Annotated in this window: 46 protein-coding genes (1 of these 46 running past the window's edge); 14 read left to right on the top strand and 32 right to left on the bottom strand. The window is 51.1% G+C overall.

Translation table 11 applies throughout. The features are described from left to right. On the bottom strand, positions 1-647 hold the 5' portion of the coding sequence (locus IKB43_08515) for a Fic family protein (GenBank protein MBR2470176.1). The gene continues 400 nt to the left of window position 1, outside the view; only the first 647 of its 1047 coding nucleotides appear in the window; its start codon is at positions 645-647; its stop codon lies beyond the left edge, outside the window. A 146-nt stretch (positions 648-793) separates the two neighbouring features. On the opposite strand from IKB43_08515, the gene IKB43_08510 reads away from it, so the two are divergent. Next, entirely contained in the window at positions 794-1039 is a 246-nt protein-coding gene (locus IKB43_08510; GenBank protein ID MBR2470175.1) for a TIGR03905 family TSCPD domain-containing protein, read from the top strand. An 11-nt stretch (positions 1040-1050) separates the two neighbouring features. Here IKB43_08510 and IKB43_08505 read toward each other — a convergent pair whose 3' ends face one another. The 6 genes from IKB43_08505 to IKB43_08480 all read right to left on the bottom strand — a co-directional run bounded on the left by IKB43_08505 (position 1051) and on the right by IKB43_08480 (position 5099). Beyond that, positions 1051-1638 (bottom strand): zinc ribbon domain-containing protein, encoded by a 588-nt coding sequence (locus IKB43_08505; protein MBR2470174.1) that lies wholly within the window; start codon positions 1636-1638, stop codon positions 1051-1053. 17 nt (positions 1639-1655) lie between these two features. Then, positions 1656-2048, bottom strand: coding sequence for a VOC family protein (locus IKB43_08500; protein ID MBR2470173.1), 393 nt, complete (start codon positions 2046-2048; stop codon positions 1656-1658). Between the two features lie 145 nt (positions 2049-2193). Further along, positions 2194-2406: an ACT domain-containing protein gene (locus IKB43_08495; protein ID MBR2470172.1), complete on the bottom strand. Its 213-nt coding sequence runs from the start codon at positions 2404-2406 to the stop codon at positions 2194-2196. A gap of 36 nt (positions 2407-2442) precedes the next feature. After that, a complete protein-coding gene (locus IKB43_08490) occupies positions 2443-3291 on the bottom strand; it encodes a hypothetical protein (protein ID MBR2470171.1) in 849 nt (282 codons plus the stop codon). Further along, the gene (locus IKB43_08485) at positions 3291-3941 is read right to left on the bottom strand and encodes a hypothetical protein (GenBank protein MBR2470170.1); all 651 of its coding nucleotides are present in this window, start codon (positions 3939-3941) and stop codon (positions 3291-3293) included. The genes IKB43_08490 and IKB43_08485 overlap by 1 nt, the downstream gene beginning before the upstream one ends. A 39-nt stretch (positions 3942-3980) precedes the next feature. Beyond that, positions 3981-5099, bottom strand: a complete 1119-nt coding sequence (locus IKB43_08480) for a cation transporter (protein MBR2470169.1) — start codon at positions 5097-5099, stop codon at positions 3981-3983. Between the two features lie 127 nt (positions 5100-5226). Here IKB43_08480 and IKB43_08475 point away from each other — a divergent pair, with 127 nt between their 5' ends. Both IKB43_08475 and IKB43_08470 read left to right on the top strand, forming a co-directional pair. Then, on the top strand, positions 5227-5682 hold the full coding sequence (locus IKB43_08475) for a hypothetical protein (GenBank protein ID MBR2470168.1): 456 nt from the start codon (positions 5227-5229) through the stop codon (positions 5680-5682). A gap of 19 nt (positions 5683-5701) precedes the next feature. Next, complete coding sequence (locus tag IKB43_08470; GenBank protein ID MBR2470167.1) at positions 5702-6781, top strand: hypothetical protein; 1080 nt, start codon at positions 5702-5704, stop codon at positions 6779-6781. A gap of 49 nt (positions 6782-6830) precedes the next feature. Here IKB43_08470 and IKB43_08465 read toward each other — a convergent pair whose 3' ends face one another. The 4 genes from IKB43_08465 to IKB43_08450 form a co-directional block, all read right to left on the bottom strand. Next, the gene (locus IKB43_08465; protein ID MBR2470166.1) at positions 6831-7289 is read right to left on the bottom strand and encodes a hypothetical protein; all 459 of its coding nucleotides are present in this window, start codon (positions 7287-7289) and stop codon (positions 6831-6833) included. Positions 7290-7461: 172 nt separating this feature from the next. Further along, positions 7462-8640 (bottom strand): metallophosphoesterase, encoded by a 1179-nt coding sequence (locus tag IKB43_08460; GenBank protein MBR2470165.1) that lies wholly within the window; start codon positions 8638-8640, stop codon positions 7462-7464. 18 nt (positions 8641-8658) lie between these two features. Then, the gene (locus IKB43_08455; protein MBR2470164.1) at positions 8659-10308 is read right to left on the bottom strand and encodes a beta-galactosidase; all 1650 of its coding nucleotides are present in this window, start codon (positions 10306-10308) and stop codon (positions 8659-8661) included. A 55-nt stretch (positions 10309-10363) separates the two neighbouring features. Further along, positions 10364-10519: a hypothetical protein gene (locus IKB43_08450; GenBank protein ID MBR2470163.1), complete on the bottom strand. Its 156-nt coding sequence runs from the start codon at positions 10517-10519 to the stop codon at positions 10364-10366. A 214-nt stretch (positions 10520-10733) separates the two neighbouring features. Here IKB43_08450 and IKB43_08445 point away from each other — a divergent pair, with 214 nt between their 5' ends. Next, on the top strand, positions 10734-13076 hold the full coding sequence (locus tag IKB43_08445) for a hypothetical protein (GenBank protein ID MBR2470162.1): 2343 nt from the start codon (positions 10734-10736) through the stop codon (positions 13074-13076). A gap of 509 nt (positions 13077-13585) precedes the next feature. On the opposite strand, the gene IKB43_08440 is transcribed toward IKB43_08445, so the two are convergent. Together IKB43_08440 and IKB43_08435 are read right to left on the bottom strand one after the other, a co-directional pair. Then, positions 13586-14041, bottom strand: coding sequence for a hypothetical protein (locus IKB43_08440; protein ID MBR2470161.1), 456 nt, complete (start codon positions 14039-14041; stop codon positions 13586-13588). Then, positions 14042-14464, bottom strand: coding sequence for a hypothetical protein (locus tag IKB43_08435; GenBank protein MBR2470160.1), 423 nt, complete (start codon positions 14462-14464; stop codon positions 14042-14044). 198 nt (positions 14465-14662) lie between these two features. Between IKB43_08435 and IKB43_08430 the strand changes: the two genes are divergently transcribed. Together IKB43_08430 and IKB43_08425 are read left to right on the top strand one after the other, a co-directional pair. Beyond that, a complete protein-coding gene (locus IKB43_08430) occupies positions 14663-14923 on the top strand; it encodes a hypothetical protein (GenBank protein ID MBR2470159.1) in 261 nt (86 codons plus the stop codon). A 9-nt stretch (positions 14924-14932) separates the two neighbouring features. Continuing rightward, complete coding sequence (locus tag IKB43_08425; GenBank protein ID MBR2470158.1) at positions 14933-16189, top strand: radical SAM protein; 1257 nt, start codon at positions 14933-14935, stop codon at positions 16187-16189. Positions 16190-16268: 79 nt separating this feature from the next. Here the strand turns inward: IKB43_08425 and IKB43_08420 are convergent, their stop codons facing one another. Together IKB43_08420 and IKB43_08415 are read right to left on the bottom strand one after the other, a co-directional pair. Beyond that, entirely contained in the window at positions 16269-18017 is a 1749-nt protein-coding gene (locus IKB43_08420; GenBank protein MBR2470157.1) for a 1-deoxy-D-xylulose-5-phosphate synthase, read from the bottom strand. Between the two features lie 137 nt (positions 18018-18154). Beyond that, positions 18155-19177 (bottom strand): branched-chain amino acid aminotransferase, encoded by a 1023-nt coding sequence (locus IKB43_08415; GenBank protein ID MBR2470156.1) that lies wholly within the window; start codon positions 19175-19177, stop codon positions 18155-18157. A 221-nt stretch (positions 19178-19398) separates the two neighbouring features. On the opposite strand from IKB43_08415, the gene IKB43_08410 reads away from it, so the two are divergent. Continuing rightward, the gene (locus IKB43_08410; GenBank protein ID MBR2470155.1) at positions 19399-19740 is read left to right on the top strand and encodes a hypothetical protein; all 342 of its coding nucleotides are present in this window, start codon (positions 19399-19401) and stop codon (positions 19738-19740) included. On the opposite strand, the gene IKB43_08405 is transcribed toward IKB43_08410, so the two are convergent. Both IKB43_08405 and IKB43_08400 read right to left on the bottom strand, forming a co-directional pair. After that, on the bottom strand, positions 19733-21412 hold the full coding sequence (locus IKB43_08405) for a hypothetical protein (GenBank protein ID MBR2470154.1): 1680 nt from the start codon (positions 21410-21412) through the stop codon (positions 19733-19735). The genes IKB43_08410 and IKB43_08405 overlap by 8 nt on opposite strands. A 40-nt stretch (positions 21413-21452) precedes the next feature. Then, positions 21453-24047 carry a putative Ig domain-containing protein gene (locus IKB43_08400; protein ID MBR2470153.1) on the bottom strand — a complete coding sequence of 865 codons (2595 nt, stop codon included), beginning with the start codon at positions 24045-24047 and terminating at the stop codon, positions 21453-21455. Between the two features lie 154 nt (positions 24048-24201). Between IKB43_08400 and IKB43_08395 the strand changes: the two genes are divergently transcribed. Next, positions 24202-25053, top strand: a complete 852-nt coding sequence (locus IKB43_08395) for a TIGR02147 family protein (GenBank protein MBR2470152.1) — start codon at positions 24202-24204, stop codon at positions 25051-25053. A 74-nt stretch (positions 25054-25127) separates the two neighbouring features. On the opposite strand, the gene IKB43_08390 is transcribed toward IKB43_08395, so the two are convergent. From IKB43_08390 to IKB43_08375, 4 genes are all read right to left on the bottom strand, one after another. Beyond that, a complete protein-coding gene (locus IKB43_08390; GenBank protein MBR2470151.1) occupies positions 25128-28394 on the bottom strand; it encodes a carbohydrate-binding protein in 3267 nt (1088 codons plus the stop codon). Between the two features lie 166 nt (positions 28395-28560). Next, positions 28561-31428: a carbohydrate-binding protein gene (locus IKB43_08385; GenBank protein ID MBR2470150.1), complete on the bottom strand. Its 2868-nt coding sequence runs from the start codon at positions 31426-31428 to the stop codon at positions 28561-28563. A gap of 417 nt (positions 31429-31845) precedes the next feature. Next, entirely contained in the window at positions 31846-33072 is a 1227-nt protein-coding gene (locus IKB43_08380) for an MFS transporter (protein ID MBR2470149.1), read from the bottom strand. Next, positions 33066-35366 carry an AMP-binding protein gene (locus IKB43_08375; GenBank protein MBR2470148.1) on the bottom strand — a complete coding sequence of 767 codons (2301 nt, stop codon included), beginning with the start codon at positions 35364-35366 and terminating at the stop codon, positions 33066-33068. Before IKB43_08375 ends, IKB43_08380 begins: the two co-directional genes overlap by 7 nt. Positions 35367-35471: 105 nt before the next feature. On the opposite strand from IKB43_08375, the gene IKB43_08370 reads away from it, so the two are divergent. Further along, positions 35472-36764 carry an aminotransferase class I/II-fold pyridoxal phosphate-dependent enzyme gene (locus IKB43_08370; GenBank protein ID MBR2470147.1) on the top strand — a complete coding sequence of 431 codons (1293 nt, stop codon included), beginning with the start codon at positions 35472-35474 and terminating at the stop codon, positions 36762-36764. Between the two features lie 30 nt (positions 36765-36794). After that, entirely contained in the window at positions 36795-38084 is a 1290-nt protein-coding gene (locus tag IKB43_08365) for a citrate synthase (protein MBR2470146.1), read from the top strand. 121 nt (positions 38085-38205) lie between these two features. Here the strand turns inward: IKB43_08365 and IKB43_08360 are convergent, their stop codons facing one another. Further along, the gene (locus tag IKB43_08360) at positions 38206-39483 is read right to left on the bottom strand and encodes an O-acetylhomoserine aminocarboxypropyltransferase/cysteine synthase (protein MBR2470145.1); all 1278 of its coding nucleotides are present in this window, start codon (positions 39481-39483) and stop codon (positions 38206-38208) included. A gap of 269 nt (positions 39484-39752) precedes the next feature. After that, entirely contained in the window at positions 39753-40742 is a 990-nt protein-coding gene (locus tag IKB43_08355; GenBank protein ID MBR2470144.1) for a hypothetical protein, read from the bottom strand. Between the two features lie 62 nt (positions 40743-40804). Here IKB43_08355 and IKB43_08350 point away from each other — a divergent pair, with 62 nt between their 5' ends. After that, on the top strand, positions 40805-41197 hold the full coding sequence (locus IKB43_08350; GenBank protein MBR2470143.1) for an NADH-quinone oxidoreductase subunit A: 393 nt from the start codon (positions 40805-40807) through the stop codon (positions 41195-41197). A 76-nt stretch (positions 41198-41273) separates the two neighbouring features. Here the strand turns inward: IKB43_08350 and IKB43_08345 are convergent, their stop codons facing one another. The 3 genes from IKB43_08345 to IKB43_08335 form a co-directional block, all read right to left on the bottom strand. Beyond that, positions 41274-41831, bottom strand: coding sequence for an NADH peroxidase (locus IKB43_08345; GenBank protein ID MBR2470142.1), 558 nt, complete (start codon positions 41829-41831; stop codon positions 41274-41276). A 56-nt stretch (positions 41832-41887) separates the two neighbouring features. After that, the gene (locus IKB43_08340) at positions 41888-42544 is read right to left on the bottom strand and encodes a TrkA family potassium uptake protein (GenBank protein ID MBR2470141.1); all 657 of its coding nucleotides are present in this window, start codon (positions 42542-42544) and stop codon (positions 41888-41890) included. 144 nt (positions 42545-42688) lie between these two features. After that, positions 42689-44083, bottom strand: coding sequence for a potassium-transporting ATPase subunit KdpA (locus IKB43_08335; GenBank protein ID MBR2470140.1), 1395 nt, complete (start codon positions 44081-44083; stop codon positions 42689-42691). A 96-nt stretch (positions 44084-44179) separates the two neighbouring features. Between IKB43_08335 and IKB43_08330 the strand changes: the two genes are divergently transcribed. Then, positions 44180-45070 carry a hypothetical protein gene (locus IKB43_08330; GenBank protein MBR2470139.1) on the top strand — a complete coding sequence of 297 codons (891 nt, stop codon included), beginning with the start codon at positions 44180-44182 and terminating at the stop codon, positions 45068-45070. On the opposite strand, the gene IKB43_08325 is transcribed toward IKB43_08330, so the two are convergent. From IKB43_08325 to IKB43_08315, 3 genes are all read right to left on the bottom strand, one after another. Beyond that, entirely contained in the window at positions 45067-47577 is a 2511-nt protein-coding gene (locus IKB43_08325) for an InlB B-repeat-containing protein (protein MBR2470138.1), read from the bottom strand. The genes IKB43_08330 and IKB43_08325 overlap by 4 nt on opposite strands. A 154-nt stretch (positions 47578-47731) precedes the next feature. Continuing rightward, entirely contained in the window at positions 47732-49141 is a 1410-nt protein-coding gene (locus IKB43_08320; GenBank protein MBR2470137.1) for a DEAD/DEAH box helicase, read from the bottom strand. Between the two features lie 12 nt (positions 49142-49153). Then, entirely contained in the window at positions 49154-50221 is a 1068-nt protein-coding gene (locus IKB43_08315; GenBank protein ID MBR2470136.1) for a glucokinase, read from the bottom strand. Positions 50222-50446: 225 nt separating this feature from the next. Between IKB43_08315 and IKB43_08310 the strand changes: the two genes are divergently transcribed. Next, the gene (locus IKB43_08310; GenBank protein ID MBR2470135.1) at positions 50447-51340 is read left to right on the top strand and encodes a DMT family transporter; all 894 of its coding nucleotides are present in this window, start codon (positions 50447-50449) and stop codon (positions 51338-51340) included. Between the two features lie 127 nt (positions 51341-51467). Then, a complete protein-coding gene (locus IKB43_08305; GenBank protein MBR2470134.1) occupies positions 51468-54038 on the top strand; it encodes a hypothetical protein in 2571 nt (856 codons plus the stop codon). Between the two features lie 189 nt (positions 54039-54227). Here IKB43_08305 and IKB43_08300 read toward each other — a convergent pair whose 3' ends face one another. The 3 genes from IKB43_08300 to IKB43_08290 all read right to left on the bottom strand — a co-directional run. Then, positions 54228-56351: a glycoside hydrolase family 9 protein gene (locus IKB43_08300; GenBank protein ID MBR2470133.1), complete on the bottom strand. Its 2124-nt coding sequence runs from the start codon at positions 56349-56351 to the stop codon at positions 54228-54230. A 96-nt stretch (positions 56352-56447) separates the two neighbouring features. Beyond that, positions 56448-56669 (bottom strand): hypothetical protein, encoded by a 222-nt coding sequence (locus IKB43_08295; protein MBR2470132.1) that lies wholly within the window; start codon positions 56667-56669, stop codon positions 56448-56450. Between the two features lie 86 nt (positions 56670-56755). Further along, positions 56756-57671: DNA methylase (locus IKB43_08290; protein MBR2470131.1), on the bottom strand; the 916-nt coding region annotated here is incomplete at its 5' end.

Genomic DNA, 57671 nt, shown 5'->3' with positions numbered 1-57671 from the left:
TACAAAAGAAGGAGCGAGAGCAGCCGCGACATTCTGCCGTTCCCGTCCCTGAATGGGTGGATGCACAGGAAATCAAGCATCACGCACGGAATGAGCAATAGCTTACTTATGGAATCATCCGCAACAGCGTCCATATAGGCGAGTTCCAGTTGTTCCATTGCCTTTTGTGTTTGGGCTGCGCGAACGGGAGCGAAACGAATCTTGCGCGTCCCCGACTTGTCAATTTCAAGAATCACGTTGTCTTCGTTCTTAAACGCGCCTCCGCGGCTTTGAGCCACTTGCGCGAGGAGCGTCCGATGCAAGGAGAGCATCGTCTGCACAGAAAAAGGGATGTCGTTATAGCCGGTATGGATAAGCGAAAGGGCGTCACGATAACCGGCGATTTCGGCTTCGTCATGATTGAGCGGGGCGCTGTTCTGATTCACGATTTGCGCAATTCGGTCGTCACTGGTGATGATGCCCTCGATGGCATTTGAACTTTTAACCGACTGGACCTTGGCGATAGATTCAAGTTCCGTGAAAATCTCCTGATGAGATTCCTTGCGGAATGATGCCATCGTCTTTAACGACGCAATAGAGGATGTCGTATTGACCAAATTTGCGGGCAACATCCCATTTTTCAAGAAGGAATAGTCAAATTTATGCATAACCAGGCCTTTTTCTGCACATAATATAGTTCTTTTTATGCAGAAAAGCACCACAATCTGCATATTTTTTCTAAAATTTTATGCAGAAACGTGTTTTTTCAGGAATCATTGTATATTTAACACACACCTTCAACCCCGGGACACACATGGAAGAGACTTTCAAGACCAGAGGCGTTTGCGCGACAACGATCCAGTTCACGCGCGACGGAGACAAAATCAGAAATATCCGCTTTACGGGCGGATGCAACGGCAATCTGAAGGCGATTGCGAAACTCTGCGAAGGCATGAGCGCCGAAGATATCGCGGCAAAGCTCTTGGGCAACACCTGTGGCGGGAAGCCGACTTCATGCGCCGACCAGCTCGCCCGCGCCGTCCTCGGGAAAGAAGCGTAATATCTTAAACATTACCGTCTCTTGAATACGACGATTTCAGCATCAGCTCCGTTCTTGCCGTATTCGCTCACGAGAATGTAGCGTTCGTCGCAAGCGATTCCAAAGCAGCGGCCTTCGGCACCAATCTTTTTGACCTGGTTGCCCCAGTAGCTTGCGTTATCGTCCAATAGCTTGACGCTGTTGCCGTTAATTTTGTATTCCTGATTGATGAACGAGCCCTGCAGAACAAAGAGGTTGTCAATTTTCGGCATGTCCTTGATATTAAGCGCGTTTACCTCTTCAATGAACTTCTGCTTCATGGGCGAGGTGGCGTGCGGCAGTTGATCTGCCGGGAGGCACCAGCGCTTGAGCGTCGGGAAATACTTGCGCAGTTCTACCCTGTACTCTTCGCGGGTAAGGCTCTTGCCTGTATTCTTGTTGAATTCATTGACGAACTGCGAGCAGAATTCGACCATCTGCTCCATGTTGAAGTCGCCGGTGAAGGCGCCGTCTTTATAGCAGTAGATGCAGTATTCTTCGTTCTTGCTGCCGTCGGCGTTGGTGCCCAAGATTTCCGGCGTGAGCGGCATTCCGCAGCTCTGACAAAACTTCATTTCCATAAGTTCTCCTTTATTTGTTAATCCTTGACGAATGACCCGATTTCTACCAAATTGCCTTCAGGGTCAGCGATGTAGCAAGTACGTTGCCCCCACGATTCCGTAGTCGGCGGCATGATGCCTTTAGCTCCTGCGATCGTGACTTTGGCGTATGTTTTATCCACTTCAGTGTAGTTGGCAACACCCAATGCAATTTCAAAATGCCCGTTAACGCCTTTGCAGTAAGCGTACTTCTGGCTTGTCATTTTTTCAAAATCAGATTTTCGGAACAGCAAGAACAAAGTGCCGTCCTTTTCTAGAAAAACGTTAGTCGTATTTTCGTCTTCCTTGATTTCAAAGCCCAAGACATCTCTGTAAAAGCGGACCATCGTCGCCATGTCATCGACAAAAATTCCAAAGCCCTCTAATTTCATCGCAAAACCTCCTTATATTATATGCACAAATGTACACTGTTTTGAAATTCTTGTCAAGTCCCTTCCGTAGTTTTTTTGAAATTTGTCAGTATCGGCCTCCAATCTCCTTAAAACAGCCTTGAGCCCCGTGATTTCGGAGAGACGTTCAGCATAGCACTTTCTCGAAATTTTCGGCTTTCACAAAGATATAATCCGTATTGAAAGTGGATATCGCAAAAAATCCAACGCCATTTTCTGCAAGAATAGCCGAGAGTTTCGAAAGGATACCTATAAGAGAAAAATCCTTACCCGTATCGACATCACTAACGTCCGCTACTTTACAGACTGTTAGTTTGTGATCCAATTTCTTTAATTTCATAAAGTCGATCCTTTATTTCAAGGCCTTGCTTATCGACTATATTTTGCAATTCTTTATCGCAGAAAGCGAACCTTCGGAATACGCCTTTTTGATGCAGTTTGCGACGGAATCGGCCAAGTCAATAATTTCTTGGGGAATTTCGATTTCCGCGTTGTCATCTGTGCTGTCTTTTTCGGAGGGTGTGTTTGCCTTGATAATGGAATCTGCAACAGCCTGCGCTATAGAATCGGCCAGAGCGCGTTCTTCAACCCTGCGGTCTTCGGCATTTTCGTAAACTTGTGCAGAAACGCGGTTTAATTCGACACCGTTCCTGCTAACAACCCTGACAACGCCGTCATGAATTCCATAGTAGAATGCAGAAATATTGCAAAGATTCATGCCGCTATCAGGCACGCCGAAATACAGTATGTCGTAGAAGGTGGAATCGATCACCTTTAAGGAATCCATAAATTTTAACGAATAGCCTTCTTTGTTTTTTGCGGGGAAGCGAGGCTCTTCAAAAATAATTTTCGGATTTTTCTCGACATCGTAAATATCAAACCGAGTCTGATTCGGGTGACAAACAATTTGGACGGAACCTCCGTCAGAGTTGGGAGCTACATATAGCCCGATATTGATAGCGGATGCCATCGCCTTGGCTTTATAATCCACAAAAGGCGTTTCTTTTACCCCAAACTCGGCGGATTGAAACAACTTGTCGACAAATTTGACGGAGTCAGCGAGATAAATGACGGAATCCTTGCTGAAACCCTTTTCGGCATTCCACAGAACCTGCATGTCTTCGGTGAATTCGGGCAAATCATTGCCTTCGCCGCACGCCGCAAAGAAAGCCGGAATAGCGAGGCTGATTGCGCAGAAAAATGCTCGGAGGTACTTATTTTTCATTAATCGTCCTCCTCGTTGATTACAATGTAACTACCATCTTCCAGCTCGATTTTCAAGATTCCCTTTTTTGTATTGTAGTAAAGCTTGGCGCCAGATTCAACAGTGCTGTTGTAATAATTTTCATTGTTGGGTTGCTTGTACTTTTTTCCGTTGCTTACGGCGACACCCGTGTATACGATTCCATTGATTTTCAAGGTGTCGATGTAAGAAGAATCGAGGCTTTGCATTTTTTCGCGAGCGAGAGGATTCATGAGCGAAAAGGTGTACTGCCCGAAAACCACATCGACGCTTCCACTGTTCTTTTTGTCTTCTTCACTATAATAAAAGGTGGGGGCCTGAGAGGCAAGCAAAATGGAATAGATGGGGTATGCCGATTCAAGCGTTGTAACCAAGTGTTTTTGGCAAATGTGGTCAATGGAATTTTCTCTCTCGGTAACAGTAAGGGAAAACAGGTAACCGTCTGAATGTTTGAAAGGGATTTTCTTGCCTTTTTTATAACCGCCAAAATCAGCGGCATAACCTTCGATGTTGGAATTATCGCTGCACCTTTGACTGTAAGTTTCGCTAGATGAAACAATATCGCCACAAGCGCAAAGCAAAACAAGCGCGGAAAACGCCAAAAAACGCATTTTGAAAAACAAACTTGTCATGGATATAAAATAAGTAATTTTTATCCATTGTCAAGTTTTTTACCCCACGTCCACATCGGGGGCGATGTGCACGCTGTATTCGGGGAAGGCTTCGCCGACTTCCTTGGTGAGGGTCGCAACGCCTTCTTCGGGGGTGATGGCGAAACTCATGACCACATCGAAGCGGAGTGACTTTTCGGCCACATCCACGTAGAAGCCGTGCATCTGGAGCGCCCATTCGTGGGACTTCACGATTTTCAAGACGTCGCTACGGATTTTGGCGGCTTCGTCGTCCTTGGTGTTGTACGAATAAACTCCCACGCCCGTGAGGATGACGCCCGTTTCCTTGAACACCCGGTGTTGCAGCTTGCGGGTGAGCACGTCCACTTCTTCGACGGTCATGGAATCGGGCAGTTCCAGGTGCACCGAGGCCAGGGCCTTGTTGGGACCGTAATCGTTCAGAATCAAGTCGTAGGCGCCGCGTACGGGTTTTTCGGAGGTGAGGATTTTTTTGATTTCCTTGGCGGTGTCGCCGTCAGTGCGCTTGCCGAGAATATCGTCCAGCGTATCCTTGAGCATCTCGATACCGGACTTGATGATGAACAGCGAAATCAGCACGCCCACATAGGCTTCGAGCGAAATGCCCGTCGTCACGAACACGATGGCAGACGCCAGCACCGACGCAGACAAAATGGCATCGAACAAGGCATCCGCTCCGGAGGCCACCAGCGCACCGGAATTCACCCATTCGCCCTGGCGCTTCACATACTTGCCGAGCACGAGTTTCACCACCACGGCGGCGGCGATAATTACCAGCGAAACCGTGGAATAGTCGGCAGCTTCGGGATGGATAATCTTCTTGACGGATTCCACGGCAGAGGTTCCGCCCGCATACAGCACGATGGCGGCCACAATCATGGCGCTCAGGTACTCGATGCGCCCGTAACCCAGCGGGTGTTTCTTGTCGGGAAGTTTATTCGCAAGTTTTGCGCCCACGATGGTAATCACCGAGGAGAGCGCGTCGGAGAGGTTGTTCACCGCGTCGAGGGTGACGGCGATGGAGCCCGTGACAAAGCCGATGGCGGCCTTGAACGCCGAAAGCACCACGTTTGTAGCGATGCCCACGATGCTCGTGCGCACGATGACCTTGCTGCGATTTTCAATTTCGTTATCGATCATAAGAATTCCTGTTTTTTTAATATAAAAAATTTTTCGGCCATATTTTGATTGCGCTCAGTTGGACTCTGGAGATGACAACCAAAAATTCTTTTATTATTTTCTTTTTCAATACATAAAAGGACTTTATATGACTATAAGCGTTGCCGAATGGACCTGCCCCGAATGCAAAACCAAGAACCGTGAAACCTGTAACGCCTGGATGTACGGCAGCCCTATTCGGCAGTGCAAGGCATGCCGCAGTGAATACCTGGACCGGCGATTCCGCGAGGTGGCCATTGACGGTTTTGACCCCCGAAGCAACAACCCCAAATTTTACATGAAGGGAGCCTTGTTTCTCCTTGTATTGGCACTGGTCGATGGCGGACTGGCCCTTTACCAGTATATGAACGGCTACTATTCGATGAAGGTCCTTGTCATTGCCGCTGCTTCCGTGTTGGGTTCCCTAGCTTGCTTCTCTATGTTTATACGAATCACGATGGGATTCCAGTCCAAGGACAATAAAAAATATATGGCCGAATCCAAAGCCCGACTGGCAGACCCAGCCTACGTGGAGAAACTGAGAAAATACGGCTACAAGGTATAAACCCGCAATTTACGCACAAATGAAAAAGCTTTTGATAATAGTTTCTCTGCTCTGGGCAGCCAACGCACTTGCTGAATCGCAAGAGGAACTTTATTATCGTGCGCTCAAGGCCGAAGAGGCTGGCGATATTCCCCACGCGCTGGACTTGTTTGATTCAGCGGTGGCGGTATCAGGACCATACACAGCAGAAATTCAAGAGATTATCGATGATTATCAAAGTGTCTTGAAGGAATCCGACGAATACTCCGCAGACGACTCCTCCCAAAGTCCCTGGTCGTTCCACACTTACGGTACCATCAACTACAGCGGCCTGCACTACAAGAAAAAAGGAACCTCTGACGCCGAAACCGGAGGCGAAGCCGACGCATCGATAAACGCATCTGTAGAATACGAATCCAAAAATTGGAGTCACGCATTAGAATTAAATGTATCGGGAGATTGGTTTATTGACAAAGAGGACATGCCCTCCCTGGATACAAACTCCTGGGAAACTTCGGTCGGCATCGGCTACAGTCTCATCGGAAACGCACTGATTCTAGATATCGGTGCAAGTATAAACTTTTCAGAAAATGAAGAATGGAATCCCGACTTTTATATCTGGGCTGAAAAGTACCTTGCACAAAGCGGCAAGCAAAAATTCGGTCTCGCCACTAGCGCCTACAAGAATTTCGACGGCCCAACATCGGCATCATTCTACGGCACGTGGCACCGCTTTGCCAAATACGGATGGAACAGCACCATCTACGCAGGAGCAAGGTATGAATCTGACTCGCTCAGTTCCCTGTATATTCTAAAATGGTTAGGGCCTTCTTTAAGGCCATCTGTTTCGTATAAGTTTAAAACAGACATTTCCGTCGAGACAAAGTTGAACCTGTTCTACGGATTTGTGATTGACGAGCCCGCCACAACCTATGACGGCGTTCAAAAATTCAGCGGTTCCTGGGCATTCAACATCTCATGGAAACCGGGTATGTTCGGAACCTTTATCGGGTTCGAACAACTCTACCGGCATTATCTCAACACATCGGAATACAGCATCGGCTATCCTAAATGGAGCCTCCTGTCCAAATTGAAGGCCGGAATCAGGTGGAATATTTAAAAAGGACGCACGTGGCGCCCTTTTACATAACTAAAATGCTCGCAAAGAATTACTTGTGGCGGCCTTTGCCCTTTTGATCTTTACGGGCTTCATTTTCGGCCTGCTTGGCTTCTTTACGTTCAGCCTTTTCTGCAACCTTGGCCTCTTTGCGTTCGGCCTTGCTGATTTCTTTTTCAGCCTTCATGGCTTCTTTATCGGCCTTTTTGGCCTCCTTTTCAGCCTGCTTGGCTTCTTTGCGTTCGGCTCGAGCAGCAGCTCGTTCTTCTTTCAGAGCCTTCATTTCGGCCTTGTGCTTGGCAATTTCTTCTTTTTTGGCGTCCTTGCGCTCAAAGCGTTCCTTAGCACGATCGGCCCTGGGATCTTGCTTTTCGACCTTGCTAGCGGACTCGTCGCCAGAAACCTCCTGCACGGCGGCATTCTCTGTAGCAGAAGTGGTTTCATCTTGGGCAAAAGAGGCGGCCGCAAAGAAGCCTACTAATGCCATTGTCATTGCTGGAATCATTTTCATAATGAACCTCGTGTGTTTAATTCTACCCCCTATGTCTTGAAAAATACCTCATTTTTGGAGGGTTTGCGAGGCTTTTTTCGTGCATTTAAGCAGAATAATTCGGGGAAACCTCGCCGTCAAAGGTCAAACGGGAATAAAACTCCCGTTTTTCAAATAAGCTTGCTATTTTATCCTATTCGGCAAACGTGAAGCGAATCACCCACATGTCTGCGTCAGAGCCTACTCGCACGGGCGGCCCCCAGCAGTCCACGCCGGCGCTCACCAGCCAGCGAACGCCATCCAAAACACCCTCGCCATAGGCGAGGCGCCATACGAAATTGATGACGATGGTTCCCGGGAAAAATTGCCCGTTGTGAGTATGCCCCGAAAGGGCAAAGTCTGGCAAGCGTCCGGAATATTCCGGCTCGATTCCCTTGGGCTGGTGGTCCATCAGAATCCAGGGACGAACGCTATCATTAGGAGCAAGACTTGCCAGGGGAACGCGTTCTATCCCGCGGCGGCGGGCCACCTGAAAGTCGGTACGCCCCGTAAAGCAGGCCTGTCCGATACAGGCGCTGGAATCGTCCAGCACCACAAAACCCACCTTTCGCATCCAGGCATCAGGATCGGAACCGCCCCTCTCCTGCATGGATTCGTGATTTCCGTTGATTGCCACGGCGGCCACTTTCGCCTTGGAGGTGAGTTGCCTGAACAGGGAGTCATAACCCCATTCGTCCAGCTGCATCGTAGAAACATCGGCTAGGTCTCCCCCGAAAAGCAGGTAGTCCGGTGCGATGGAATCCACGCTAGCAATCATGCGCTCCAGCTTGGCCCGCCTGAAAAGCGGGTCCACGTGGACATCGCTGAAAAACACCGCCGTAAAGCCGGACAGTGCCTGCAATGTGACGATGGAACTGTCTGTAACCGAACTATCGGCGACTGCACCGGAATCCGTCGATGCCATGACAACGTGGCGACTGGGCAATTTTACCGTCGTTTCTAGAAGCCTGTAGTTGCCGTTGTGGGGAACTCCATAGACAAACAGCCCAGCAGTCAGCAAAATCGTCACAGCGAGCAAAATACGGCTGGCAAACGTCAATGTCTGGGGCGGCATCGCCTTTCGCAGCACCATACGGCGGCCCAGCCTGAACAAATCCCAAGGGATGTATAAAAGAAGGGCCTGGCAAAGCCATACCGAAGTGAAGGCTACCACGGCACAGCCAACCAACGTGTTGCGGAAGAACATGCCTAGGAATATGGAAACAAGTATCCCGAGGGCAATCAACTTGCCCTTTTTGCCGGGGGCAACAGGACTCACGTTGGCATAAATCAGGACAAGGCCAGCGACTAGGATGAACAGGAAAATGAACATAGGGTAAAGTTAGTAATCCTACGGTTTCAGTAGTAATTTATTGTTTCCTTGGAGGCCGTCATTGTCAAAACGGACGGTGGGATTCTTGCCGCTCTTGAAGGCAGTTTCGCTTTCGTAGAGGGATAGTGCCACGGAAACGCCTGGACGGGTCGCGAAATTCGCCGCACCTGCAGCAACTTTATGCGTGAAGGAGAAATCCTGCGAAGTGGCATCCTTGAAGGTCCCCTTGGGAATGCGGACGGTCTCACCGATTTGTGCGAGGGTATTGCCCGTAGTGTCCACGAATTCCGCCACCATATAGACATCAAAGAAACAAGGAGCCACACCGGTGTTCTTGACGGTAATGTTCAATGTGCTTGTGGTATCTTTGGCCGTTGCGACGGTAGACAACTCCGCACGGGTCACTGTGAAATTATAGCCGATGACCTTGGTCATGGAATCTGCCAGCGCCTTGTTTTCGTTATAGAAGCGGTACCCGCAATCATCGAAACCCTGGTCCAGTACATAATAGGTCAAGTGGGCCGTAGTAATGGCATCTACCCAGCGCTCCGGAGTCCACTTGAGGTAGCCGCCAGGAATCACATCGGTATATTCCAGCATGAGTGCGTAGGCACCGCAGTTTTCGGCAACGGTGGGCATGTTCGCCTCGTAGGCGCGCACCAGCGAATCTGCGGTTCCGGGAATGCCGATAAGGCAGTCGTCGCGTTTGGTAATGCCGAGGCTAAGCGCGTAGGTATAGACATCGCCATAGCCGTCGGAAGGCAACACCAGCAAGCTTTTCTTGAATACGGAGGCGTAATGCTTCAGCATGTCCTTCTGAATTTCCACCGAGGGCATGTGGCTTCCGTCCAGATTCGAGACATGCCATTCGCCCCATTCGCCGAAAGAACGCACGTCGATGTATTCAATGCGCGGGTCGCCATCATACTTTGCCGCAAGGGCCGTCGCAAAATCCTTTGCGGCCTGCAAATAGTTCGGATCATCCCAAACAGGGACGACCGCATTGGAACCGTTCCCCTTGTAGGTTGCCGTAATCTTTTTTGCTCCTAATTCATTGTAAACAAATTTCGGAGTCCAGTCGTAGTTTTCTTCGGGAGTGTTGTTGTCCTTGATAAAGCTAGGCGAATACGGGAATACACGTAGGGCATAACCCATATTGTGCGCAGTGAGTGCATCCAGCAATTCTTCCAGTTCGCTCCAATCGTAGACACCCTTTGCCGGATTCAGCTTGTTCCACTGCTGGTAGCCGGAACCGTAGGTAACCAGGTTCCAAGCTCCGTTTTTCAGGGAGCCGTGAGGCCCGTATTCAAAGCCGGGATCAAAAGTCCATGCGGCTTCGGTAGGCACCGTAAAACCCTTGTGGGGGTTCGTGAGCGGCCCAACGAAAGGCTTGAGGGAGTAGGTGACTTTGGTGGTGTCCATTAAGTTCACTGAGCCTGCCGAAGTGAACTTATCGCTACTAGACGAACCCTCTGTCACCCTGGAGTCACTAGCCCCTGAGCCGGAATCACCGTTTTCACTGGTAGATGAGACTTCTATTGACGAACTCAATTCTTCAGCAGCACTGCTTTCACCACCCTCAGGGGCGGAACTACTCGAGTCACCGCCACAGGCGGACAACGTAATGGCTACGGCAGCCAAGAAGGCCTTGAGGTTATCGCACTTCATAAAATCTCCAGGTGTTCTTCTTAATATATGTTTTACTCGGACAGATGGTGTTTTTTTATGAAATTTTACACAAAAATGTTGAATAGCTGCCACACGCCCTGCGAATGCTCGTCTCCCCGAACTTGGAGAGTTCTTCCATAATGCCGTAGATGGCGTCCGCCTTGGCGTTGTCACAGTCGATAATCAGGGCTATTTTCTTTTCTGAGTCCATAGTAGGGAATATAAGAAAAAAAATCACTGGAATATCATTTTTTATAAAAAAAGCCATTTTTGTAAATTGCGTTTTTTCAAAAAAACTTGACTAGAGCCAAATTGATAAACCGAATGTGACTAAACTCTCCAAAATGCAAAAAAAAACGTTCTGCATTTTCCCCCATAAAATTCTGAACGCACTGAAAGTATATTTAGATAAAAAAGGATGAATAATGACTTTAGCGAATTACAACAATTTTTGCAAAAAACCGTTAACTTTGGAAGAAAGATTCCCAACAATAGAGGAATTTGCCCTAACTTTTGACGACTTTTTCATTTTGAAGAAAAATGTAAACAGAACCGATTACGAAGAATTATACTCTGCCATAAGAGATGGTCTAAGATCTAGCAAACACAAAAAGGCGCTCGACAGAGACACGATAAAAAAATACATAGAATGCTTTGATTTAGGCTCATGTTCAAAATCTGTAGACTCCATTTTGACATGGTATATTGACGCAATCAACAAGTCGACAGCCTCAGGCTCAACCAAAAACGCATATATCCGACAGTGGTTTAGATATTTTTTTGCAAAAGCGTATTGCATAAGAGAATCTACGACAAATTGGAAATGGTTAGGAAATATACCCGCTTCAGAAGACGGAAACGATTTTTTTACCTATATAAGCTGCTTAGACGAAACTCTAATAAAAAATCATTTGAAATCGGATGTTATAAAAAAGAATTTTAAGGCATGGAAAGAAACAAAAAAATCTTCTGCAGATTTTGTCAAAATAAAGTCCGTATTATCATTTTTAAATGAAGTTAATTTAAAAGAAAAAATAGTAGATAAAGAATCTCTTTTAATAAATTGGTTTTATACCAAATGTTATAAACATTTTCCTTGCAATGAAATGCTTTTAGAGAAATATGGAAAAAAAGGAAAAGAAGAAGAATCACACTATTCACATCGTATTGAAGAATTAGTCAATTTGATAGATGGACCTAAAAACGAAAATGCAAAAGAAAAAATAGAGCGGGAAATAGATTACCTAAAAGAATGTACCCCACCTACCGACTACCCTGTTCTACTCTATATGGAATTTAAAAATAACTTTTACTTAGGGAACTACGAAAAAGCCGTTTTCTATGCAAGGCAAGTTTCATATGTTTTTTTCTATGTAGGATCGACAGGCAATTATACCTATAGTGATTTATCTACATTGTGGTATCGAACTTTAATTGTTGCTTCAGCATTCGTTTCCTACAACGCCACAGACTCTAAAGTCAAAACAGCGGCAACCAAACTGTTTACAAGTTTGCTGAAGTACTCATATTTGGTTCATCTTGAACTTGAAATCGCTGGTTATGACGACAGTGAAAATTTCGTTTACAACAACTCTGAAAAATTGGAATCGTTAAGAAAACAATACTGCAATCAAAGTGACAGCTTCTTTTTACCTAGTTCCTTTTATGAAAAGAAGAAACATATATTGTCGCTGGAATATGACGAAAACAAGTTGAACCAAAAAATCATTTCTTTTGGAAATACATCCGGTTACGCCATTGAAATAGCATCTCAAATCAACAATCCCGAAAAAGTAAAAGAAATAATTGCAAAAGGCGGGAATGTGCTTAAAGCCAAGAATTCAAACAAGAACACCCTATATTGGTGCATTAATAACATGCTCTTGTTCCTACCTATTGGATTTTGGCGCATTGTATTAGTTCCCCATTCTCTTGAACATATTAGCAACGATGATATAATAAACTTTATTATTCCAAACGCGAGAAAGGCTCTCAAAAAATATTATGATTACAATAAGGTTCACGCAGAAGAACTTGAAAACGCCTATAAAATATTCAAGATGATTTTGCCAGCCTATAAAGAAGCTGATATTGATGTTTCAAAGTTAACATTTCGTAATGATCAAAATTTATTATATACCGTTTGCAATATCGGGAAATGCACTATCGTAGAAGATGTCATACCCTTATTTAATATTGAAACAGTAAAAAATGATTCTAACAATTATTTTTTAGCGGTGCTAGAAACATATAAACAACTCTGGGCAAAAAATAACGGATGCAAATATGAAAACCCTTATGTTAATAGAGTTAATCAATTTATTAAATCACCTGAATATTTTGGTGATGGCAACACAAGAGAAGTCTCTCTTTTCTACAATGAACTCTTAACGCAAAACGAATTTTTATTCGATAGTTCCTGCAGTTTCATTGATGAGAATGAATTGCTTAAAATAATTGATTTGCTAATCAATCTTCACTTTGACCCTTGCAAGGACATTCCCCAAAAGCCTCATGATTTTCCCAATGGAGTTATTCCATTATATGATTGCACTCTTTTTGCAATTGAGATGGGCTGGCTAAAATGCGTAAAACGTCTCTGTACCTATCTTATCGCAGAATATAATGACCATTGGGAAAAAATGAAAAAGTCCTACTTTGCAGAAGCCATGTGGCAATGGCAAATGAGAAATCCACAATGCATAAGATACCCTTCCGAAAATGAACAAAAGCTAATTTTGAAGTATTTAGCTTCATTACTAAAATAAGACAAAAACGTTTTTCAATTTCCCCTTGGTAATTCCAGGGGGATTTTTTTTGTTTTATGGGTAGCCGAAAAGGCAAAAACTCTTCCAAAAAGGAACCTAACCATGTCAAACATCTCAAATGACTCCAAAATCAACGAAATGTGCAACGCTATGCTCAGGAGTGGCCGATGGGCCTTGGCTCGGCATGCAAAACACCCCATTTTGCGCCATGTTGCTGATGGAGCGACTAAGTTCTTCATCGTTCCCTGCACGTCGAGCGACCCGCGCGCATTTGCGAACCTTCGAAGGGATTACAGCCTAAACCTCAACAAAAAATACAAAAGGAGTTTTATGACAAAAGAAGAACTTTATGGCATCGGATTTTCATCCAATAACCGAGAATTTTGCAGATGGCACGGGTGGGTTGCTTCGTCAGATTCCGAAGGTAATGTATGGTGTCCCTACTGTGGTTGGATAGGCCACATTCCTGTGTATGACGACGATGATTAAGGACGTTTGCTCTGAGAACATCACTTTTGCTCTTCAGCAGCTTCTTCGTCCTCGACTCGTTTGATAACCTGCTTATGGAAGGAATTCCAGAAATCAATTCCCCTGGCTTTGATGAGGCGACGCTTGGAATCGTTGTCTTTCTTGCCAACGACAAGCCCGCCTTTTTCAAGGAGAAATGTGCGAACGGCCTTCAGGTATTCCAGGGCGCGGGAAAGCCGCGCCTTCTCGGGATGGTCATCCTTCAGTTCTTCTGCGGAGGCGCCGAGCTTGGGCAGCTTCTTCCAGAACTTCTTCACTCTTTCATAATTGAATTCATAATCGAAGTCGTCCTCATGCAATTCAATCTCGTAACGTTCTGCCGCTTTGCGAAAGTCCAACTGCTTTTCCTTGAACATAGAGAAAAGCTCGTTTCGGACTTCCCGCCACTCGGCGGCAAGCATTTCTTCTTCTGGAGTGAGTCTGGGCTTTTCTTTCATTTACTGCAAGGGGCAGCTGTTATTCACGCGTTGGCTGATTTCCCCGCGCGAGAGGCCCTCAGAACATTCCATGTCTTGAATGGCACGAGCGCATTTGCTGATGCGGGAGGCCCTGTCGGCTACACCCGAACAGCTGTTGAGGCATGCATCCAGCATGAGGTATTCCACTTCGATATCAAAACGTTCACAATGCATCTTGTTTGCGACAGCGGCACCGGCTGCTGCAGCGACGCCCAACTTGGCGCCTTCTTTGAGGAACTTGCCCAACTTAGACTCGTCCTTCTTGATTTCGGGAGTGTCCGCTGCCTTGTCGCAATCGCAGTTACATTCGGCGGCCTGTTTGGTGGAAGCGTTATCTGCAGCGTCGGAACCGCAGCTGCAGACGAAAAAGAGAAGAGAAAGGGAAAAAAGCAGTTTTTTCATGTCTTTAATATAAACAAAAAAATTCCCAGGAATTTTTTTTCGTAAAAAAAAAGAAAAAAAATAGCGAAATTTGGTTTAAATCGCCATTTTTGGTCCAAGGGTTTGTCCCTTTTTGTCCCTTTCGCGCCACTTAATTTTTCATTAGAACGCGGAAATAATGCCGTAATCACATCGTACACCTCAACAAAGGACGAAAAAATGACTATTACCAAGACCCTCTCCTCCATCCCTACCGCCACCCTGATGAAGCGTCTGCGCAGGGTTAGCCATGCTCCCGTTGCAGAGCGTCGCTGTGATTGCCGCGACAAGCGGGGGCGTCTCAAGAAGCTCTATGCAACATTTAGCGAGGCAAATTACAGCGCATCGGCGAGGATGGATGTAACTCAAAGGTGGCTTAAAATCTATGAGTGCCCCGAAAAGCTCGGTTGGCATATCACTAGCAACGTTTACCCGTGGTAGGAGGTCCCCATGACTCCCCCATTCCTTCATACTCCGCTTCGCGTATTGCTCGTAGGCAGCAATTTCTGCCGCAAAAACGAGCCGCACGACGCTTATGGCGCGAGTTGCCTTGTCTCCGCGTTCCGGAATAGCCCGGCTAATGCGGGCGATACGCTTGATGTGTTTACTAGCGATTTGAATCGCTTTCAAAAATTGAACGGCGATTTCAATATCGACTGGAATCTCGTGGCAAGCGAGGTTGTCACTAGGGCGCTTATCGGTGGGTATAACGTAATCGCATTCAGCGTTTTCGGCTGGTGCGAGAAGATGGTTGCGCTCGCTGGCGCGGAACTTCGCCGACGCGTTCCGAACATCTTCATTATGCTGGGGGGAGCCTCCATTTTTGGGAGTGAAGAGGAACTCCGCAGGCGTTTTCCGTTCGCGGATATGTTTACGCTCAGCTACGGCGAAAAGATATTCGCGAACTTGCGCCACTATATCAACCAGGGGGTTGCCCGCGTGATGGATTTACCCAGGTTCGGGGAACTCGTATCTCCGTATCTTTCGGGCGCCATATCCCTTGAAGGTGGCGTCAATACCGTGCGGGCAGAAACCCGCCGCGGGTGTTCTTTCCGCTGTTCCTTCTGCAAGCATCGCGATACGCTTTCGGGCAAGGTGTACCGCATCGACAATTACGAGCGTCATCTTGACGAACTCAAGTTGTTCAAGGAACGCGGCGTGAAAAAGTTGAATGTTCTGGACCCGCTCTTCAACGATTATGAAGGGCACGGGGAACAGTACCTAAAGCTGATCCGCAAGGTCGGTTTCACTGGAAAGGTTACGCTGCAGATTCGCCCGGAACTGTTGACAGAGCGCTTTATGGAAGAGGCTTCGCTGAACTCGAACGTGAGTTTCGAAATAGGCGTGCAGAGCCTTGATCCGACGGTGCTCAAGACTATTCAGCGTGGTGGCCACAAGACCGAAGCGCAACTTCGGGAGAAACTGGACCGTTGTAGGGAACTTGGCGTCGCGACGATGGTCACCCTGATTTACGGGCTTCCGTTGCAAACTTACGATTCCTTCGCTCGCGATATTGGGATTATCAAGAGCTATGGGGTCGGGAAGGTGGGGGCGTTTCCCTTGCAGGTTTACGAAGGAACGAAACTTGCCGATGATATCGGGCTGTACGGCCTCACGCTGAAAGAGGATGCTTTCGGCATCCCCGAAGTGGTCGACAATCCTACCCACGATTTCGAGAAGATGCAAAAGCTCGCGGAAACCATCTAGAATGATATTTTCCAAACGACCAAGTAAACCCCTCCCCGGCCTTAGCGCTCGGGGAGTTTTTCAATTCCGTTAGCCCGCCCTACCTCAGCGCTGCCATCACATCTTCCACAATCTGCTTGGGCGTGAGGCGGTTCCTTTCCATGAGCTCACCGTAGGGCACCTTGTCGTAGAATTCCTTCTTGAGGCCTTTCACGAGCACGCGCATGTCGCTGTTGCCGTAGAAGCGGGCGATCTTTTCGCCGAAGCCGCCATCGACCACGCCGTTTTCGAGCGTCACGACGACCTGATGGTCGGCGCACAATCCCGTGAGCGTAGCTTCGTCGATGCCCGTGGCAAATCGCGGGTTGATGATGGTCGCGTCGATTCCTGATTTTGCGAGTTCCGCCGCGGCACTTTCAGCGAGGGCGTAGTAGCTGCCGAGACCGATGAACGCCACCTTGCTTCCGCGCTTGTCAACCTTATATGTATTCAGCTTGGAATAATCCGTGTCAAATTTTACGCTGCGGTGTGCGACTCCGTTCGGGATGCGGATGGCCATGGGGTGTTCTGTCTGGTCAATGGCGTAATCCATCATGGCGATTGCCTCTTCTACGCAGGTGGGGCAGAGGTACACCAGGTTCGGGATGTTGCTCATCATCGGGATATCGAAAATGCAGAGGTGCGTGGTGTCATTCATGCCGTCAGCGCCCGACATGGTCACAAGAATCGTTGCCGGGTTGTTGTTCGCGCACAGGTCCTGCGAAAGCTGGTCGTAGGTGCGCTGGATGAACGTGCTGTGAGTGCTGTACACGGGCTTTGCGCCGCCCTTCGCGAGTCCGGAGGCGAGAGCGACGGCGTGCTCTTCGGCGATACCCACGTCAATAAACTGCTTGCCCGCTTCTTTACGGCGGTCGGCAAAGAATCCGATACCTGCAGGAACCGCGGAATGAATCACGACGACTTTCGGGTCTGCCTTGATTTTCTTCATCAGGTATTCGCCGAGAATGTTGCCGTACGATTCTCCATTGCCCCAGTTCACAACACCGGTCGGAATATCAAACGGTGCGGCCCAGTGGAAGCCTTCCTTGGAATTTTCGGCAAAACTGTAACCCTTGCCCTTGAGCGTGTGGATGTGCACGACCACGGGCTTTGTAGAATCCTTCACTTGCTTGAACGCGGCGATGAGCGATTCGATGTCGTTACCTTGTTCTACATACAGGTAGTCAAAGCCGAGGCTCTTGAAGTAATTGTTTTCGCTCTTGCCCTGCGTTCTGCGGAGTTCCGCGAGGCTCCCGTAAAGACCGCCGTGATTTTCGGCGATGGACATTTCGTTGTCGTTCACGACCACGATAAAGTTGGTGGCGTATTCGCCCGCATTGTCGAGGCCTTCGAACGCTTCACCGCCGCTCAGGGAACCGTCGCCGATTACTGCAATCACGTTGCCCTTTTCGCCCTTGATATCGCGGGCGGTTGCAAGCCCGAGTGCCAAACTCACCGAGGTCGAAGTGTGGCCAATCATGAACTGGTCGTGTTCGCTTTCGCAGGGTTCGGTGTAGCCCGTAACGCTCCAGTATTTTTCCGGATTCAGGAACGCTTCGGCGCGGCCTGTCAAAATTTTGTGCGTATAGCTCTGGTGGCTGACGTCGTAGACAATCTTGTCCTTGGGCGATTCAAAAACGTAATGCAATGCGATGGTCGGCTCCACGAATCCGAGGTTCGGAGCCAAATGCCCACCGCATTTTGAAATCTTGTTCAAAAGCGCCGTGCGGATTTCTGCCGCGAGCGCCTTCAGGCTTTCCGCGTCCATCTTCTTCACATCTGCAGGGGATTTGATTTTTTCTATCAGCATATTTTCACCCATCAAAAAGTTCATTATAAAATATACTACTTGTTTTTCCCTTGTCAAAAAAAATCCCGCAGCAGGCACTGCGGGAAATAAACATGTTTAGGAGATCCTCGCCTACGCGAGGATGACACCACTGTCAATTACACGTCCACCACTTCAGTCCAGCCGAACGGGTCTTCCGCTTCGCCAAACTGGATAGCAGTGTACTTCGTGAAAAGTTCCGTGCAGACCGGGCCCGGATTCTTGCCGTCACCGTAGGTGAATTCCTTACCGGCAACCGGATCCACAATCTTCTTGATCGGGGTGATCACGGCGGCGGTACCGCATTCGGCGGTTTCGGAGAATTCAGCGAGTTCTTCGAAGGGCACCTGGCGGCGTTCCACGGTGTAGCCGAGGTATTCAGCCAACTGCTGCAAGCTCTTGTTCGTAATGGACGGCAGGATGGATTCGGACTTCGGGGTCACGTAGGTCTTGCCCTTGATGCCGAAGAAGTTTGCCGGACCGCATTCGTCGATGTACTTCTTTTCCTTCGCGTCCAGATAAATCGTGCTGGAGTAGCCGAGCTTCTTGGCTTCGGCGAGGGAAAGCAAGCTGGCAGCGTAGTTACCGCCGACCTTCACCGTACCCGTACCCTGCGGAGCGGCGCGGTCGAAGTTGCGGCTAATCATCATATCCACGGGCTTGAAACCGTCCTTGAAGTACGGGCCCACCGGAGTCACGAACATCAACAGCAGGTATTCGTCGGAGGGCTTCACACCGACTTCCGGGCTCGTACCGATGAGGAGCGGGCGGATGTAGAGCGTTGCACCATGACCATACGGCGGAATAAAGCGGGCGTTGGCCTTCACCACTGTGTGGACCATCTCGCGGAACAGCTCGACCGGCGGCACGGCCATGAGCACGCGGTTCGCGGTGTTCTGCATGCGCTTGGCATTCTCGTCGACGCGGAAAATACGGACCTTGCCGTCCTTGCCCGTGTAAGCCTTGAGGCCTTCGAAACCTTCCTGGCCGTAGTGCAAGCAAGTAGCGGCCATGTGGATGCTGATGTCCTTGGAAGAAGAAAGTTCAACCTTGCCCCACTTGCCATTGCGGTAGTAGCAGCGGACATTGTAATCGGTATCGTAATAACCGAAGGGGAGCGTCTTCCAATCGACAGTGTTCAAATCAAGCATAATTTAACCTTTTTTGCAGTTTGTGCATTTTTAAAGGTATCGTTCGGTACCGCACAGAAAAATACAATTCTCTTTGGACGGCTGGCACGTTCCTCTCCCTAAAAAGTGGGATTTTCCCGTCACCTTGCCATGATACGGCCCAGCCGATTGCCTACGCGTAACAAGTAATTGCCCGCATAGGGTACAGAAATTGTAAAGCCGGGCAAACCGGCATGGCCCGAAAGGATTATCCTGCCCTGCACGAAGCAGTGTACTTCGGGGATTCGGCCTCTATTCCTGTCGGTGAATGGATTTTCTTGACACTCGTTTCTAGGAACCACCTGGTGAGCATGTACGTGAACGGCGAGCCCGTCCCGATTACGGGTACCAACGGCACCGAATTCTCAATGGAATTCGTTCCCAACAAACTGAACCGCAGTGTACCTTTCCGCATAGGCGGTAACGAAATCGAGACTGAGACCTGGAACGGCGCAATCAGCAATGTAATCGTAGAAACGGGGGCACGTAGCCCTGAATGGATTAAAGCCAAATACAGTTCTTATAAGCCTATCTAGGCGTAACCACAGGCCAGTAATTATCGGGACGTTGGTTCAAATAAGTAAGGCGAGTCCAGGAATCATCGCGGAAGCACCCGCCGAGCATAAGTTCGTCAATTACGCCGGCAAAGCCTCCGACCTTAAAGTCAGTCAAATTACGAGCATCCGTCCAGGCCGTTTCTTCTGGGTCTGATTCAACCTTAAGGTCGTTTACGTAGAAGTTTGTTTGAGAATTTGTATGATGGCTAAATGCAATGTAGGTCCATTCGCCGGCCTTAACACTCGATTTACCGGACGCCCAAGCGTATTTTACAGAATCAGAATCCGCACCAGGAACCCATAGTTCTACGACAAAGCCCTTGGCCGGATCAAAACGCAACGCGTATTCCTTGGCCTTTTCAAAAATGGTTTGTTCCTTGTCAACTGCATCAAGCTTTACCCACACCGAAAAACAGAAATATCCACTACCATCAAAGTTCAAGTTCACCTTACGTGCGCTGTCGGGCTTCGCAGAATTGTCAACATAGAAGTAATAAGCCGAATCAAATTTTATACCGCCGCCCACAGCACCATCGACGAACGCATCTGAATAAACAGAACTAAGTGCACTTCCATCAAAATAACCATACTCGGAAGCATCAGTAACAGGAGAAAGGGCATTGCCAAAATGCCACACCAGAGAGTAGCTTCGGTTCGTCGGAAAAACATCCCGTGCGTAGGCGGAATACTGCAAGCCATCATAAGAAAGTTCCAGTGAATCACCCACGTTCAGCGAATCTACGTTCACCCAGAGCACAGCCTCTTTTGCACGCTTATCAAAATCGGGGTACGAAATCGGAAGTTTTTTGCTACGGTTGCCATTTTTCGATATGCGCACGGCCTCCCAACGGCCGTTCATATTCGCAATCGAATCGAAGGGAAAGTTGTCTGCCGTCAGGCGAATGGCAATCGGAATATTGCTCACGAAAGATGTCAGCGTATCCGTACCCTTGGGAAGTGCAAGCGGGGCTACAAAGTTAAAGGAAACAGAATCCCAAGAAATCCCGGCATCCGGCTCAATCACACTCGGCAATACAACGGTCTCCGTATCACCAGCTACAACTTTAACCTTCTCAAAAGTCAGCGGGCTAAGCTGCTCACGACCAAAGATTACCCGCAAATTAAGTGAACCTGCCGGCAGGCTATCCACCACAATCACGGAATGGGAAACCTTCACCGCCCTATGAATGGTCGTCCCGAGTACCGTCGCAACACCCGTTGCGCCCTCTTCAAGACTACCAGGCCCCTTAATCTTCACCACCCCCGGCGCACGCAGTGTATCGCTTACGGCCACAGAATCATCTTCTGTCACCTTAATTCCCTGCACCAAGAGACGCTTGCCCGATTTCTCGTGGAAAGCTTCTAGTGCATACGTTCCATCGGGCACAGAATCTAAGCTGTAATAGCCGTTCTCATCTGTCTCGGTTAAAAAAGCGGTCGGCAACGCCTTATCGGACGTAGCATCGTAGCCTTCAGGCACACATTGTACACGCGCATGGGCGGCTAGCTTGCCGTCATTTAGCACCAAAATTCCCGCAAGTTCCGGAGAACCAGTCTCAGCACTGTTACCCGCCACCTTATCGGCAGAAGAACACCCCGAAAAGGCGGCAGCCGCCGCCAACATAGCCAGGATATTCTTACAGGATCTCATCAATACCAATATAAATAAGAATCAAGAAAAATGGAAGGGTTTATTGTACATAACGACGCATTACCGTACCCTTTTGAGAATATTCTACGACGATGATGCGGATGGCAGGCATATGCGAGGGCATTCTGTCGCCGAAATAGAGCGGCCTACCCTGCATGTCGAATATACGGTAGTACGCGGTTTCGGCCTCGGTCGCGAAGTTTGTTGCGCGGGTGGTGATAGAGGTCGTCCCGCTGCTGGATTCCACGACTTCGCCCGATTCACCCGAAGAAGACTCCGGTTCAGCACTTGAAGAAGACACAGGAGCGTTCGGGTCCGTCACCACAATGCGACCTCTCTTAATAAATGTGGAATCATTGTTGGTGGCCGTGACGGTGAAGGCGTATTCGCCAGCCGCAGTGGGAGTACCGCTGATAGAAATCTTGCGGTTTTCCTTGTCGATGCTAGTCGTAACACCCGCCGGGAAGCCTTGGGGCACGACCGTCTCGGCGCCGCTCCAAGTGTAGCAGAAATCCACAATCGGTTCGCCCAGGTTGATGCTCTGGCTGCTGGAACCCCCACCGCACTTTACAACCTCAGGGTAGGCAGTCCCTTCGACAGAGAAGGTCACGAACGCGGACATCTGCGAAAGACCCGAATTGTCCGTCACGACTGCAACTGCGGAATACATGCCCGGCTCAAGCCCACTCGCGTTGACCTGGTAGGGAGCGCTTGTCGCAGAGCCGACCAAAGTATTGCCCACATAGAAGGCGACGCTCTTTACGGAACCATCGCTATCCTTCGCGTCGGCCTTCAAGGTCACCGTCGCACCCACTTCGAACTTCGCACCCGACGCAGGGGCGGTCATCGAGACCGTCGCCGCCTTGTTGCTCAGTCCGAAAGCCTGGTTGTATTCGGGCATCTTGCCATAGCGGCCACCCACGCCCACAAGTTTCGGGAGGTCGGTAGGAAGGCTTGAATTGCTGCGTAGTTCGTAAGAATAAGAAGGCGTAAAGACATTGTCGTTGAACACCGACGCCTGAGATGTTCCATTGTTGTTATAGGGGGTGGAACTCTTTGCTCCGGTGACCGTCGTATTCTTGAACTTGATCAAGGAATAGGCATCCTTTCCGGCCACCTGAATTTGCGGATTTTTCACATAGTTGTTTTCGTAAAGGACTTGCGTCTTCTTGTCGCTTTTCCCGGAGGCATCAATCACATGCCAGTGGTTGTAATCCACATAGGAATTGTAGATGTGGACCATCGAGGCGTAGGAACCATCCGCCTCGCTCGTCACCTTGGGAACGCGTCCAAAAGAATTGTGCCAATAGACATTCGCAAAAGTCAGCTGCGCCGTTTCGACCAGGTGCATATACGGATCGTAATAGTAGCAGTTGTACTCGTTGCTGCCATCATAGTCTAGATACGAAACGGTGATGCCCTTGACATATTCCAAGTCCATGCCGTCACTAATCCATTTGTAGCTGATGTGGTCGAACCACATATTTTCAACTTCCTTGCCGCCGCTGCCGCTCACTTCGAGACCATCGCCCCCCTCAATAAGGTGCGGGTTCACATCGTAAAGGGCCAAGTTGCGATAAATGTTGTTCTTGGCACCTTCGTAGGAACGGTTTGACCACGAAACACCGCGCATATTTGCGCCACGGCCCATACCCACGAGGCTCTTGTTGCCCTTGGTCGTAATCCAGTTGCTCCAACTCTTGATTTCACCCGCAGACACCATCGTGGTCTGTTCGCTAAGGCCAGAACAGCTGTTCTGCGTAAAGCTGATACGGTAAAAGGTGTTGTTGGAATTGACAGTGTTGCCACAGGAAGACTTGCACCAAGTCCATCCCGAATTGGCGGCAGATGTGGCCGCATCTACGAACTTTCTGAAGTCGTAAGTACCTTCGGGCACAAGGATTGTCACCGCATCGTTACTCTGCATATACTTACGAATAGTGGCGGTATCGCTCGCGATAACGATGTTACCCGCATCGCCGCCGGTGGTATTGGCGCCGAAGCCTTCGGCCTTCACGTTGAACGTGAACAGCAAAACCGCCATCGGGTCGGTTTCCGCGCCGCTCCAGATCCACTTGGCCTGCGTATTCGCTGCAAATCCCGTAAGGGCAGCCCCGCTCGGGAGCTTGTTGCTCGCATAGTTCAGGGTAGTCGCCCCACCCCATTGGCTAAGGTCGCGGCCCTTGTTCTTCCAGGAGTTGTTGCTTACCACGGGTTTCGATTTCCAGCCGCTGCCGGAATAGTAGGACTTGTCGAGGTCATCAATCTGTACCATGACACCGGGAGCACCCTGGCCGTTCACGCCCACGACCGAAATCGCGTTCTCACCCGGCAAGAAGGTCATCGGCACAAAGCGCACGCGGCCCGCCTGATTGTCTTCGGCAAGGAGCGCGCCATTGTGGTAGAGCCTGTAGCCGCCATCGGCCACAATCCAGATACCCGGACCCTCACCCGCATTGTATGTCGCGGCCACCAGCTGCGAACCCACCTTGTCACCACCACCGTAGGCGGCGTCGCCCGGAAGCGACACCACCTCGGAGGGGCTTATCGCCGCGACGGCAACCCACACTCCGCACGCCACGGTTCCAAACATCCTTTTCAACATAATACACCCTTTCCCGGACAACGCAGACATCTGCACGACTTTCGCGGGAACTAGGTAAAATCTACCTCAAAAAGGGTGTTTTTGCCACCAATTTTTCCGTCGACCCCAATTTACCGTTGTTCCTGGACAACGCTATTATATATCGCCCAGCACCGCAAACAGGCTTTTTTCTTACATTTATGGCATGGGAGTCACGAAACCGACAAAGAAAATCTTCGAATACCTGGACTACCGGGAATTTCTGAAGGATTACTACAACGCAAAGAAGGAGGCCAACCCGGCCTTCTCGCTCCGCGTGTTCTCGGACAAGATCGGTTTCAAGGCGAAAGATTTCATCAGCCGCGTCATGAACGGCGACAAGAACCTTTCGAGCCAGAGCATTCCTAAAGTTGCAAGCGGGCTTCGACTCGGCAAGCACGAGACGGAATTCTTTATAGCCCTCGTCAAGTTCAACCAGGCCGAAACCACCGAAGAAAGGAACGCTGCATTTAACGAGATGCAGGCCGTACTCAAGGTCGTGCGATTTGCCGAAAAGCAGCACCTGCTCGGGCACACGCAATACATGGTGTATTCAGACTGGAGGCACCTCACCATACGCAGCCTTATCGGCATGTTCGGTTTTGACGGTGACTACGAGACACTCGCAAAAAGGGTACACCCCCGCATCACCGCCGAAGAAGCAAAAAAGTCCGTAAAGCTTCTCGAAGACTGCCTGCTCATTAAAAAAGACAAGGGCGGCAACTACACGCTTACCGAAAACGCCATCACTACCGGCGACCGCACTTCGAGACTCGCGCTCCGCGGATACCATCAGCAATGCCTAAAGCTCGCCGCCGATTCTATTGACCGCGACCCTCCGGGCACGCGTCACATTTCAGGGCTCACCCTCGGCATAAGCCAGGAGGGCTACGAGCGCATCGTAGAGCGCATCAACGCCTTCCGCAAAGAGATCGCCCTCATCGCCGAAGAAGATGAATCCAGCGACAAGGTTTTCCAACTGCAGTTCGCCCTCTTCCCCGTCGGCGGGAAAGAATAGACGCTTTCGATAAAGGCCTAGACTCATTCGAGCCTAGGCCTTTTTTGTTAAGTGTATAAGGTTCCATTTGCGACTTATCTACGCATAACCTTGATGGTCTTGTTAAACTTGGCACTACCATAAATACTGCGAATATTCACTAGGTAAATGCCACAGCCGTAATCTTGGAGGCTTACCGATGCCGTGCCGTTTGTCGTCACGATAGATTTTTGTGTCATCAGGTTTTTGCCACTAAAATCAGTCACGGTAATTTTTGCATTCTGCGGAACCCCGGTCATGAACACGATATTGTTCGAAACGCTAGAATGGAATTTTGCTACAGAATTCGGCACGACAAATGATATATTTTCCGACAGGGTGAGCTTAATCTGATCCAAATTCGGCCCATCGCCATCAATGGTAGCAAACTCAATTTCGTTCACACCGGCAACAAGGTTGAGTGTAATGTCGACCGTTTTCCAGTCAGTCCATGTTCCCGTTGAGGCAAATTCCATCTGTACGGCTTCTTCACCACCCACCCTAATGCAAAGTTTACGTGTTTCGTCTTTGCCAAGGGCGTAGGTGAGTGTCACGGTGTATTCACCAGCAGCCTTTACTGTTACAGGGATCTTCGTGGAACTGCCTGCGGTTGCAGCAAAGTTCACATAGCCCGTTCCAGCAAATCCTGTGTTGCGGTCTTCAAAGATTGCGTCATTTGCAAGCGTTCCATCTTCGGCCTGGTAAACACCGTCGGCACTTCCTGCAGCAGAAGCCGGAGTCACGGAACTGCTAGATGCCGGCGTAACAGCTTCCGAGGAAGAAGAACTTGTGGGAGTAGTAGCACTTGCGGCAAGTTGCTGGGTCACGCCGATATAACGGCCGAAGGAGTCGCCTTCCTTGTCCTTAAGCGTAAACTTGATGTAGCCAACGCCACCGAAATTATCGGCAAGCTTGACCGTCATCTTGGAGCCGTTCACAGTTGCAGTCACGCCTGTCGGAGCGGAAACCGTGTAAGTTCCGTTGTCATAGCCTGCAGTAAACTGCGAAAGGTCAATCACCTGGGTTTCACCCTTTGCAAAAGTATAGTGGGCGCGAGCCATCCACTCCAGGTAGCGTTCCAGTTCTGTCCAACCATCACCCAGGCGGTCCTTATTCGCATCGCTAAAGTCGCCACTCTTGGATTTCGGATTATAGCCATACATATTTTCCCACCAGTCCGGGAGACCGTCAAGGTCGCTATCGTAACCGTCTGCCCAGCTCGCACTCGGATACGGTTCCCAGCCCTTGATATTCGCGGTATCGGTGACATCAGTTTCACGGTCAGGGATTCCGGGGAGTCCGCTCTTGGAACCCGTGGCGCTATAGGTTCCGTTCTTGGTTTCGCGAATCATACGCTGATCGTGGTTGTCTAAAATTGGCATACGCTGGCCCACATCGCTCAACACGTCCTTATAGGCAGCCTTTGCGCCCTGGATGGTCGCATAAGATTCAAAGAAGGGCTTGCTGTTCCACACATTCCAATTGAGATTCTGTCCATTATTCAGGGTGTAGCGTTTGCAGGCGTCTGCTTTTCCGGACCCGCCATTCGATGTGCTACCGTCATTCGTACCATCGCACTTAAACGAGCCATCCTTAAGTTGCAAGACATTGTTGTGGAAGTAATACGCCTGCGAACCATTGCCAGTTCCTTCGAGATCCGCACTCAGCACATAATCCAAGATGCGCGATGCAGCTCCCGCCTTGTAGTAATTGCCGACAAAGTTCACCTCATGAGCGCCGCCATCCGTGACGCGGCCTTCCCAGTTATAGACCACATTGTTGAAAATATCCAAGCGACCGGCATAATAACCATTACCATCAAGGCCGCCGCCCATACTCCAGTTACGGCCCTCGTTATGGGCCAGCAAGTTGTGGTGGAAACTTCCGATGTCACCACCGATGGTCGCCGCGTATCCATGCCCCGTACCCGACGGATAATTCTGGTGGTCGGCCACGTTTAAGGCTTCCGAAATCAAGGTGCGTTGAAGAGTGATATTCTTGCCGCCGCGGCTAGAGAACGCCTCGTCAATGGTCCAGCTGATAGATGCGTGATCCAGAATGCTGTGGTCGCCACCGGTGAGTCCCATTCCGTCATAAGTTTGACCGTATCCCAGACGCACTCGCATAAAACGGATAATCATGTCGTTGCCGGTAAAACCGATGGGAGCACTCTTAATGGTAATTCCTTTACCCGGCGCAGACTGTCCTGCAATCGTCACTTGGCTATGATTACACACCAAGCGGGACTTGAGCTGAATCATGCCCGCCACCTTGAACATAATGGTACGCGGGCCAATATCCGCCGTGCACGCCTCGCGCAAACTGCCTGCGCCATCGTCGTTCAGGTTTGTCACATAAACCACCTTGCCACCACGACCACCGAGAGCGTTACGGCCATAGCCTTCGGCACCTTCAAATGCAAGACGTCCCGGCTTAAAGCTCCACACATTGCCCTGAGTCACCGTAGAACCGTTCACTTCATCTACGCGCCAGTAATAAGTCGAAAGCGGAGTCGTTCCCGAAACCTTGTAGGTCGTGCCGGACTGTTCGCCCTTGTAAATCGCTGTCGTGCTAGTTGTTGCTTTTGCGACCGAGGTAGAATCCGTGCCAAAGAATACGCGGTGCTTGGTCGCGCCGCTTGCCGCCGTCCAGGTCAGCGTGAGAGCGCCATTGTCGTGTGGGGTGTGGTAATCCAAATCCGTTGGTGAAGGGCTGGAAGCCTGTGCCGCCACATTCGGAACATCGAGTTCAAACGCATTCAAAGTCGCCGTGCTCAGATTCAACTTGATTGCCGTAGAAGCGGAAGTCCCGCTTACAGAGAACGTCACATACGCCGTAGCGGCCTCGGATGTCGAAAGCGCACGGTTCGTCGGATTCACGGAAGTTTGCTTGGAGTTATTCACATAGACATCGATGCTGTTCGATGTCGCCGTACCGCTGACATCGTTAAGATAAAGCAACAAACTGTGCGAGCCAGCGGCAAGATTCGAGAAAGTGAGCGTAATGTTACCGCCGTTTTCAATAATCACGCCGTCGCAAACCAGTTTTGCGTAGCTCGGGGACTGCACGCCCGCCTTGTACCAGGTGGCCTTAATATTTCTGCTACCGGCGATTCCGATTTTTACGCCCGAAAGGGTCGTGTCCTTGGAAGTGACACCCGAAACCACCCACGGAATATAGTTGGGCTCCGTAACTTCGCTCGAATTGCGCCCGCTCATGTCGAAGTCCACCTTGACAATCGGGGAACCCGCATAAACATGGGTCACCCCCACAAGTCCAAGGGCAAACGCCCATGTCAACATTTTATGTCTAAAGCATCCCATAATAATCTCCTATACCATAAAAATTACACTCGTTTACACAACAAGGGTAGGGTTTTGCAAATTAAGGGTTGTCCCTAGACAACCAGCAAAAATTTCATTTGTCTACAATAAAAGACATCCCGACATTCGCCGGGGTGCTTCGGTTGGGGATTTGAGAGATTAATTTTTACCTGTTGATTTTTGTTCGCATCACGTTTTTAAGTTTCTTGCCGTTGAACTTTACCTGAACCACGTAAATTCCTCCAGGTAGATTTTTTACCTGTTCGCCCAGGTCAGTATTCCCTGCCGGAACGTTCTTGGCAATTCGCGCTATACAGTGGCCCTTCATGTCAAAAAAGCCCAATTCTACATTGCCGCCATGGTGTGTGACAATCGTATTTTCACTAAAGTTCACATATACGCCATTAGCGAGGCGGAGATTTGAATTGAGTGCCGCACTTTCAGACTCGCCTGCCTTTACTTGCAGAGAGTCTATTCCCGAAAGCTGAGATTCGCTCTCATAAAGGCTCACTCCCGGTACGTCGAAAGCCAATTGGTCTAAATTCGGAGCTCCGTTTTCTTCCAGGGACTTCAAATAAAGAATGTTGAGGCCCGCCTTCAAGTTTACAGAAACCATTACGGAATCCCACGTATCCCAATCCGCAGTCGGCGCGAAGGTCAGCGAACCAATCAGGTCGTCATTCATCTTCACCATAATGCGGCGCGTATCCGTCTTTCCGTGAGCATAGCGCAGCACCATCGTGGCATTGTCGTAGGCCTTTGGCGAAACAAGGTGGTAAATACCATAACTATCCAGGCTATTTTCAAAGTCGTAGAATCCTTCGCCACGGAAGTTTTCATGGTTATTATTTGCCATGCCCTTCGCATCGGTCGGAACAGCAGCCTCAATGTCACTCAAAATCGACACCGGTGCCGGACCGGATTCTACAACGCTCAAGATAGTGATAGTCCCGCTGCGAGTAGCCTCGCCAAAGTCAGCATTTCCACCCTTGGTCGTAATCGTATAGGTAAATTCACCTTCTACAGTCGGAGTCCCGCTAAAATAGAGCGAACTTGTGGAAGCGTTCCAAGCCGCTGTTACTCCCGCCGGAAGGCCTTCTACCGTAGCCCCATCGGCATATTGAATCGCAAAAGTAAACGGCACAATGGCATCACCCTTCACGATAAACTGGCTAGAACTTCCTGCCCCCTGTTTCACGATTGCGGCCGCCTTCGGCGTGTTGTCGCCAATAAGCGTAATATCGGGCACCGGGAACTTGCCCTTGTTGCCGTGCAGCCAAAATCCTAGATGCGGTGGCTGGTTGTAGGCGGTGTTCTGCCAGCTCATTCCCAGGCGATAAACTGGATCATGGGCCAGCGTATACATGCGATGTTCTGTCGGAATCGTGGTCGTGTAGATGTAAAGCTTAGACGCCCCATCGTGCAGAATGACTTCTTCTCGCCAATCGCCAAGAATGTCTCCGCTAAAGTTCGGCGTTGCCTTGGTGGTGTTGCAACTGTTGCCCTGCATCTGGAAAATCGTACTGCTCTGCAGCTTGGCGTGGTCCCACTTGCTAATGGTCGTATTGTCTAAAAGCTCATCAAGCAGGTCGCCATCCCAGTAAATGCGGAAGTTATAGGCAGGCCGCTTATCCGCCTTCCAGATAGCACCCTTCGCCGTATAGGTGTTCCAGTTGGCTGCAGACCAAAGTTCGTGCCCGCGGCTGTTTGAATCTACATCGCCCGCAACTCCGCGGCCGTTGTCGCCGGAGCTGGTCTCGCTAAAAAGCAACTTGCCGGTGCGGGCATCGTGCAAATCGTAACCATAGGGTTTTTCTTCATGGACCTGCCAAACTTCAAGACCTGCATTATCGGGGTCCAGGTCGCTCAGGTGCATAGCATCGCCGTGGCCCTTGCCCGTGCGGTACATGAATTTGCCATCGTGGTCAATGGCACAGCTCCCTTCGATGATTTCGTCAAAGCCGTCGCCATCCACATCGCCCGCCGAAACGTTGTGATTGCCCTGTCCATAGCATTCCTGACCGCTTGTAGCTGCGTTGTAGTACCAACGCTGCGTAAGCGACTTTCCATCCCAATCGTAAGCGGTAATCGCCATGCGGGTGTAATAGCCACGCTGAAACACCATACTTGGTTTTTTGCCATCAAGGTAGGCATTTGTCGCCAGGAATCGATCCACGCGGTTGCCGTAACTATCGCCCCAGCTCTTGACCGTGCCGCGTCCGGGGTTATAATCCACCGTCGCCATTTCCTTGCCGGTCTCGCCGTTGAAAATCGTGAGCCACTCAGGTCCCGAGAGAATGTATCCGTTGGAGTTTCTATAATCCTTGCTATGGTCGGCACCCTTCGCCGAACCGAGCGACAGGTAACTACCGCTTCCATCTTTTGTGCCGGGGGCCGTCTTCACGGCAAATTCCGCCCTGCCATCGCTATCATAGTCGCCAACGAGCATCTGCGTATAATGAGCTCCCGCACGAATGTTCACACCAAGGTCAATGCGCCATAGTTTCTTGCCGTTCATCTTGTAGCAATCAATGATCACATTGCCGGTCTTGCCCTTCTGCGAATTATCTTTGGAATTACTCGGATCCCACTTGAGAATAAGCTCAAATTCACCGTCACCATCCACATCGCCTACCGCAATATCGTTGGGGCTATAGGTATAGTCGCTACCGCCATTCGGCCGGTCAAGATTCACAGTCAAAAACTGGTCATTCCACACAGAGACCGCTGCATCTGCTGCCTGTTCCTTGCCACCGACAACGGCCTTCACGGAGTACTTACTTGCGGTAGTTCCCTTCGTGTCGGTATAGTTGCTCGCCTGCGTACCGGTAAAACTTGCGATTTTCTCGCCGTCACGATACAAATTAAAGCCCGTTGCCTCGCCATCGGTTCCGAGAACGCGCCAGCTGAGGAACACACCCCCGCTCGTCTTAACGGCAACTAGGCCGCGATTCAGCCACTCCATCTGCCGCGCTGCCTGAGCCATAGAAAAGCCCATACAAAGGGCCAACCCAAAACACCAAAATTTTTTCATACACCCATTCCGTTTTTTTGTCAAAATCAATCCCTAGACCTCGACAGCCATAATATATATATAAGGCTCCCAAAATAGGCAAAAAACCAAATTTTAGCGTTGTCCATGGACTACGGCCATAGATTGCGAAAAATGACGAGCGTTTTGGCACCCGTCATATTAAAAAAAGAGAGAGAAAAATGACATTACAAAAATTGAATTACCCCAAGAGGATATACATCGCCAGGGTAAACACCACAAAGGCCGTGGCGGTAAGCGCAGACGGCACAAACTTTCTGTCTTTCATAATGAACTCCTTTGTTAAGGGTTTCTCATTTCACTCCCTTAATATACACTCGTGAATTAATACTGTCAAATATATTGTTTCTATGTAATTGATAGAAATAATTTATGAATAATAAATGACAAGTTTTGAGATTAATGATTCCGCCGACCAATAACGAACTGACTGGCGGCCAGAAACAGCGAGACCGCCGCAAGGGTGCACATCGCCACCATCACCGACGAAATAGAGGTTTCCTTGAGCATGAGGGTAAACACCGTGCTCAAGAACAGGGCGCCTACCTTCTTTACGAAATTCAGGGTCACCATATTGGACTGCCTCTTTATGGGGTCCTCCACCAGGAGTGATTCATTCTGAACCGCAGTCACGTAAGGGTCACGGACAAAGGACATGCCCAGGTACCCCAACGAAAGCAAAAACAGTGTAGGTGCGGTCGGGCGGCACACCCACGGCAAAATCTGGAATGCCAGCGAAACCGCAAGTACCAGCTGTAGGGCGAGATACAGCCTCCGGCCCAACCGACTGAAGAATTTCGACATCAAAACATTCGAAAGAAAGCGAAACAGATAGACCAGAAAAGACACGACCCCAAGCAATTTCAATGTTTGGGTAAGGTCAATCTTTAAAGTCAGGGCCTCCTGGAAATTGATACGGGCATAAGAAAGCCCTATGCCGGTCATGGCCGTCAAAAGCCCAAAGGAAACGAGAAGAGGAATGCCTAAAAACACCTTGTTCCGTTTAATTATTTGGGGCTTCTCGTCAGTTTGTTTTTCTTCAACAGTTCCGCAACAAGACGTTATCATAAAAGACAACAGAACGCCCAAGGCGCAAAAGATTATGCACCCGAACATAGGGAAATAGGGATTGCACGAAAAAAGAAACCCGCACAACAAAGATGAAAGCATCATCAACAAGCAGGCCATATTGTTGGCATCTGACTGGAATGCCACATATTCATTGTCCCTGCCGTCTTGAACCAGTTTTTCTTTAAGGAGCGCGGCCCCCAGCAAGTTGAAGGTAAAACCGATACATTTGGCGATTCCCCCTGCCATAATCACCCAGTAGTTCGGGGCAAAGGTAAAGCACAGGGCCGACAGCAGGAAAAAGAGGCTGCCCAACTGAACCGACCGGCGTGTTCCCACGGCGTGAATACATTTGAGCAAGGGGTACTGGACGATTACGGAAAAGAGCAAGGAAAAGGAAATCAAAAAAGAAAACTGGGCAAAGGACACTCCCTTTACCGCATGGAGAAACATGACGTCGCAGACGACGAAAAACAAATGCTCCGCCTCTATGGCGTTTTGCCACGGAAAGAGCCTGTAGAACCTGCAAGAATACCGACGGCGTAATTCTTCTAGCATAACTCCCAGGTCCAGTTGATACGTCCGGAACGGCAATACCTCTCTGAAAAATCGACAGCGATGGACTTGACCGACCGCAGCACAAGATCGTTAAAGGCACCCGGGAAAAGCACCGACGAGAGGCAAATCCTTGCCGCCAGAACCCCTTGCAGCTGCCTTTTGGTCTCTTCCAAAAATTTTACGTCGTGGGTATCGCAATAGTAACCGATGAATCTTTCAAAAATATTTTCCGCCTCGCCCTTTGAAACGCCGGTCCGTTCCCTGTAACTCTGGTCGTCTTCGAAAGAGGGTAAGAAAACATAATGGGAATACATGCAGACCAAGTCGAATACCGGATGTCCCTTGCCGCACAAGGTAAAATCGATAAAGGTCAATCCGTTTTCGTTGAAGATGGCGTTTCCGGCATGGCAGTCCCCATGGACAAAGCCGTCGCTATCGGGAATGCACCTGAATACATTGCAAATCTTTTCGATATCCTGAACGGAGAACTTATCCTTGCTCAGATTTTTGGCAATGGAGATGGACATTTCCTTCTGGTCGGGCAAACTCGTATCCTGTACCCTTATCTGGTGAAATTTCCTGACCATTTCGGCATATCTTTTCAGCAGTTCGTCCCGCCTACGGGGGCACCTGAAAAGCAGAGACTCCAAATTCTCACCCGGCACATAGTCCATGATAATCCCGTAACGCTTTCGCGAATGAACGACATCGTAGGCTTCCGGAGAGGGAATGTTCATCCGGTGCGCCAGACGGGTCTTTTCGTATTCCCCCTGGATAGTCGCAAAAGGGACGGATGCATGGAACAATTTCATCACCTTGTCTTTCCCTAGCCCAAGAACTGTCGATGTCCGGCCCTTCCCAACGACAGGAAGTTTTGACGATTCTATCTTGTCCAATTCGCTCCAGTCCCCTTCTTTGGGCAAAAGACGGCGCCGATCCAGTTTTCCGGTTTCCAGAATCGGGAAATGGGGCAACCTGACAAAATTGGTGGGAACCATATATTCGGGGAGAACCTTCATCAGTTTTTCTCTGGCAGACACCACATCGATATCTGCTTCGCCCGTATAAAAAACAACTACGGAAAAGATATCCTTATAGACAAACCCGCGGACCACGGGGTTTTTGATACCGCAAATTTCTGAAACCAGTCTTTCGATTTCTTCGGGTTCAACCCTGAAGCCCTGTACCTTGAACATCTCCGTAAAACGGCCACGGACAACGAATCCCCCTGGCGTCAATTTTCCGGCATCGCCCGTATGGATGATGCCATCGCGAACAAGCCTTTTTGTTTCGCCTGGCAGATGGAGATAACCTCGAATATAGGGAGACCTGAAACAGATTTCGCCCTCCTCTTGGCCCGCGCTTTTCCCATCTTCGTTCAGCACGAGCAGTTCAGCATCCGACTCGGGGAACCCCACCAGAGCAGGGGTCTCCGGACGGCTCAACTTATGGACCGCAAGGAGGCAGCCCGCTTCTGTAGAAGCGTAGGTATTATAACATTCGACTCCCTCCACACACAGGCCGTCGGCGGGCTCGCTAGAAATTATGCACAGCCTCCAGGGCAGTTTCAAGGACGGATGTTTTCGCAAAAAAGCGGGCGTCACGTAGCCGGCGTTGACATGGTTCAGCGCCAAATACTCCAGGAACCTTTCTTCGGTTTCCCCATACCCGTACGGCATAATGGCGACGGTTATTCCGGCAGTGACCGCCATGGCAAAGGCAATAGGAAAGGAGACGAAATTCAGGGGGCTCATCAAGAGAAAAACATCCCGGGTTTGCAAAAAGGGCTTTCCTTCGCATCGAGCCGATTTCCCCGCATTTTCCAGGGAGCCATATTCGTGAAGCACTCCCTTGGGTGTTCCTGAAGTTCCCGAGGTGTAGGCGATATAACAGAGACTATGCAGATTTTCGGGGACGAATCCATCCATGGGGTCCGTTGCAAGGATTTCCAGAAAAGCTTTTTCGTCCACGTACTCCCTGCACTGGCAGTCGTGGCGGATAAAGGCTGTCCTCTGCACGCTGTTGTCCGTTTCGGTAAGCACAAAGGCCGCCCCTGCACGCATGGTCCCCACGATGGCGGCATAAAGTCCAAGCCCCCTGGGCAGGCAGTACATGACCGTATCTTCGGGGCCGACGCCCCTTTTCTTGAGGTAGGCGTAAATCTTGCCCGAAAGACTCCAGAGGTCTCCATAGGTAAGGCTCTCCTTCGGCTCGTATAAGGCCGCTGCCCTTTCCGGGAAAAAACGGGAAAGATATTCCAGTTTTTCAAGAATTGTACAATCCGAATACTCCACAGTGCCAATATACACTTTTCCTGCATTTCCTGGGCCCTGGACCCTACCTTCTACCCCCTAAAAAAACTATCTTTGGCCTCGGAATTTTTTAACAGGACCAAGGTCATGAGCTACAATCCTCTCGCAGAACAGGCCAACGCGGAACTTTCCGCAAACGGCTGCAGCGTACTTTCCATGCTTTCCGAAAGGGGCAAGGCAATCTTCTTCCCCCGCAAGGGCATTCTGGGCCAGGGCGCCGAAGCCAAGGGCAAAGAAATCAACGCCACCATCGGCACCGCCCTGGAAGACGACGGTAGCCCCCTGGTTCTCGACTGCGTGCTCAAGAGCCTGAACCTGCCCAAGCAGGCCTTCCTCTACGCCCCCAGTTTCGGAAACCCCGACCTGCGCAAGGCCTGGAAAGAGCAGATTGTCCGCAAGAACCCGAGCCTCGCAGGCAAGGCTTTTAGCAACCCGGTTGTGACCTGCGCCCTGACCCACGCCATCAGCTGTGCGGGCTACCTTTTCTTGGATCCGGGCGACGAGGTGATTATCCCCGACCTTTACTGGGACAACTACGAACTGGTCTTCGTGAACAGCTGCGGTGCAAAGATCAAGACCTTCAACACCTTCAAGGACGGCGGTTTCGATACGGAAGCCCTTAAAAAGGCCCTTTCCGAGAGCAAGAGCCAGAAGAAGGTGGTGCTGTTGAACTTCCCCAACAACCCCACGGGCTATACCGCCACCGAAAAGGAAGCCGTCGAAATCGCGAAGATCCTTACGGACTGCGCAAACGCGGGCAACAAGGTGGTGGCCCTGCTGGACGACGCCTACTTTGGACTGGTCTATGAGGACGGCGTGACCAAGGAGTCCCTGTTCAGCAAGGTGCTGGACGCAAGCGAGAACCTGCTGGCCGTGAAGCTGGACGGCCCCACCAAGGAAGACTACGTGTGGGGTTTCCGCGTCGGGTTCATGAGTTTCGGTTTCAAGGGCGCCACGGAAGCCCAGCTGAAGGCCCTGGAAGACAAGGCCGCAGGCGTGGTCCGCGGAAACATCAGCAACGGCCCAAGCATCAGCCAGCGGATCCTGCTGGCCGCCTTCCAGAGTCCGGAATACCTGCAGCAGAAAGCCGAGAAGTTCGCCATCCTCAAGAAGCGCTACGACATCATCAAGCAGGTGCTGGCCGACCACCCCGAATACAAGGAGGCCTTCGAGGCCATGCCCTGCAACAGCGGCTACTTCATGTGCGTAAAGCCCAAGGGCGTAGATGCCGAACTGCTCCGCCAGAAGCTCATCAGCGACTACAGCACGGGTACCATCATGCTTTCGGGCCTTATCCGCGTGGCATTCAGCGCCGTACCTACCGACAAGTTGGGCAAGCTGTTCGAAAATATTTATAATTGCATTATGAAGATGAAATAGGGTTTTGGTCAAAACCCTACTGGAGGAATCATGTCCGATAAAGCGACCTTGAATTACAACGGAAAGAGTTACGAGCTCCCCGTGGTTGAAGGCACCGAAAACGAACACGGTCTCGACATCAGCACTTTGCGCAAGAGTTCCGGCCTGGTGACCCTGGACTACGGTTACCTGAACACGGGCAGCACCAAGAGTTCCATTACCTACGTGGACGGCGAGAAGGGGATTCTCCGTTACCGCGGCTACTCCATCGAGGACCTGGCCGAAAAGGCCACCTTCCCCGAAACCGCATGGCTCCTGATTTACGGCGAGCTGCCCAACCCCGAGCAGCTGGGGCATTTCCGCACGCTGCTTACCGAAAACGCCCTGCTCCACGAAAACCTGCTGCACTTTTTCCGTGAGATGCCGCCCAGCGCCCACCCCATGGGCATTCTCAGTTCCATCGTGAACGCCGTGGGACTTTTCACCCCCCGCTTCTACGACGACGAAAACATCGCCAGCGCTTTTGAGCTGACCACCGCGGGTCTCATCTCCAAGATTCGCACCATCGCTGCCTTCTCTTACAAGGCAAGCATCGGTGAACCCTTCGTTTACCCCGAAGCAGAACGCAGCTACTGCAGCAACTTCTTGAACATGATGTTCAGCAGCAAGGCCAGGCCCTATCACCTGGACCCCATTATGGAAAAGGCACTGAACACCCTGTTGATTGTGCACGCCGACCACGAGCAGAACTGCTCCACTTCTACCGTGCGTATGGTGGGCAGCTCCCAGGCGAACCTTTACGCCAGCATCTGCGCCGGCATCTGCGCCCTGTGGGGCCCGCTTCACGGCGGCGCCAACCAGGCCGTTCTGGAAACGCTTCTCCGTATCCAGAACAGCGGCATGACCATCGAACAGGTGATGGAAAAGGCCAAGGACAAGAACGACCCCTTCCGTCTTTCTGGATTCGGCCACCGGGTGTACAAGAGTTATGACCCCCGCGCGAAAGTCTTGAAAAAGCTCATGGGCCAGGTGTTCGAGCACGAACATATCAACGACCCGTTGCTGGAAATCGCGCTCAAGCTCGAAGAAGCCGCCCTGAAGGACGACTACTTTATCGCCCGCAAGCTCTACCCCAACGTGGACTTCTATTCGGGCATTCTCTACCGCGCCATGGGTATCCCCACCAACATGCTCACGGTGATGTTTGCCATCGGCCGCTTGCCCGGCTGGATTGCCCACTGGAAAGAGATGCACGACGACCCGAATTCCAAGATCAACAGGCCCCGCCAGATTTACGTAGGCGAAACGGCCCGCCCCTGGATCGACAGAAACAAGCGATAAAAAGTCCCTTTAAAGGAGATGCCCGCTCAAGGCGGGCATGACAATTGAAAAAAATTCCTCGGTTCTAGACCGAGGATTTTTTTTGTGGCCCCGGTACTGCGACCGGGGTGACAGACGGGAATTACACCTTGTCGAGGGCCTGCGTAAGGTCGGCGATGATGTCTTCGACGTTCTCGATACCCACGCTGAAGCGGATCAGGTCCGGAGCGACGCCTGCTTCGATGAGCTGTTCGTCGCTGAGCTGACGGTGGGTGTGGCTTGCCGGATGCAGCACGCAACTGCGGGCGTCGGCCACGTGGGTCACGATGCAAATCATCTTGAGATTGTCCATGAACTGGATGCTTTTCTCGCGGCCACCCTTGATACCGAAGGTGAGCACGCCGCACGGGAGCCCGCCCTTGAATTGTTTCTGCGCAAGTTCGTGGTACTTGTTGCCCTCGAGGCCCGCATAGTCTACCCAGGCCACCTTCGGGTGGTTCTGCAGGAACTTCGCACAGGCGAGAGCGTTTTCGCAGTGGCGCGGCATGCGCAGGTGAAGCGTTTCAAGGCCAACGTTCAGGAGGAACGCGTTCTGCGGAGCCTGGATGCTGCCGAGGTCGCGCATGAGCTGTGCTGTAGCCTTCGTGATGAAGGCGCCCTTGCCGAAAGCCTTCGTGTAGGCAAGGCCGTGGTAGCTCGGGTCCGGTTCGGTGAGGCCCTTGAACTTGTCGTGATGGGCTTCCCAGTCAAAGTTTCCGCTATCCACGATGCAGCCACCCACGGCCATCGCGTGACCGTCCATGTACTTGGTGGTGGAATGCGTCACGATGTCCACGCCGAATTCGATCGGGCGGCAGAGTATGGGTGTCGGGAACGTGTTATCGACAATCATCGGCACGCCGTGCTTGTGGGCAAGCTTCGCGAAGCGCTCCAGGTCCAAAATCTTGCCGGCGGGGTTAGCCACCGTTTCGCCGAAGAAGCACTTGGTGTTCGGGCGGAAAGCCTTCTCGATTTCTTCGTCGCTCGCGTCCTGGTCCACGAACGTGCATTCGATGCCGAGCTTCTTCATGGTAACGCTGAAGAGGTTGCTCGTACCGCCGTAGATGGCGCTGGTGCTGATGAAGTGGTCGCCCGCTTCGCAGATGTTGAACACGGCGAAGAAGTTCGCTGCCTGACCGGAGCTGGTGAGCATCGCTGCCACTCCGCCTTCCATGGCCGCAATCTTGGACGCCACGGCGTCGTTGGTGGGGTTCTGCAGGCGCGTGTAGAAGTAGCCCGACGCCTTCAGGTCGAACAGGTCGGCCATGGCGTTGCTGGACTCGTACTTGAAAGTGGTGCTCTGGTAGATGGGGAGAACGCGGGGTTCGCCGTTTTTCGGCTGCCAGCCGCCCTGGACGCACAAAGTTTCGATCTTGGACATTTTTGCCTCTTGTTTAATTTCAAAACCAAATATAGATAGTGAGGTATGTCAGACGAGAGACGAAAGACGAGAGACGAGAGATAATTCTAGCCCATTCAGTCTTTCGAAACACGGCTTTAGCATATCATTTCGGTAGGCAAATATAGAAAAAGACTATACCCTGTCAATGCACTTATGCAAATATTCGCATAGATCATAACAACCTTAACGCACACAAAAAAAGAAGCCCGGTCTAACCGGGCATGACATGTTGTGCAGCTGGAGCGAAGTTATTCCGTAGTCACGCAACGAACATTGTAGGCTCTGCCATCTGCACCCGTCGTCAGAAACTGACTTTCAAATGAGGAACCGTAGTCCTGAACCTGCAGAACAACTTCATTAACACTACTCTCTTGAATCCAGAGGTACCCCTGATTACCATTGTTCCCAAAAGTCGTTCCGCCTTCTAACTTGAAGCGACCACCCAAGACCCACCAGTCATCTTTCTCCTTGCGGGGCTTCTCGGCCATGGATTCAAGCGCAGCATCAACTTCGGCCTTCGTAGGCAGGCGCCACCCCGAAGGACAAACAACCTGGGCAACACTATAGGCATAATAAACACCGAAACGGTCACAAACATCCACCGTTTCCTTTTCTTCACCGGGGCCTGGTTTAACAACTTCGATTGTTGTGCAATAGAACCCGGTATTCGGCCTATACCCGAGATTTGATTCCATCCAATACACTGAACCAATTTGGGTTATTTTATACACCTTGTTGTCCCTATTGTCCGTGAGCTTCATGGCAGTCTTGTCTACCGTGGGAGCGCGTGAATCCACGCTAACCGCAGGGGCTTGCGAACTGGAGGACTGCTTTACCGAAGAACTAGAATTACCCTTGGAACTGGACGAGCCGCCCGAAACATTCGTCCCGGAAGATGCGGGTTTCGTTGCAGAAGACGAACTAGGTGCAAAGTTTTTTTCGCAGCCTTCGGTCCAGCAAAAAACACCACTACTGTAATAAAGGCTTCCTTCGGCATCGGCCACAAAAATGGTGTCCTTGCCACCGTTAATGACAATCTTATCGCCTGGCTTTGAGGAGGAGTTGCTTTGGACTGTCGCACCAGAGTTGCCAGACTTAGCTTCATCACCGGACGCACTCGAAGAATCGACATCGCCAAGTTCGTCGACACTTACCTTGCTAGGACTACCACCGTCCGAACACGCAGCAAACAAAAATGCTGCACAAAAAAACAGAATCCACGTTTTTAATGCACTCATAGCCTAAATATAACCTCTGGAGTCTAAAAAAGCACGTAAAATTATACTATCTTTTGGCCACTATGAGCAATGTAGAGGTTTTTGACACTACTTTCGCCGTGACCATCCTGGTCATTATGGCGGTTTGCATCCCCACCGCACTTTTGCTGGCCAACTGGTTCTTGCACCCTGGCAAAATCAAGGATACCGCCATCAAGGGCACATCCTACGAGTGCGGTCTCGCCCATGTGTCGGGTACGGCCAACGAACGCTATCCGGTCAAATACTACCTGGTAGCCATGCTGTTCCTGGTGTTCGACCTAGAAGTGGCATTCCTGTACCCCTGGGCCGTACAGTTCCTGGCCGGCGGCTGGGAGCTTTTGCTGGTGCTACTAGGCTTCTTGGTTATCCTGGAAGCAGGCTACCTCTACGTGTTCCGCAAGGGCGTGCTGGATTGGGCAACCCTCAAAGACTAAGTTTCTAGAGTATTCTATCTCAAAATAAAGAACGCAGGATTTCGGTCCTGCGTTCTATTTTTTATTTGAATTTCTACTACTTGAAGTACCGGCCCAGCAAACCCTGGAAGGCAGAGCCGTGACGGGCCTCGTCCTTGCACATCTCGTGAACAGTGTCGTGGATGGCGTCGTAGCCCAGTTCCTTGGCGCGCTTGGCCAGGGCGAGCTTGCCTTCGGTGGCACCGGCTTCGGCGGCAACCCTGAGTTCCAGGTTCTTCTTGGTGTCGGGATAGACCACCTCGCCCAGCAGTTCGGCGAACTTGGCGGCGTGTTCGGCCTCTTCAAAAGCGATACGCTTGTAGGCCTCGGCCACTTCGGGATAGCCCTCGCGGTCTGCCTGGCGGCTCATGGCCAGGTACATGCCTACCTCGGTACATTCTCCCGTAAAGTCCTGCCGCAGCTGCTGGACCACCTCGGCGTCCAAGCCCTGGGCAACGCCAATCTTGTGTTCGTCGGCCCAGACAATCTTGCCACCGGCGCTCTGTTCTACCTTTTCGAAGAACTTGCTCTTGGGGGCCTTGCACTGGGGGCATTCATCCGGGGCTTCCGGTCCCATGTGCACGTAGCCGCAAACCTTACAAACCCATACTTTCATACTGTGTCTCCTCTCCGCTCCAAGGCGGGGCTGATGTGTGAATTTTTATGCGAGCCCTAAGCCTTGAAGCTGTCCAGGGCCTCGTTGGGGCCGATCAAGAACAGCACGTCGTTTTCTTTGAGCACGTAGTCGGCGATGTTACCGATCTTGGGCTTGGATTCCAGCGGGTCGCGGATGGCAATCACCTGGATGCCGTACTTGTGGGTCAGGGACAAATCCTTAAGGGTCTTGCCCTGGAACTTTTCGGGGCACACGATCTCGATAATGGAGAAGCCTTCCATGAACGGCAAAAAGTCCAGCATGTTGGGGCGGTTGAGCCGCTCGGCCAGACTGATGGCGGAATCCCTTTCGGGATGGAAGATGTCGGACACCCCCAGCTTTTCGAGAATGCTGGTATGGGCCGCACTGCTGGACTTGGCAATGATATGCTTTACGCCCAACTCCTTCAGGTTCAGCACCGTAAGGAGCGAGGCCTGCAGGTTTTCTCCTATGCAGACGATAACGGAATCCGCCTTCTGCAGGGGGATAGACGAAAGCTGCTTGAGGCGGGTACTGTCCGCCACAATTGCCTGAGAAACAGAACTGGAAATGTCCTGCACCTTGTCGGGGTGGCAGTCGATGACCATCACGTCGTGACCCAGGGAGGTCAAGTGCTTGGCCAAAAAGATGGCCGAGTTCCCGAGCCCGATAATTACAAATTGTTTAGAAGCCATGGCTTAAATATAGTTACTAGTTAATAGTTACTAGTTAGTAGTTGATGCTGGCTTCGGGATGTTTAATACCTTAATCGCAATAAAAATCTTGTTTTTTGTATTCTAGTAACTTAGAACTCAGAACTAGAAACCGCGGCGAAGCCGCTAGCCCACCATGATATCTTCTTCGGCGAACCAGGTGGTGTTCTGGACACGACCCGCCACGGCAGAAATCAAGAAGAGGGGGCCCATACGGCCAATGAACATCACGCAGCAGATGACTATGCGGCCAACGGTAGATAATTCACCCGTTAATCCCATGGAAAGCCCGCAAGTACTGTAGGCACTCACCACCTCGAACAGCACCTTGAGGAAAGAGGACTGTCCGGCACCAGACACCCCTCCAGGGATTTCGGTACAGAGCAGAATCAAGGTCGCAAGCACAATGACCACGATGGCCACCACGAAAATCCGCACCGCCTTATCTACGGTGGTTTCAGGAATGGTGCGACCAAGAACCTGGGTCTTTTCGCGCCCCAACAGGCGATTGAACCCCAAAAGCCCAATCACCGCAGCGGTAGTCACCTTCACACCACCACCGCAGCTGCCGGGGTTTGCACCGATGAACATGATGACGATAAAGAAGAACAGGGAGCTGGCACACAGGCCGGGAACATCTACCGTGTTGAGCCCAGCGGTGCGGCTGGTAAAGGCCATGAACAGGGTGGATTCAAACTTCTGCCCAACGCTCAGGTCGCCAAGGGTGTTGTTCCATTCCGTAAGCGAGAACACCAACACGCTGGCCGCCACCACAAACAGGGTACCGAAGGTCGCGATGCGGGTATGGAGCGAAATTTTCCGGACCTTGCGCTGCTTAAAGTCAAACACATACTGGAGTTCCGTCACGGCCAAGAAACCAAATCCCCCCGCCAGGGCCAGCACGCAAGTGGAAATGTTCACCAGGGGGTTCAGCTGGAACTGCACCAGGGAATCCGGGAACAGGGTAAAGCCCACATTACAGAAAGAACTTACCGCCTGGAACACCGAGACGAATATGCGGTCGTAGAGCGTGGCGCCAGAGAACTGGGTAAAATAGACCGCCGCCCCGATCAGTTCGAGGATGAAGGTAAAGGGCAGAACCGCCTTCAGGATTTTCGAAGGGTCGATGTTTCCCTCTTGAGAAAAAGCCGAAAGCAGCACGGACTGGTGGTTAAAGCCGGGGTGCATGCCCGCCAAAAGAATCAAGGTGGTAGAAACCGTCATGATTCCAAGACCGCCCAGCTGCATCAGCACCAGCAGGACCCAGTCGCCAAAGTGGGTAAACGTACTGCTGATATCCAGCACAGAGAGCCCCGTGACGCATACGGCAGATGTGGCGGTAAACAAGGCTTCCAAAAAGGAGATGGGCGTCCGGAGCGACACCGGAAGTCGAAGCAAAATAGCGCCAACAAGAATCAGCAACAGGTAACCCAAAACTACCAGCGTAATGGGGTTGGTCTGTTTCTTCTTGGCAACGGGGCCGTCGGCAAAACGCAGGCCCTGATACTTGGAGCGCAACATGGGGGGGAATATAGCAAATAGTTGTCAGTTATGAGTTGAGAGTTGTTCTATTGATGGAAACCAGCCTTCGACTAAAAAGCTAAATTTGGCGCCGTCATGAAAAACTTGCGCGCCATCCTGATGCCTGTGGCCATTTTACTCGGAATTTTGATTCCCCAGGCCCATGTGTTGTCTCCCTTGATGCCGTTTTTGATCGGCACCATGATGTTCCTTACCTTCGTGACGAAAATCCCGCCCCAGACCCACGGATACACCTTCAAGATTGAGATTCGAGCCTTCGTGGCAAGCCTGATTCTCATCGGAATCTTGTGGGCCATCGTTACTGCGTTCAACCTCCCGCGGGAAGTACTCTTGGGAGGGGCCATCATCGCCCTGTGCCCGCCCGCAAATGCAGCTCCCGCCATGGCGAAAATGCTGGGCGGTTCGGCATCGCTGGCCCTGAAAATATTCCTGAGCGGCAACCTGATCGCCTGCTTCTCCATCCCGCTAATTTTTGGCTACCTGACCGGAGCAGACGCAAGCCTTTCTGAAATCGCCTGGAAAATCTTCAATACCATACAGCCCATCATCAGCATTCCGCTAGCTTTTGCGCTTGGGCTTCGGGCCTTTTATCCGGAGCTTGCCGACAGGGCGGCCAAGTTCCAGAAGTATACCATGTTCGTGTGGACATTTTCCGTATTCGTGATTCTTGCAAAGGCCAGCTACGACATTCGCGAAATGGGATTTATGGATCTGTGGAACAGCGGGAAGCTACCCATGATGGCGGGAATTTCACTAGTCCTTTGCCTACTGCTATTCTGGCTGGGCTGGTTCTGCGAAAGAAACCGCCGGCCCATCGAAGGTTCCCAGAGCATGGGTCAAAAGAACACCACCCTGGTCATCTGGATTTCTACGCTGTACGCAGGTCCGGTGGTGGCCCTTGCCCCCACCTGCTACGTGGTCTGGCAAAACCTGGTGCTCAGCTGGATGAGCCGCAAGAAGCTTTAACGGATGCGGGCCTGGCGGACCACTCCGTTTACCCGCACCACGTAATTCCCAGGAACAAGACCGGTCACCCTAAACCCGGTAGAACCGGCGACACCTTTCCGAACCAAGCGTCCCTGCATATCCATCACGGACACGATGGCGCCAGATTTCACATTGGTAATTTCCAGCCCGCGGTTTTGGACCACAATGCCGAAACTATGAATCCTCACGGAGGCGAAGCCTCTTATAGAAGAGGGGTCTTTTTTATATGTCGGGTCTTCTACCCAATAAGGGTATAGGGTCAAGGTGCTGTTCTGCTTGTAGACGGCGTCCAGCTCATAAACCTTGGAGCCTCCATTCTTGGTGGACCAGCCATCCTGAAGGTATCCTTCCCTGGTATAGGAGGCTCCCCTCAGATTGATGGGAACGTCGTACTGCTTTACATCCGATGGCACCACCTCTACACCATAGGAGCCTGCCATGTAGACAATGGGGAATGTCTTGACGGACCATTTGGCAAACAAAGCCTTGTCTCCCGTAGAGCCCTTGGTTATCTGTACCGCAGGCATGGAGAATTTTTTATCGTAATACCAGCCTTCAAATGCATAACCTGTCTTTGAGGGGTTCTTCAGTTCAATACTTTCACTCTTGATATTGTACGAGGCGGGATTCTTGGAATTGTTTTTTCCACCGTTCAATTCGTATGTAATGGTATAGTCTACAGGAGACCACTTGGCATGAATTACCGTATCCCCTGTTATAATCGTACTGAAGTCAAATGCATCGTCGCCATCCTCAAGACCGAACCACCCTTCAAATTCATAACCTGTAGCCTCAGGGTTTTCGGGCTGAGCCACAGTCTGGTCATTCTGGGCATTTTCCTGAACATAGACCTCTGTCGTACCGAACCCGTGGGTGTTGAAAGTTACCACATAAGTGGGCGCCGCAACCCAGACGGCATAGAATGTCTTTTGTTCCGAAGCCGCGCCAAAATCGTTCAAGGCCTCGGTAGCATCTTCAGTGGCGGCCCAACCGGCAAAGTAGTATACCGTTCCATCTTTAGCATACCGCGGTACTCCAATTCCATCCACATCAATTTTGTCACCCGCGGCAACCAGCTTTTTCTTTAAATTCGACGGTGCTTCTCCATCTGCATCAAAGACTCCCTTAGTCGTAGCATCAAAGGTAATCAGATACATGGTTTTCCAATAAGCATAAATCGTCTGGGGCCCCTTCACCGTGCCCAAATTCTCGGTAGGTTGCGCCGCATCGGAGGTCAAAGCCCAGCCGCCAAAGACAGTATCGCCATGGACGGGAGTCGATATTTCGTCAGCTGTAATCAAGTCTCCCGCCTTAAGGAACTTGGTATACTTGGCTCCGCTTGTAAACGCCCCCTCGTTGGCATTAAAACTAATCTGGTAAACCACATTCCCATTGGCATCCAGTGATATGCCGTTGAGGGTTATATGGGCAGCACCAATACCCCACGAGCCTTCCTTAGAACAAGCATTATTTGCCCACTGACCGCCATTCAGATCGCAAACCACCTTGCCTATGTTGAGGTTCTTGGCACTGGAAATAGTACCTTCCATGGTCAAGCCATCGGCAATCTTTCCTAACCCGTCTTCAATAATGTCCGTGTCGAAATAGGACCTAGAAACAGATAGCGCCCCCTTCTCATAATAGCCTACAACGCCACCGGCAGTGCCGTTCCCGCTATTGATAATGATACTCCCATCGTACACGCAGGCATCGACAGAAACACCTCCCGTAACACCTTCTCCTTCACGGATAGAACCCACAACGCCTCCCACATAGGATTCGTCGCCGCTTACCCAGACATCAACCGTACTCAGGCTGTTATTAATGCTTCCTTTCCATGCGTTACCCACAAGGCCGCCAATACTGTTGCCCTTGCCACTCGTGAGAATTTCTCCCGTTACAAAGCAATTTTCAACGGTTCCGCCCCTTTGGAATCCTACAAAAGGTCCCACAGAAATCGGGTTGTCCTTGCCACCGGATACACCCTTGTTAGTTGCCGCCAGAATATCCACATCTTGTAGATTCAGGTTCTTGATGGTTCCGCCATTAAGAACACCGACAAGGCCTACATTCTGGGCATTGCACTTGGGATATTTCGCTGGGCAGAAGGCTCCGGGAATCTCGCCCAATTCCTCAGAATTCAGATACAGGTTTGAAATAGTCTGGTAGTTCCCATCAAAGACTCCGCCAAACATTATGGCTCCAGAACCGGAGGCTATGGGCATAAACAGCTTGTGCCCCATATCCAGCGGAGCCATCAGCTTGGCATTAATGTTGATTGTCCCAGAAGTTGAATTCACGGAATCGGCAAACCAGGCTAGATTCGCCTCATTCTCAATGAGAAAATATTCCTGCTTGTCTATGGTTTCTGTTTTGGAGGGCTTCGTTTTGGTTTTCCCATCCCATGCAGCAAATGACAAATTGACGCCCACCACAAAAAGCAGCAGGGCAAGGGACTTTGTCACCAAACAAGAGGTTTTTTCCATAAACCGCTCCTTTTTCGTATCAAAACAAACCTGCAATGTGCGGCACACTGCAGCGATTCCTAGACTGAAAATAATCAAATTTTTTGAAAAAACGCGGCAATGACTAAAAAAATACGCACATTGTCACATTTTGAGGGCTTCAATCTACACTATTCTAACTTGGAGTATTGCCCGATTCCCGCATGCGGCGACGGGCACGGGAGCCGGGACGATTGCGGCGATGCTTTTGGTGCCCCGGCTTTTGGGGCTGTTCGGATTTCTGCTCGGGCTTAGCATATTGGGCAGGCTGCGCCAGTTTCGGGGTCTGTTGCTTGTGGGCCTTGGGCGGGTTCTGCGCCGGTTTTTGGTGCCGTGCAGGTTTAGGGATGCCGCGACCGCGGGCGTTGCGCATCTCGCTTTCGGGAGTCTCCTTCTGCGGGGGCGGCAATTTCTCAAAGATGGCCTTGTCCCCTTCGGGAATCTTTATCTTGGTAAGCTTCTCGATGGCCCGCAGGTCCTGCTCCTCATCAGGGGCGCAGAACGAGATGGCGATGCCGTCCTTGCCGGCGCGAGCCGTACGGCCAATGCGGTGCACAAAAGTTTCGGGAACATCGGGCAGGTCGTAGTTGAACACGTGGCTCACATCGTCCACATCGATTCCGCGGGCAGCGATGTCGGTGGCCACCAACACGCGGATCTTCTCGTCCTTGAAGTTCTTCAGGGCCTCTTGCCTGCGGGTCTGGCTCTTGTTGCCGTGAATGGCGGCACACTTGATGCCAGCCTTTTCCAACACGCGGGTAATCTTGTCGGCGCCGTGCTTGGTGCGGCTGAACACCAGCACCTTCCTCATTTCGGGGTGTTCAAGCAAAAGCTCCTTCAGGAGCGCACCCTTACGGCGCTTGTCTATGCGGTACAGTTCCTGACGGATGCGTTCGATGGGCGTGCTCTGGGGCGCAACCTCTACGCGAACCGGATTCGGCCGGAGGATGGTCGATGCCAACTTGGTGATGTCGTCGGGCATGGTGGCGCTGAAGAACAGGTTCTGACGCTTTTGCGGGAGCAATGCCACCACCTTACGGATATCGTGGATGAATCCCATGTCCAACATGCGGTCGGCCTCGTCCAGCACAAAGAATTCCAGGGCCTTCAGGGAAACCGCCTTCTGGCCGATAAGGTCCAGCAGACGCCCCGGAGTCGCCACCAGCACGTCTACGCCCCGGACCAGGCAGTTCTTCTGGGAGGCGTCCCCGACGCCGCCAAAGATACAGGTACTGGAAATAGCCGTAAACTGGGCGTACTGCTTGAAACACTCCTCCACCTGGATGGCAAGTTCCCGAGTAGGGAGCAGGATCAGGGCCCGGCAGGTCTTGGGCGCACGGAACTTTCCGGAATCCAGAAGCAGCTGCAAAATCGGCAGGGCGAAAGCCGCCGTCTTGCCGGTGCCCGTCTGGGCGATTCCCAGCAGGTCCTTACCTTCGAGCAGGCTCGGGATAGACTGTTCCTGGATGGGGGTGGGCGTTTCGTAGCCTACGGCACGGATGGCGCGCTGCAAGGGGTTTGCCAGAGGGAGTTCTGAAAAAAGCATATTGGGCAGCGTTTACTTCTGCAAGTTCAGGCTTGCGTTGGCCGCACCGTACAGGCTAATGCTGTAATCCTTGATAATATACACCGGAATCTTGTTCAAGAGCGGACGGATGTTCGGATTGTAGTTCTTTTCGAAATACTTCATGAACAGGTTGTCGCGCTCGAGCCAGCGCAAATCCTTCTGCACCGTACCGCCAGCCAGGTAGAGGCCACCCAGGGGCAAGAACAGCGTAGAGGCATCGCTTGCAAAGCGGGCGAGCATCTTCACGAACAGGCGCATCATCTCGGCAGCCACCGGGTCGGTATCGCTCGCGCGGCTGATGTACTTGGGGCGATCGTTGGGTTCAGTTTCTTCAATCTTCTTGAAGGCCTCGTTATCGGGAACGCCGCGGGTCTCCTTCCACCATTCATACATATTGCGAAGCCCCATGCCAGATACCAGCGGTTCCACACCGGGAACCATACCAATCTTCTTTTCCATGTAGTCGTGGAATTCCTGGGAATCCTTGTCGAAGGGGGCGAAGGTGGAATGCCCGCCCTCCGAAGAAGCGGGGATGTATTTCTCGCCGTCGAAGGCAAGGAAACCAACGCCCATGCCGGTACCCGGACCGATGACCGCCTTGGTGGCCTTCTGCGGGGCTGGCTGGCTGCCGTCGGTATGGGTGAGCTTGAAAATCTGCTTGGGGTCGTCCACGTCGAGCGTCGGGATACCGTAGCTGATGGCCATGAAGTCGTTGATGACGAGCGTCGGGATGCCGGTCGCCGCGGTGAGGGCGTCGCCGTCCACGCTCCACGGGAGGTTCGTCATGACGCACTTGTTGGCAGCCACCGGACCCGCGGCACTGATGCACACGTGGCTCGGCTTGAGGTCAGCTCGGCTTTCCGCGGCGAGCTTGAGCGTCTCGCGGATAGGAGCGTCGAGACCGTCGATGTCCTTGGAGGGGCACACCGTTTCAAGAATCAGCGTGAACTTGCCATCCTTGTAGCCCACCAGGCCAAGGTTCGTGTTGGTGCCACCAATATCGCCTGCCAAAACCAGGCGGTCAAACTTTGCATCGGGATTAAGCCATTTGATTTCCATAAAAAAACTCCAGGTTATACGAAAAGAATATAGTAATTCAGGGGTTAGGATCTAGGATTCAGGGGCTAGGATCTAGGATTTAGGGGCTAGAGAAAAATATCATGGCTTCGCCATTCGTTCCAGACGCACGACGTGCGTGATTCTTGTTCACTAAATCCTAATCTCTAGTCTCTAGCCCCTCCCTTGTATTCTAGCTCCTAGTCTCTTATTTCTACATTTCTCGCGATGAAAAACAGCACCGCCATCTGGCACATATTGGCCGTCGCCACCGTAATCTTCTGGGGCACGAGCTTTGTGAGTACCAAGGTCCTGCTGACCCACGGTTTTTCGGCGGTACAGGTGTTCTTTATCCGGTTCGTGTTCACCTACCTGCTGTTGCTGGCCATAAACCACAAGAAAATCCTGGCGCAAAACTTCAAGGACGAGTTTTTGCTGTTCATCAGCGGCATCACCGGCGGTACGCTGTACTTTTGGGCTGAAAACACGGCCCTCACCCTGTCGCCATCTTCTAACGTGTCCCTCATCGTCTGTACCAACCCGCTGCTCATCATGATTTTTGGCGGGCTCCTGTTCAAAAGCGAGCGGCTCAAGTCCAGACAAATCCTGGGTTCCCTGCTGACTTTCGTAGGGATGGTGCTGGTGGTCCTCAACGGCAAGTTCATATTGAAACTTTCGCCCCTGGGAGATTTCCTCGCCTTTGCGGCAGCCATCCTCTGGACCATCTACTCCCTGAGCCTCAAGCCCTTCAAGGCGCGGTACAGCACCCTGTTCATCACCCGAAAAATTTTTTTCTACAGCATTGTCAGTTCCATCCCCCTCATGGCGGCAGAACATCTGCAAGGGCGTTCCATTCCATGGGAAAACTTTGCCGAACCCGTAGTAGCGTTTAACTTTTTGTGCCTCGCCATATTCTCTTCGCTACTGGGCTATGTGGCATGGAACACCGTCCTAAAAAAACTGGGTACGGTCCTGGCCAGCAACTATGTCTATGCCCTGCCCCTGGTAACCATCATCACCGCCATGATTGCCATCGGGGAACGCATCTCTCCTGTGGCCTGGGCAGGAGCCGCCACCATCGTCATGGGCATGGCCATCGCGGAATACAAGGGCAAGCGATAACTTACCCAATTCTTACGAATTAGCGTATTTTGGACAATATGTCCACATTGTAAACAAAACTGACCTACGGTTTTTTACGCCTTCAAGTTATATTTACACCGGGATATTAACAAAAAAAGGATTGAGTATGAATATCTTGAAGACGACTGCCGCGTTTGGGTTGGCCATTGTGGCCAGCGGCTCCATGGCCCAGGCCGCCTATGTCTATAACAGCATACAGAACTGGGGCGGCGGCTATGTACCTGGAGTCACGTTCAACTCTGCAGGTCAAGCCTACATCCGCACCGACGTGGGTGGAGCCTACCTCTGGAATGCAACAGCTTCTGAATGGGTTCCACTAAACGATTCCTTTACCAGCGGTAACGACATGGGTTCTATCGCCTTGGCCGTTGACATTACCGACGACAAGAACGTCTATACGACCGGCGGGCTCTATACCGATGTCAGCTGGTGTTCCGAAGGATCTGTTTTCCGTTCGACTGATGGAGGCGCATCATGGACAAAATACCCACTGAACTCTAAAACCGTTTCAGGAACGGCGGCCGCTAAATTAACAAGCGACGGTTCCATCTGCCTAGGCGGAAACGGAGATGGTCGTGGTATGGGCAACCGGCTGGCAGTCAAGGGATCCACTGTCTACCTGGGCACCAACCAGAACGGACTCCTGAAAAGCACAAACAACGGACAGAGCTGGACGACCATCGCGGGCTTCTTGAATACAGACGGTATAAGCGCCGTCGCCTTTGATTCCAAGGGCAATGTATACGCTGCCCCCTATGCTGGCGGCCTGTACAAGAGCACCGATGGTTCATCATTTACGCAAGTGGCGGCGTCCTTCACCAAGACAGTTTACCAGATGTCTGTTGCAGGCGATGTAATCTGGATTACCAGCAACGACACGAAGCCTTTGGACCAGGGGACATCCAGCGGAGGCCATGTCCACAAGTTCACTATTTCTACGGGCGCAATTCAAGAATTGTCCATGCCAGCCTCCTGTGGAGGCAAGTCCGTGGGTTTCGTGGGTGTTTCTAGCATCGGGGATGGCAAAACTGCAGCCGTGTCCACAGCAAACTGCTGGGGTGGAAATGGCGGTCCTAGTTCTTCGAACTTTGTTCCTCACGAATACATCTATTACACCAAGGATGGCGGCTCCACCTGGAGTGAAATTATGCGTAACGGTTCCTTTGATGCCGCATCTGCCCATAGCAATGCCACCAGCAACCCCCATTGGGTATCGGCTCTAGGAATCAATCCCACCGATCCGGACAACGTGATTTTCGGGACGGGTTACGGTATCTGGAGTACCACCAACGCCACCGCCGCCAAGCCCACTTGGAAATTTACGGACAAGGGTATCGAAGAAACCGTTCCGCTTGGTTATGTAAGCACCACCAAGGGAGCTCCTCTCGTAAGTGTGGTCGGCGATATCGACGGCTATTACCATACCGATTTAGACAGCCCTATGGAAACAAGGCACCAGATTGAAGCCGGTACCAACTACGACATCGACTATGCCGGACTTATGCCCGAAAAGATGATCCGCATTTACAAGGAAGCCACTAAGGGCCTGGGTGCCGTCTCTACCGATGGTGGCAAAACTTGGAAGCAGTTCACAACCGATCAAAGCGCTCTCCCCACATGGACTGTAAATCAGTATGCGGGCTCTAGCACCTATACCAACGAAGACAATTTCGCAGCTATTTCTGCTGACGGTTCTACCATTGTCTGGAACATGGCGGGTAATGGCGTCTATTATTCCTCAAACGATGGCGCCAGCTGGACAAAGGCAAACGGCGTCACCTCCAACGACGTTTCCGGATTCCACGTAGTATCCGACAAGAAAGCCGAAAAGACGTTCTACATCTATAGCGCCAGTGTCGGAAAGCTATTCAAGAGTACCGATGGTGGCAAGAACTGGACTACAGCGAACAGCGATATGGCGACATTGGCGGACTATGCCTACAGCAAGGCTCGGATCTTTGCAAACCCCAACGCCGAGGGAGATCTCTGGGCTGTTCAGGGCATCAATATCGGCGGCGTCGTTTGGACCAATACTTCTGCCGAAGGCGTCTATCACTCTACTGATGGCGGCACCTCTTTCAAAAAGATCAATGGACTTGCCTACGCCGCCTACATAGGCTTTGGAAAGGGAAAAGGTTCTTCTCCCGCCATCTACGCCGTAGGTATGGCCAATACGAGTAATCCCGTCAATTCCATCTACCGCTCCGACGACAATGGGGCGACATGGACAGACATTGGCGATGCCAACCACCGTTTCGGAGAACTCACCATGGTGGTGGGCGACCCCTGCATCTATAGCCGCATCTATCTAGCCGGTAGCGGTCGTGGCATGATTTATGCTCAGGAGCCGGGAAACACGAACGAATGTCCCGATCGTATTGATTACGGCAAAACCACTACTAAGATAACAGAAAAACAGCTCTATGCAGCCGCGCGGACGCTAGAAATTGATGTACATATTCAGGCCAGCGTCATTACAGCTAACTTCAACACAGCAACAACAGGCCGTGCAAGTGTTGCCCTCATGAACAGTCTGGGTCAGGTGATTACAAGCAAAAACGTGAACGCCACCCGTGGGGCCAACAGCGTCTCCCTGGAAACAAGTTACCAGGGAGCTGCCTTCCTGGTTATCCGTCAGGGCAGCCAGAAGATGGTCAAGTCGGTACGGCTGAAATAAACTAGGCTTGCAGCGTAATCACTGCAGTTTTCAGGATGTAGAAAGTCCCCGACACTGTCGGGGATTTTTTTGATTGCTCACGGAAGACGGCAACCGCCCCAGTTTAATAACTGGGGCTTTGTTGCTCACGGATGCTCGACCAGGTCGAGCATGACGAAGTCATAAATCGAAGGAGAACAAAGGGCGAATTTACCTTACCACGACCTTCTTCGGGGCAAATCCCTGTACATGCACTAGGTAGATTCCCTTAGGCAGTGTGGACAGCTGGACTGTATTGCTTGCGTTCGACAATACGGTGTTCATCACCACACGGCCATGCACATCCATCAGGTGAAACTTGCGCCGGGTCGGGCTTACGAAAGACACCTGCAGATTGTGTCCCACCAAGTTCATTTCCATCGTGGCAGTTCCCGATACTTGCGGCAGGGGCGTAACGTCACCAGAATCGGAACTGCTGGAACCACCCTCACCGGAAGAACTCGAAGACGGGAAAACAACCTTCACCGGGTGTTCGTCGTAGCGGGTCACAAGAGCCATCAAGTACCAGGTGGCATGGGGCAGCCACTGTTCTTCCCAGCGCCAGGTCTGCCAGTCTTCCGAAAAACCAGCCGCATAATAATCGTCCCACACGATGCCGGAACCATCCGTATTTTTCCCGGTAATACCGTTGGCAATGCCACCTGTAAACGTTGTACTTGAATAGCTCTGATAAACCGGCGGATTCTTAGTGCCGACGCCCTTCATGACGCTCAAATCGAAGGGGTTCTTGCCCAAGAGCCAGTCCAACTGGTCTGCCGCATACTGGAACGCCTTTGTTGAATCGGCGTAGCTAAGCATTCTTGAAGCGTAAACTGCAGCCGAAGCCAAGGAACCTAGTCTTGCACTTTCTCCCTGCCACCAGTAATTGGTCTCATTGTCATGAGGGATAAAGAAATTCGTTTGGATTTTGCCGCCGGTTTTGACAACTTGCTTGGCATAGCCGAAATGATTGTTTTGGCGGTCTGTCACGCTAATCATCCAATCCAGATGTTTCTTGACAGCCTCGGTGGCTTTTTTCATCAAGACCTCGCCAGGATTGACACAGTTTGCCTCTGACGGACAGGGTTCATACGCAATGTTGTTTTCCAGTTCTATATAGCGCAATAGGGCCACCACAGGGAGGCCGGCGTCACTAGCATGGAAGAACGGACGGGTCTTGTCGTTATCGCTCCAGAAATAGCCATCGTCACTAAGGCGGTCGATCAGGTGTTCCGCCCTCTTGCGAGCAGCGGTCATGTATTTGGACAGGCCCGTGGCAATGGAAAGTTCCGTTGCCGCCATAAGGGCCGTATAGTCGTCGATGATATTTTCCTTTTTATCATCGCAATAAGCACAATCCCCACCCAAGGTCTGCTTACTTTCCAAATGATCAAAACCAGCCTTGGCAGCGGCCAAATACTCGTCCGAGGTGTAGTCGCCATTCTTCCCTAGCGTGGAGGCCCTAGCCAAGGCCGCGATGGCCATGCCGCCACCTTCACGATAGGCAGCCTGGTAATTGGAAGACATCGTTCCTGCACTACCCGAAAAGGCGCACAGGTTCCAGCCGCCATCGGATGCATTCCACCCATTAAAGACAGTGGTGTAGAAATACCCGTCATCACTCAGCATGCGTACCAAAAAGTCTGCACCCCAGAGGGCCTCGTCAAGGGCAAAGCCTCCACTTGTGGCCGTGGTTACGGCCGTAGGGATATGCTCGTTGGCGTGCGCAAGAACCCAAACCGTCAAAGGAATTTGCTGAGGATTCATGTAGTTGGCGTAAGACAAATGGGAAAGGTAGGTGCCATAGTCACCGGAGGCATCACTCCAACCGCCGTGAACATCCTTTTTCTGGCTGCTTCCGTAAATCGTCGCACTTTTATGTCCCGTCATGGTGTTACGATCCAATCGGAAATAATTGAGCACAAGCCCTAGGGTCGTACTCGCCAGGTTTTTGTCTGCAACGGTAATTGCCTTCGATGTCACTGTGTTGCCGCCGGACTTGAATTCAACGGTATAGGATCCCGGTGTATTGACTTTAGAAAAATCAAGATTGTAGTAGACGGTAAAACCATTGGTCCACCCCGTGGGAATCGACCCCACACCGAAAGTTCCCGAAGCGATCGTCGCTCCGTCCTTCTTGATGGAATAGCTCGCTCCGTTCAAATTGTCGCTGGATTCCACCACCAGTGCCTTGGGAAGGTTAGAATCGTAACCGGCCACATTGTAATGGAACGTGACAGCAGCACCTGCCATGGATGCCACGCCTAGAAAAAGAGGAAAATAAAGTTTGCGCATAACTTAAATATATATACGAAACTCGTTTTTTCCTAGAAAAGAATTGTTAAAATAATGATTTTGGCAAAGAATGCAATTTTATGCAAAAAAGCCAATTTATGCCCCGAATTCCTGGTCGTCCAGGGTCAATTCGTGGGCCACTTCGTCCAATTTCTGCTCGGCGGTCCTGGCCAGTGCCGTACTGTGCCCCCGTAAAGCCGCAAAGGGGGCGAAAATTTTGGCACGGGACTCCATGCTCATGCGGGGGTGCTTCATGAGAAAATTCCAGTCATCCCTCGGGTAGGGCAGATCTATTATGTCTGTGTAGTCCTGAGTCATGAGTCGGCGCTATGCGCCTCTGAGAAAAGTACAAAAATGTTTTAGTCCATAATTAAAACTCATAACCCACAACTGACAACTCATGACTACGCCCGGTGTCCTCCGATTTGTCCGTTCCGCTCTACGGTGGTGGCGCCCTCCTGCAGGTCCATGCCCTTGACGATGGCGTTCTTGCCGAAACGTTTCTTGATAAGCAGTTCCGCCTTGAGGCGTTTCTTTTCACGCTCCTGCTTTTGGGCATCGGTAAACAGGTCGTAGCCCTGATTACTTTCGTCTACCACGTCGATGGCCACCAGGTTCAAGCGGCGCACCGTCAGTTGCGGGTCCACGATCCGGTCGAAAAGCCGCATGACCGCCTCGGCAAAGGCGGACTGGGAACTGGTGTAATGCCCGATGGAGGCGGTGCCGTGGGCGGGTTTCGGGATTGTGCGTCCGTAAAAATCCTGCACCGTTTCGCCGTGGTAAATTCCCTTGTCCACATTCTCCCTATCGTAACCTACCGTAAGCACCATGCCCTTGGCCACCAGGTCGTTTTCTACCAGGCGCATAGATACCGTATCCACCATTTCCCGCACCACCAGGCGGGCCTTGTCGAAGGGGTAGGGGTCCTGCAACACCTGGCCTTCTCCCATGCTCTGGGACTGGGGTTTTGCCCTCTTGATGTCTGCGATGGTGCAAGGCTCGTAACCCCAGGCGTGGTCTATCAGGATTTCCGCATTCACGCCGAACATCTTGTACAGGGCGTCAGGTTCCTTGACGCTTACCCGAGCGATATCTCCCATGGTGTGGATTCCCCGCCCACGGTTCAGGTGGCATTTTTCTAGCCTTGCCGCGATGCCACGGCCCACCTGCCAAAAGTTGGTAATGGGCTTGTGGGCCCACAGCTGCCTGCGGTAACTCATCTCGTCCAGTTCCGCGATGCGCACGCCGTCGCTGTCCGCCTCGACATGCTTTACCATCACGTCCATAGCAATCTTGCACAGGTACAGATTTGTGCCGATG

Origin of the sequence: Fibrobacter sp. (genome assembly GCA_017503015.1) — a bacterium.
Classification (GTDB): domain Bacteria; phylum Fibrobacterota; class Fibrobacteria; order Fibrobacterales; family Fibrobacteraceae; genus Fibrobacter.
Note: the sequence above shows the minus strand (reverse complement) of the source record. Positions and strands in the feature narration are given on the sequence as shown.

What these genes read in the sequence shown, in the direction of transcription:
- IKB43_08510 (MBR2470175.1), top strand. Translation starts at nt 794, where the DNA reads ATGGAAGAGACTTTCAAGACCAGAGGCGTTTGCGCGACAACGATCCAG.
- IKB43_08505 (MBR2470174.1), bottom strand. Translation starts at nt 1,638, where the DNA reads ATGGAAATGAAGTTTTGTCAGAGCTGCGGAATGCCGCTCACGCCGGAA.
- IKB43_08500 (MBR2470173.1), bottom strand. Translation starts at nt 2,048, where the DNA reads ATGAAATTAGAGGGCTTTGGAATTTTTGTCGATGACATGGCGACGATG.
- IKB43_08495 (MBR2470172.1), bottom strand. Translation starts at nt 2,406, where the DNA reads ATGAAATTAAAGAAATTGGATCACAAACTAACAGTCTGTAAAGTAGCG.
- IKB43_08490 (MBR2470171.1), bottom strand. Translation starts at nt 3,291, where the DNA reads ATGAAAAATAAGTACCTCCGAGCATTTTTCTGCGCAATCAGCCTCGCT.
- IKB43_08485 (MBR2470170.1), bottom strand. Translation starts at nt 3,941, where the DNA reads ATGACAAGTTTGTTTTTCAAAATGCGTTTTTTGGCGTTTTCCGCGCTT.
- IKB43_08480 (MBR2470169.1), bottom strand. Translation starts at nt 5,099, where the DNA reads ATGATCGATAACGAAATTGAAAATCGCAGCAAGGTCATCGTGCGCACG.
- IKB43_08475 (MBR2470168.1), top strand. Translation starts at nt 5,227, where the DNA reads ATGACTATAAGCGTTGCCGAATGGACCTGCCCCGAATGCAAAACCAAG.
- IKB43_08470 (MBR2470167.1), top strand. Translation starts at nt 5,702, where the DNA reads ATGAAAAAGCTTTTGATAATAGTTTCTCTGCTCTGGGCAGCCAACGCA.
- IKB43_08465 (MBR2470166.1), bottom strand. Translation starts at nt 7,289, where the DNA reads ATGAAAATGATTCCAGCAATGACAATGGCATTAGTAGGCTTCTTTGCG.
- IKB43_08460 (MBR2470165.1), bottom strand. Translation starts at nt 8,640, where the DNA reads ATGTTCATTTTCCTGTTCATCCTAGTCGCTGGCCTTGTCCTGATTTAT.
- IKB43_08455 (MBR2470164.1), bottom strand. Translation starts at nt 10,308, where the DNA reads ATGAAGTGCGATAACCTCAAGGCCTTCTTGGCTGCCGTAGCCATTACG.
- IKB43_08450 (MBR2470163.1), bottom strand. Translation starts at nt 10,519, where the DNA reads ATGGACTCAGAAAAGAAAATAGCCCTGATTATCGACTGTGACAACGCC.
- IKB43_08445 (MBR2470162.1), top strand. Translation starts at nt 10,734, where the DNA reads ATGACTTTAGCGAATTACAACAATTTTTGCAAAAAACCGTTAACTTTG.
- IKB43_08440 (MBR2470161.1), bottom strand. Translation starts at nt 14,041, where the DNA reads ATGAAAGAAAAGCCCAGACTCACTCCAGAAGAAGAAATGCTTGCCGCC.
- IKB43_08435 (MBR2470160.1), bottom strand. Translation starts at nt 14,464, where the DNA reads ATGAAAAAACTGCTTTTTTCCCTTTCTCTTCTCTTTTTCGTCTGCAGC.
- IKB43_08430 (MBR2470159.1), top strand. Translation starts at nt 14,663, where the DNA reads ATGACTATTACCAAGACCCTCTCCTCCATCCCTACCGCCACCCTGATG.
- IKB43_08425 (MBR2470158.1), top strand. Translation starts at nt 14,933, where the DNA reads ATGACTCCCCCATTCCTTCATACTCCGCTTCGCGTATTGCTCGTAGGC.
- IKB43_08420 (MBR2470157.1), bottom strand. Translation starts at nt 18,017, where the DNA reads ATGCTGATAGAAAAAATCAAATCCCCTGCAGATGTGAAGAAGATGGAC.
- IKB43_08410 (MBR2470155.1), top strand. Translation starts at nt 19,399, where the DNA reads ATGGCCCGAAAGGATTATCCTGCCCTGCACGAAGCAGTGTACTTCGGG.
- IKB43_08405 (MBR2470154.1), bottom strand. Translation starts at nt 21,412, where the DNA reads ATGAGATCCTGTAAGAATATCCTGGCTATGTTGGCGGCGGCTGCCGCC.
- IKB43_08400 (MBR2470153.1), bottom strand. Translation starts at nt 24,047, where the DNA reads ATGTCTGCGTTGTCCGGGAAAGGGTGTATTATGTTGAAAAGGATGTTT.
- IKB43_08395 (MBR2470152.1), top strand. Translation starts at nt 24,202, where the DNA reads ATGGGAGTCACGAAACCGACAAAGAAAATCTTCGAATACCTGGACTAC.
- IKB43_08390 (MBR2470151.1), bottom strand. Translation starts at nt 28,394, where the DNA reads ATGGGATGCTTTAGACATAAAATGTTGACATGGGCGTTTGCCCTTGGA.
- IKB43_08385 (MBR2470150.1), bottom strand. Translation starts at nt 31,428, where the DNA reads ATGAAAAAATTTTGGTGTTTTGGGTTGGCCCTTTGTATGGGCTTTTCT.
- IKB43_08380 (MBR2470149.1), bottom strand. Translation starts at nt 33,072, where the DNA reads ATGCTAGAAGAATTACGCCGTCGGTATTCTTGCAGGTTCTACAGGCTC.
- IKB43_08370 (MBR2470147.1), top strand. Translation starts at nt 35,472, where the DNA reads ATGAGCTACAATCCTCTCGCAGAACAGGCCAACGCGGAACTTTCCGCA.
- IKB43_08365 (MBR2470146.1), top strand. Translation starts at nt 36,795, where the DNA reads ATGTCCGATAAAGCGACCTTGAATTACAACGGAAAGAGTTACGAGCTC.
- IKB43_08360 (MBR2470145.1), bottom strand. Translation starts at nt 39,483, where the DNA reads ATGTCCAAGATCGAAACTTTGTGCGTCCAGGGCGGCTGGCAGCCGAAA.
- IKB43_08355 (MBR2470144.1), bottom strand. Translation starts at nt 40,742, where the DNA reads ATGAGTGCATTAAAAACGTGGATTCTGTTTTTTTGTGCAGCATTTTTG.
- IKB43_08350 (MBR2470143.1), top strand. Translation starts at nt 40,805, where the DNA reads ATGAGCAATGTAGAGGTTTTTGACACTACTTTCGCCGTGACCATCCTG.
- IKB43_08345 (MBR2470142.1), bottom strand. Translation starts at nt 41,831, where the DNA reads ATGAAAGTATGGGTTTGTAAGGTTTGCGGCTACGTGCACATGGGACCG.
- IKB43_08340 (MBR2470141.1), bottom strand. Translation starts at nt 42,544, where the DNA reads ATGGCTTCTAAACAATTTGTAATTATCGGGCTCGGGAACTCGGCCATC.
- IKB43_08335 (MBR2470140.1), bottom strand. Translation starts at nt 44,083, where the DNA reads ATGTTGCGCTCCAAGTATCAGGGCCTGCGTTTTGCCGACGGCCCCGTT.
- IKB43_08330 (MBR2470139.1), top strand. Translation starts at nt 44,180, where the DNA reads ATGAAAAACTTGCGCGCCATCCTGATGCCTGTGGCCATTTTACTCGGA.
- IKB43_08325 (MBR2470138.1), bottom strand. Translation starts at nt 47,577, where the DNA reads ATGGAAAAAACCTCTTGTTTGGTGACAAAGTCCCTTGCCCTGCTGCTT.
- IKB43_08320 (MBR2470137.1), bottom strand. Translation starts at nt 49,141, where the DNA reads ATGCTTTTTTCAGAACTCCCTCTGGCAAACCCCTTGCAGCGCGCCATC.
- IKB43_08315 (MBR2470136.1), bottom strand. Translation starts at nt 50,221, where the DNA reads ATGGAAATCAAATGGCTTAATCCCGATGCAAAGTTTGACCGCCTGGTT.
- IKB43_08310 (MBR2470135.1), top strand. Translation starts at nt 50,447, where the DNA reads ATGAAAAACAGCACCGCCATCTGGCACATATTGGCCGTCGCCACCGTA.
- IKB43_08305 (MBR2470134.1), top strand. Translation starts at nt 51,468, where the DNA reads ATGAATATCTTGAAGACGACTGCCGCGTTTGGGTTGGCCATTGTGGCC.
- IKB43_08300 (MBR2470133.1), bottom strand. Translation starts at nt 56,351, where the DNA reads ATGCGCAAACTTTATTTTCCTCTTTTTCTAGGCGTGGCATCCATGGCA.
- IKB43_08295 (MBR2470132.1), bottom strand. Translation starts at nt 56,669, where the DNA reads ATGACTCAGGACTACACAGACATAATAGATCTGCCCTACCCGAGGGAT.